General features: G+C 50.9%; 47 protein-coding genes and 1 tRNA gene (2 of these 48 cut by a window edge). 13 read left to right on the forward strand and 35 right to left on the reverse strand.

The genetic code is table 11. The features are described 5' to 3' along the window. Both B7991_RS10270 and B7991_RS10280 read right to left on the reverse strand, forming a co-directional pair. On the reverse strand, window positions 1-353 hold the 5' end (the start) of the coding sequence (locus tag B7991_RS10270; protein WP_254917934.1) for a GDSL-type esterase/lipase family protein. 652 nt of this gene lie to the left of the window's left edge; only the first 353 of its 1,005 coding nucleotides appear in the window; the start codon lies at window positions 351-353; its stop codon lies off the left edge, out of view. Window positions 354-606: 253 nt separating this feature from the next. Further along, window positions 607-1,164: a hypothetical protein gene (locus B7991_RS10280; protein ID WP_088630747.1), complete on the reverse strand. Its 558-nt coding sequence runs from the start codon at window positions 1,162-1,164 to the stop codon at window positions 607-609. A 356-nt stretch (window positions 1,165-1,520) separates the two neighbouring features. On the opposite strand from B7991_RS10280, the gene B7991_RS10285 reads away from it, so the two are divergent. After that, window positions 1,521-2,798, forward strand: coding sequence for an ATP-binding protein (locus B7991_RS10285; RefSeq protein ID WP_088630748.1), 1,278 nt, complete (start codon window positions 1,521-1,523; stop codon window positions 2,796-2,798). Window positions 2,799-2,873: 75 nt separating this feature from the next. Here the strand turns inward: B7991_RS10285 and nrdG are convergent, their stop codons facing one another. The 3 genes from nrdG to B7991_RS10295 are packed head-to-tail and all read right to left on the reverse strand — an operon-like array spanning window position 2,874 to window position 5,933. After that, the gene (gene nrdG, locus B7991_RS10290) at window positions 2,874-3,434 is read right to left on the reverse strand and encodes an anaerobic ribonucleoside-triphosphate reductase activating protein (protein ID WP_085490944.1); all 561 of its coding nucleotides are present in this window, start codon (window positions 3,432-3,434) and stop codon (window positions 2,874-2,876) included. Between the two features lies 1 nt (window position 3,435). Continuing rightward, complete coding sequence (gene nrdD / locus B7991_RS14670; RefSeq protein ID WP_141099184.1) at window positions 3,436-3,582, reverse strand: anaerobic ribonucleoside-triphosphate reductase; 147 nt, start codon at window positions 3,580-3,582, stop codon at window positions 3,436-3,438. Window positions 3,583-3,602: 20 nt separating this feature from the next. Further along, window positions 3,603-5,933, reverse strand: a complete 2,331-nt coding sequence (locus tag B7991_RS10295) for an anaerobic ribonucleoside triphosphate reductase (RefSeq protein ID WP_073423360.1) — start codon at window positions 5,931-5,933, stop codon at window positions 3,603-3,605. Window positions 5,934-6,142: 209 nt separating this feature from the next. On the opposite strand from B7991_RS10295, the gene B7991_RS10300 reads away from it, so the two are divergent. Then, window positions 6,143-6,670 (forward strand): NAD(P)H-dependent oxidoreductase, encoded by a 528-nt coding sequence (locus B7991_RS10300; protein WP_088630749.1) that lies wholly within the window; start codon window positions 6,143-6,145, stop codon window positions 6,668-6,670. On the opposite strand, the gene B7991_RS10305 is transcribed toward B7991_RS10300, so the two are convergent. The 5 genes from B7991_RS10305 to B7991_RS10325 all read right to left on the reverse strand — a co-directional run bounded on the left by B7991_RS10305 (window position 6,662) and on the right by B7991_RS10325 (window position 13,571). Beyond that, window positions 6,662-7,447, reverse strand: coding sequence for an SIMPL domain-containing protein (locus tag B7991_RS10305; RefSeq protein ID WP_088630750.1), 786 nt, complete (start codon window positions 7,445-7,447; stop codon window positions 6,662-6,664). The genes B7991_RS10300 and B7991_RS10305 overlap by 9 nt on opposite strands. 157 nt (window positions 7,448-7,604) lie before the next feature. Further along, window positions 7,605-9,104, reverse strand: coding sequence for a sodium:solute symporter (locus B7991_RS10310; protein ID WP_088630751.1), 1,500 nt, complete (start codon window positions 9,102-9,104; stop codon window positions 7,605-7,607). Window positions 9,105-9,249: 145 nt separating this feature from the next. Next, window positions 9,250-11,064 carry a sensor domain-containing diguanylate cyclase gene (locus B7991_RS10315; RefSeq protein ID WP_088630752.1) on the reverse strand — a complete coding sequence of 605 codons (1,815 nt, stop codon included), beginning with the start codon at window positions 11,062-11,064 and terminating at the stop codon, window positions 9,250-9,252. A 9-nt stretch (window positions 11,065-11,073) separates the two neighbouring features. Further along, window positions 11,074-12,174, reverse strand: a complete 1,101-nt coding sequence (locus B7991_RS10320) for an LptF/LptG family permease (protein ID WP_088630753.1) — start codon at window positions 12,172-12,174, stop codon at window positions 11,074-11,076. Next, the gene (locus B7991_RS10325; protein ID WP_088630754.1) at window positions 12,171-13,571 is read right to left on the reverse strand and encodes an LptF/LptG family permease; all 1,401 of its coding nucleotides are present in this window, start codon (window positions 13,569-13,571) and stop codon (window positions 12,171-12,173) included. Before B7991_RS10325 ends, B7991_RS10320 begins: the two co-directional genes overlap by 4 nt. Before the next feature lie 64 nt (window positions 13,572-13,635). Here B7991_RS10325 and bamD point away from each other — a divergent pair, with 64 nt between their 5' ends. From bamD to B7991_RS10345, 4 genes are all read left to right on the forward strand, one after another. After that, entirely contained in the window at window positions 13,636-14,487 is an 852-nt protein-coding gene (gene bamD / locus B7991_RS10330) for an outer membrane protein assembly factor BamD (RefSeq protein WP_217898058.1), read from the forward strand. 8 nt (window positions 14,488-14,495) lie between these two features. Further along, entirely contained in the window at window positions 14,496-15,599 is a 1,104-nt protein-coding gene (locus B7991_RS10335) for a hypothetical protein (protein WP_088630756.1), read from the forward strand. A 23-nt stretch (window positions 15,600-15,622) separates the two neighbouring features. Next, entirely contained in the window at window positions 15,623-17,374 is a 1,752-nt protein-coding gene (locus B7991_RS10340; RefSeq protein ID WP_254917935.1) for a PHP domain-containing protein, read from the forward strand. Between the two features lie 192 nt (window positions 17,375-17,566). Beyond that, window positions 17,567-18,640: a rhomboid family intramembrane serine protease gene (locus B7991_RS10345; RefSeq protein WP_088630757.1), complete on the forward strand. Its 1,074-nt coding sequence runs from the start codon at window positions 17,567-17,569 to the stop codon at window positions 18,638-18,640. Between the two features lie 8 nt (window positions 18,641-18,648). On the opposite strand, the gene B7991_RS10350 is transcribed toward B7991_RS10345, so the two are convergent. Further along, complete coding sequence (locus tag B7991_RS10350) at window positions 18,649-18,939, reverse strand: hypothetical protein (protein ID WP_088630758.1); 291 nt, start codon at window positions 18,937-18,939, stop codon at window positions 18,649-18,651. Window positions 18,940-19,086: 147 nt separating this feature from the next. Beyond that, a complete protein-coding gene (locus tag B7991_RS10355) occupies window positions 19,087-19,773 on the reverse strand; it encodes a tetratricopeptide repeat protein (protein ID WP_088630759.1) in 687 nt (228 codons plus the stop codon). A 113-nt stretch (window positions 19,774-19,886) separates the two neighbouring features. On the opposite strand from B7991_RS10355, the gene B7991_RS10360 reads away from it, so the two are divergent. Both B7991_RS10360 and B7991_RS10365 read left to right on the forward strand, forming a co-directional pair. Next, window positions 19,887-19,959: transfer RNA gene (locus B7991_RS10360), tRNA-Thr, on the forward strand. A gap of 103 nt (window positions 19,960-20,062) precedes the next feature. Then, window positions 20,063-21,838: a DNA repair helicase XPB gene (locus B7991_RS10365; RefSeq protein WP_088630760.1), complete on the forward strand. Its 1,776-nt coding sequence runs from the start codon at window positions 20,063-20,065 to the stop codon at window positions 21,836-21,838. Window positions 21,839-21,958: 120 nt separating this feature from the next. On the opposite strand, the gene B7991_RS10370 is transcribed toward B7991_RS10365, so the two are convergent. The 21 genes from B7991_RS10370 to B7991_RS10460 all read right to left on the reverse strand — a co-directional run bounded on the left by B7991_RS10370 (window position 21,959) and on the right by B7991_RS10460 (window position 50,519). Beyond that, entirely contained in the window at window positions 21,959-22,657 is a 699-nt protein-coding gene (locus B7991_RS10370; RefSeq protein ID WP_254917936.1) for a hypothetical protein, read from the reverse strand. Between the two features lie 78 nt (window positions 22,658-22,735). After that, complete coding sequence (locus B7991_RS15155; RefSeq protein ID WP_254917937.1) at window positions 22,736-23,026, reverse strand: hypothetical protein; 291 nt, start codon at window positions 23,024-23,026, stop codon at window positions 22,736-22,738. 381 nt (window positions 23,027-23,407) lie between these two features. Beyond that, window positions 23,408-23,548 carry a hypothetical protein gene (locus B7991_RS14860; protein WP_159462279.1) on the reverse strand — a complete coding sequence of 47 codons (141 nt, stop codon included), beginning with the start codon at window positions 23,546-23,548 and terminating at the stop codon, window positions 23,408-23,410. Between the two features lie 15 nt (window positions 23,549-23,563). Further along, complete coding sequence (locus tag B7991_RS15200) at window positions 23,564-30,439, reverse strand: InlB B-repeat-containing protein (protein ID WP_176421797.1); 6,876 nt, start codon at window positions 30,437-30,439, stop codon at window positions 23,564-23,566. Between the two features lie 178 nt (window positions 30,440-30,617). Continuing rightward, complete coding sequence (locus tag B7991_RS10380; RefSeq protein WP_254917938.1) at window positions 30,618-32,513, reverse strand: T9SS type A sorting domain-containing protein; 1,896 nt, start codon at window positions 32,511-32,513, stop codon at window positions 30,618-30,620. Between the two features lie 101 nt (window positions 32,514-32,614). Next, window positions 32,615-34,324 carry a Na/Pi cotransporter family protein gene (locus B7991_RS10385; RefSeq protein ID WP_088630763.1) on the reverse strand — a complete coding sequence of 570 codons (1,710 nt, stop codon included), beginning with the start codon at window positions 34,322-34,324 and terminating at the stop codon, window positions 32,615-32,617. A gap of 184 nt (window positions 34,325-34,508) precedes the next feature. Continuing rightward, window positions 34,509-35,000 carry a 2-C-methyl-D-erythritol 2,4-cyclodiphosphate synthase gene (ispF, locus tag B7991_RS10390; protein WP_088630764.1) on the reverse strand — a complete coding sequence of 164 codons (492 nt, stop codon included), beginning with the start codon at window positions 34,998-35,000 and terminating at the stop codon, window positions 34,509-34,511. 39 nt (window positions 35,001-35,039) lie between these two features. After that, entirely contained in the window at window positions 35,040-36,149 is a 1,110-nt protein-coding gene (locus B7991_RS10395; protein ID WP_088630765.1) for an FISUMP domain-containing protein, read from the reverse strand. Between the two features lie 128 nt (window positions 36,150-36,277). Then, a complete protein-coding gene (locus tag B7991_RS10400; RefSeq protein WP_088630766.1) occupies window positions 36,278-37,762 on the reverse strand; it encodes an NADH-quinone oxidoreductase subunit N in 1,485 nt (494 codons plus the stop codon). After that, window positions 37,752-39,398: a NuoM family protein gene (locus B7991_RS10405; RefSeq protein WP_088630767.1), complete on the reverse strand. Its 1,647-nt coding sequence runs from the start codon at window positions 39,396-39,398 to the stop codon at window positions 37,752-37,754. The genes B7991_RS10400 and B7991_RS10405 overlap by 11 nt, the downstream gene beginning before the upstream one ends. Beyond that, window positions 39,398-41,341: an NADH-quinone oxidoreductase subunit L gene (gene nuoL, locus B7991_RS10410; protein ID WP_088630768.1), complete on the reverse strand. Its 1,944-nt coding sequence runs from the start codon at window positions 41,339-41,341 to the stop codon at window positions 39,398-39,400. The genes B7991_RS10405 and nuoL overlap by 1 nt, the downstream gene beginning before the upstream one ends. A gap of 6 nt (window positions 41,342-41,347) precedes the next feature. After that, the gene (gene nuoK, locus B7991_RS10415; RefSeq protein WP_073423383.1) at window positions 41,348-41,662 is read right to left on the reverse strand and encodes an NADH-quinone oxidoreductase subunit NuoK; all 315 of its coding nucleotides are present in this window, start codon (window positions 41,660-41,662) and stop codon (window positions 41,348-41,350) included. Beyond that, window positions 41,662-42,204, reverse strand: coding sequence for an NADH-quinone oxidoreductase subunit J (locus B7991_RS10420; RefSeq protein ID WP_014546782.1), 543 nt, complete (start codon window positions 42,202-42,204; stop codon window positions 41,662-41,664). Before B7991_RS10420 ends, nuoK begins: the two co-directional genes overlap by 1 nt. Then, window positions 42,204-42,770, reverse strand: a complete 567-nt coding sequence (locus B7991_RS10425) for an NADH-quinone oxidoreductase subunit I (RefSeq protein ID WP_015732213.1) — start codon at window positions 42,768-42,770, stop codon at window positions 42,204-42,206. The genes B7991_RS10420 and B7991_RS10425 overlap by 1 nt, the downstream gene beginning before the upstream one ends. Beyond that, window positions 42,770-44,125 (reverse strand): complex I subunit 1 family protein, encoded by a 1,356-nt coding sequence (locus B7991_RS10430; protein WP_088630769.1) that lies wholly within the window; start codon window positions 44,123-44,125, stop codon window positions 42,770-42,772. The genes B7991_RS10425 and B7991_RS10430 overlap by 1 nt, the downstream gene beginning before the upstream one ends. After that, the gene (locus B7991_RS10435; RefSeq protein WP_088630770.1) at window positions 44,125-45,714 is read right to left on the reverse strand and encodes a 2Fe-2S iron-sulfur cluster-binding protein; all 1,590 of its coding nucleotides are present in this window, start codon (window positions 45,712-45,714) and stop codon (window positions 44,125-44,127) included. The genes B7991_RS10430 and B7991_RS10435 overlap by 1 nt, the downstream gene beginning before the upstream one ends. Window positions 45,715-45,718: 4 nt before the next feature. Further along, window positions 45,719-47,026 carry an NADH-quinone oxidoreductase subunit NuoF gene (gene nuoF / locus B7991_RS10440; RefSeq protein WP_073423386.1) on the reverse strand — a complete coding sequence of 436 codons (1,308 nt, stop codon included), beginning with the start codon at window positions 47,024-47,026 and terminating at the stop codon, window positions 45,719-45,721. Between the two features lie 2 nt (window positions 47,027-47,028). Continuing rightward, the gene (locus B7991_RS10445; RefSeq protein WP_088630771.1) at window positions 47,029-48,090 is read right to left on the reverse strand and encodes an NAD(P)H-dependent oxidoreductase subunit E; all 1,062 of its coding nucleotides are present in this window, start codon (window positions 48,088-48,090) and stop codon (window positions 47,029-47,031) included. Continuing rightward, window positions 48,087-49,280, reverse strand: a complete 1,194-nt coding sequence (locus tag B7991_RS10450; RefSeq protein WP_088630772.1) for an NADH-quinone oxidoreductase subunit D — start codon at window positions 49,278-49,280, stop codon at window positions 48,087-48,089. Before B7991_RS10450 ends, B7991_RS10445 begins: the two co-directional genes overlap by 4 nt. Continuing rightward, the gene (locus B7991_RS10455) at window positions 49,277-49,879 is read right to left on the reverse strand and encodes an NADH-quinone oxidoreductase subunit C (RefSeq protein ID WP_088630773.1); all 603 of its coding nucleotides are present in this window, start codon (window positions 49,877-49,879) and stop codon (window positions 49,277-49,279) included. The genes B7991_RS10450 and B7991_RS10455 overlap by 4 nt, the downstream gene beginning before the upstream one ends. A gap of 4 nt (window positions 49,880-49,883) precedes the next feature. Continuing rightward, the gene (locus B7991_RS10460) at window positions 49,884-50,519 is read right to left on the reverse strand and encodes an NADH-quinone oxidoreductase subunit B (protein WP_088630774.1); all 636 of its coding nucleotides are present in this window, start codon (window positions 50,517-50,519) and stop codon (window positions 49,884-49,886) included. Between the two features lie 283 nt (window positions 50,520-50,802). On the opposite strand from B7991_RS10460, the gene B7991_RS10465 reads away from it, so the two are divergent. The 4 genes from B7991_RS10465 (at window position 50,803) to B7991_RS10480 (ending at window position 54,647) form a co-directional block, all read left to right on the forward strand. Next, window positions 50,803-51,642, forward strand: coding sequence for a TIGR02147 family protein (locus tag B7991_RS10465; protein ID WP_088630775.1), 840 nt, complete (start codon window positions 50,803-50,805; stop codon window positions 51,640-51,642). After that, window positions 51,639-53,111: a carboxypeptidase-like regulatory domain-containing protein gene (locus tag B7991_RS10470; protein WP_088630776.1), complete on the forward strand. Its 1,473-nt coding sequence runs from the start codon at window positions 51,639-51,641 to the stop codon at window positions 53,109-53,111. The genes B7991_RS10465 and B7991_RS10470 overlap by 4 nt, the downstream gene beginning before the upstream one ends. A 164-nt stretch (window positions 53,112-53,275) precedes the next feature. Next, window positions 53,276-53,470, forward strand: a complete 195-nt coding sequence (locus tag B7991_RS10475) for a 4Fe-4S binding protein (RefSeq protein ID WP_014546771.1) — start codon at window positions 53,276-53,278, stop codon at window positions 53,468-53,470. Continuing rightward, window positions 53,460-54,647 (forward strand): NAD(P)/FAD-dependent oxidoreductase, encoded by a 1,188-nt coding sequence (locus B7991_RS10480; RefSeq protein WP_088630777.1) that lies wholly within the window; start codon window positions 53,460-53,462, stop codon window positions 54,645-54,647. The genes B7991_RS10475 and B7991_RS10480 overlap by 11 nt, the downstream gene beginning before the upstream one ends. A 502-nt stretch (window positions 54,648-55,149) precedes the next feature. On the opposite strand, the gene B7991_RS10485 is transcribed toward B7991_RS10480, so the two are convergent. Together B7991_RS10485 and B7991_RS14865 are read right to left on the reverse strand one after the other, a co-directional pair. After that, window positions 55,150-56,214: a branched-chain amino acid aminotransferase gene (locus B7991_RS10485; RefSeq protein WP_254917943.1), complete on the reverse strand. Its 1,065-nt coding sequence runs from the start codon at window positions 56,212-56,214 to the stop codon at window positions 55,150-55,152. 227 nt (window positions 56,215-56,441) lie between these two features. Continuing rightward, complete coding sequence (locus B7991_RS14865; protein WP_176421798.1) at window positions 56,442-56,600, reverse strand: hypothetical protein; 159 nt, start codon at window positions 56,598-56,600, stop codon at window positions 56,442-56,444. Window positions 56,601-56,807: 207 nt separating this feature from the next. Between B7991_RS14865 and B7991_RS10490 the strand changes: the two genes are divergently transcribed. Then, a protein-coding gene (locus tag B7991_RS10490; RefSeq protein ID WP_088630779.1) for an HD domain-containing phosphohydrolase crosses the window boundary here: on the forward strand, window positions 56,808-57,671 show its start. It continues 1,521 nt past the right edge of the window; 864 of the gene's 2,385 nt are visible here — the first part of the coding sequence; it begins with the start codon at window positions 56,808-56,810; the stop codon falls past the right edge of the window.

Consider the following 57,671-nt stretch of genomic DNA (forward strand, 5'->3'; position numbering starts at 1 on the left):
ATTGCAGAGTCCACAGCCGCATCCTGCTCCGGAGTATTCCAAGTCGTATACGATTTCGAATCGTTCGTTCCCAGCTCGATGATAACCGTATCTGCAGCGAATTCTATCGCCGGCGCAAAGCGGTAACCTTTCCAGTACGAAGCCTGATCATCCTTGCGAACCGTAAGCCCGCTCACACCAAAATTTTCGACAGTATCGCCAGGTGCATCGCCACGTAGCATCCCCTGCAAATGATGCGGGTAGCTCGTTTGGTCCGGCCAGGACTCAATCCCGTAACCATACGTGATGCTATTGCCAACGCAAGCGACCTTGCCCGCCGCAAACGCCGATGCCACCATAGCTGACGACACCATGGCCGCAGCCAAAACTATCTTCCCAAACATATTCATAACCATGTGATAAATATAATCAAGAAAGAGGGATGACGAGACAAATCACAGCCGGAATTGGTCTATTTCTTCCTTTGTCAATTCGCACATCGGCTTTCCAACTCTTTCTGCATAACGAGACAACTCCAACAAGTTCACATGCATTGAAGGAGCATCTTTGTACGGATCAGGAGTGGCCCTATACGCCTCCATGGATTCCGCCAGAATGACAGGCCCTTTAGTTCCATTCATAGGTGTAAGTCTCCAAAAGATGTTTAGCCGCGTTTTCGTTCACGAAAAATTGGTATTCGTGCAAAGCCCCTAAAAATATGGCTCCTAATACTTCAATATAGTGATTAAGTAGCTCTCTGTTAAGGGCAAAGCCGTGAATTGCGCCTTGATATCCCCACTGAATTGATTTATCAGCAGCAATAGCAAATAGATGTCCTCCTACCCCAATGTATTTTTGCGATCCACACAATCGCTTATTATTACGAGGAGCAGTACAAGCCCAATGGATAAATGCAGCCACGGAATTCTTGTCATTTTTTACTCCGATAAGACCCTGAATTTCGTTATTTTCCTTTAGCGCTAAAGCAAAGACCTCAACATTATCGGGAATTTCAATCCAATTGATTCCCCAACCGTTCTTTTCGTTGAATTTTTTCAGGAATGAACGACTTTCGATTTTAAATACAACCGTTTCCTTGATTTCGCCAGTTTCGGTATCCTTGAGACAAGGAACAATTTCATCAAGCCAAATGCCGACGCCACCATTCTTCACATCATTCTTCATTTTTAACTCCTCCCCGCAGACATGCTGAAAACAGCGGGGCTTTTGTTGTTTATAGAGCAATATATCTGCTCATCCGTACACTAAATATAGACTATCGGAAAACTATCGTCAAGAGGGTTGTACATTTTTGCCGAGCAATTTTACATTCGCACCATACCGAAAAACTCCAATGCTCCGTTGGAGTTTTTTCCTTAACAATTAACCCCTATTCCGATCAAATTTCGTATTTCTACAAAATCAGACCGAATAAAAATCTAAAATCATACCGATTGAAAATATCAAATCAAACCGAATGAAAACAGCAAATCACACCGAATATATTGACAAAATCATACCGATTATATATTTTAAGGGGTATGAAATCGTCAAATTACAAGCCTAGAATCGTCGATAACCAAATAGAAAACGCCCTTTCAACCTTCGGAGCCGTATGCATCGAAGGTCCCAAATGGTGCGGCAAAACCTGGACTTCCGATTATCACGCCAACAGCAAAATCGAACTAGGCGACCCAAGTGGCAATTTCCAGAACCGACAACTTGCGGAGCTCGACCCAAAACTGATTTTAAGCGGAGATACACCTCGACTCATCGATGAATGGCAGGAAGTTCCGTCAGTATGGGACGCCGTTCGTTACGAAGTTGATCATCGTGCGCTCAAGGGTCAATTTATCCTGACAGGTTCATCTACACCGTCGCGTAAAGGAGTTCTGCACAGCGGAGCCGGACGAATCGCCAAAATTCGCATGCGGCCAATGTCGCTATACGAATCAGGAGCCTCTAGCGGAAAGGTTTCGTTACTGGACATTTGCAACGGCAAAATCGAACCAGTCATGACGGGAGACGTCCAATTAAACGACTTGATAGAACTCGTGGTTCGCGGTGGATGGCCAGGCAATCTTGGACTTTCTACGGAACAATCCATGGCCATTCCTAAAGCCTATCTTGAAGCCATTATCGACGACGATATGGATCGTCTTGACGGAATCAAACGAAACAAAAGCAAGATGACGTTGTTACTCAGATCTCTTGCCAGAAACGAATCAACCACAGCAACAAACAAAATTTTGAAGAACGACATCAAAGAAATCGATGATGACGACATCGACTCGGATACAATAGCAAGCTACCTTGATGTTTTAAAAAGACTCTTTCTTGTCGAGAACCAGCCTCCATTCTGCACAAAAATACGCTCCAAGCTTAGAGTCAAGCAAGCCGAAAAACGACACCTCGCCGACCCTTCACTTGCAGTAGCACTATTGGGAGCGACACCTAGCAAACTTTTAAATGATCTGAACACTCTAGGCTTTCTTTTCGAATCACTTTGCGAACGCGACTTGGATATCTACGCAAAATCCTTCGGAGGAAAACTATACCATTACCAAGACTACGCAAACAAGGAAATAGACTCCGTTATTGAGATGCCCGATGGTAGCTGGAACGCTTTTGAAATAAAGCTCGGAGCAAATCAGATTGATGAAGCAGCACGCAACTTATTGGATATACAGAACGATATTTCCAATGATCCAGCAGGAATTCCCCCATCCAATCTCTGCGTCATTTGCGGAATGAGCAACGCCGCCTACAAGCGTCCTGACGGAGTATTCGTAGTGCCGATTACAGCGTTGAAGAATTAAGCCTAAAAAAAGCAAAGCCCGCTCAGTGGCGGGCATGACATTCTCAAAGCAAAGCGCCTTTTACGCACCTCGCACTTATGTATTGTATTCCCTGTCGGGGTGTTCCGCCATCTCGTCCAGTTGAATTTGGTGGATGACCACGTGACCTTCGACAAGGCTCTTTTGCACATCGATAATGCGCTGGTTCCAGGAACCTCTGAACTTAATGTCCAGGGACTTCTTCGCCATGACAAACGGACCGTCGATGAGGATGTCCGCAAACGTGAGCAGTTCAAAGAGCTCCGGCTTTTCGGGCGTGAGCTTCATCAGCTGTTCGTACGTGTATCCCGTGAAAATCACGAGATTGAGACCGCGTTCCTTGATTTCGCGGGCAAGCGGAATAAGTGCCGCCGCCTGGTCCATCGGATCGCCTCCGCTAAACGTCACGCCATCGAGCAGCGGATTATCCTTGATCATCGTGATAATCGCTTCGCGCTCGATAAAGTGTCCGCCCTCAAAATCATGAGTCTGCGGATTCTGGCAACCCGGGCAGTTGTGGTGACAGCCCTGGGTAAACACAGTCAAGCGGATTCCGGGACCGTCCACGAATGATTCGGGCTCAATCCCAGCAATCCGCAGTGGAGGATATTCATCCATCTTATACGCCGTGCTTCACGCGATCGTTGACTTCAGCGCGCTTGGCGTTGTTGAAGCGGTCAATTGTACCAACGAGGTAACCCGTGATGCGGCGGATACGTTCGAATCCGATCCCTTCGCCATATTGAGACATTTCTTTTTCAGACATTTTTTGCACTCCTTGTAAAATCATCTGATCCCTCTGAATGCGGGCATTCCAGGGAATTTCTTTCTAAGTTCTTCGATCTTTTCGCAAGAGATGGCATGGCCTTCGCTACGTCCGCAGCGCGGGCAAACATCGCCAATCACACCCACAAATCCGCAAACCGGGTCGCGGTCCACCGGATGGTTGATGCTGCCGTAACCGATACCGACCTTTGCCATGTACTTCACGATCTTTTCGAAAGCGTCCAGGTTCTGCGTCGGGTCGCCATCGAGTTCGATGTAGCTGATGTGGCCAGCGTTGGTGAGCGCATGGTATGGAGCTTCGAGCGAGAGCTTCTTGAAAGCAGAAATCTTGTAGTAGACCGGCACGTGGAAAGAGTTGGTGTAGTAATCGCGGTCGGTAACGCCCGGGATAATGCCAAACTTCTTCTTGTCCATGCGCACAAAACGGCCCGAGAGGCCTTCAGCCGGCGTTGCAAGCAAGCTGAAGTTGAGGCCAAGGCGTTCGGATTCCTTGTCGCAGAATTCGCGCATGTGGCCGATAATCTTGAGGCCGAGTTCCTGAGAAGCTTCGGATTCACCGTGGTGCTTGCCCGTAAGCATCACCAACGTTTCGGCAAGGCCGATAAAGCCAATCGAAAGCGTACCGTGCTTGATGACTTCGCCCACGGTATCTTCCCAGCCGAGCTTGTCGGAATCAATCCACACACCCTGTCCCATGAGGAACGGGAAGTTCTTGACCTTGCGGCGGCTCTGCACGGCAAAACGTTCCATGAGCTGATCGCTCACGAGTTGCATCATGCGGTCGAGTTCCTTGAAGAACAAGTCCACGGACTTCATCTTGATAGCGATACGCGGGAGGTTGATCGAGGTAAAGCTCAAGTTGCCACGACCGTAAGAGATTTCGCGGCTCGGGTCGTAATGGTTGCCAATCACGCGGGTACGGCAGCCCATATACGAAATTTCGGTTTCCGGATGGCCCGGCTTGTAGTACTGCAGGTTGTACGGAGCGTCCTGGAAGCTGAAGTTCGGGAACAGGCGCTTTGCACTCACGCGGCAGGCGAGCTTGAACAAGTCGTAGTTCGGTTCACCCGGATTGAGGTTGATGCCGTCCTTGACGCGGAAAATCTGGATCGGGAAGATAGCCGTTTCGCCACCGCCGAGGCCTTCTTCGGTCGTGAGGAGCAAGTTCTTCATGACCATGCGGGCTTCCGGTTCCGTGCACATACCATAGTTGATGCTAGAGAACGGAGTCTGGGCACCAGCGCGGCTGTGCATGGAGTTCAAGTTGTGGACAAAAGCTTCCATGGCCTGGAACGTCGCCTTGTCGGTTTCTTCGTAAGCCATCTTTTCGGCAAACTTCTGGGCATTCTTCACCGTTTCGGCGTCATAAGTTTTGGAAAGTTCGTGGACTTCAGTTGTCTGGAACTTTTCATTCGGCACGAGCGTTGCGACCATGCCCATTTCAGCCATTTCGCCGTGGAGCTTTTTCACCACCGGCAGGACTTCTTCTTCGGTTTTGCCCGTCAAAAGCATGAGAGCCTTGACCATGTTCGAAAGGTAAGCCTTGCGGTACGTGATGCGCACACCGTTTGCCATGGCGTAATCGAAGTTCGGCACGGACTGTCCACCGTGCTGGTCGTTCTGGTTACTCTGAATAGCAATAGCGGCCAAGGCGGCGTAGCTGCGGATATCCTTCGGTTCGCGCAAATGACCGTGACCCGTGTTGAAGCCGTTCTTGAACAACTTAATGAGGTCAATCTGGCAGCAGGTCATCGTCAAAGAATAGAAATCGAGGTCATGGATGTGGATGTCACCATCCATGTGGGCACGGCTGTGTTCCGGCTTGAGCATCATCATCGTGTAGAAGTGCTTAGCGGATTCGCTCCCGTACTTGAGCATGGTGCCCATAGCGGTATCGCCGTCGATATTGGCGTTTTCGCGTTTGAGGTCGGATTCCTTGGCAGAGCTGAACGTAATGTCATGAAGCGTCTGCATGAGACGAGTGTTGACTTCACGTACGCGGGTACGTTCGGCGCGGTACAAGATATAGCTCTTGGCGGTATCGGCGTAACCACCTTCGGTCAAAGCCTTTTCAACAGCATCCTGAATTTCTTCGATGTCCGGCTTGGTCTTATTTTCGGCTTCAAGATGGCCAACAGCTTCGGCAGCAACCTTGAGAGCGACGTTTGTCAAAAGGTCATCGTTTCCAAGCAAATTCATCTGAGCTTGGGCAGCCTTGATCTGTTCATCCAATTCGCCAGAGGCTCTAAAAGCCTTAATTACGGCGTCTGCAATCTTCTCAATGTTGAACGGCATCTCGCGGCCGTCGCGCTTTTTGACAGTAAAAATCATCTAAAAAAAACCTTCAATTCCCGTTTCCTCAAATATAGTCAAATTTCTCCGATTTTACTATATCTTGTGTCCGAGGTCGAACCACACCCACAAGATGTAGGTCGACATCACTACAAGTATAATAAATCTTAGTCCAATTTGGAAGACTTTTTGCACGTAAGATGTAATTTTTTTGTAATATATCCTCAACTTATCAACAAGAAAAAATAATGAACAATCAAATCACAATTCTTCTATCGCATCCGAACATTTCTAACTCCATGTTCAACAAACACTTAGTGGATATCAACAGAAAAAATCCCAATTTTGTGTTTCACCACCTTGACAAAAACCGGGTTAATGGCTACTTCGACCTGGAGGCCGAAAAAAAATTGTTGAGGGAGTCCAAGGCGATCGTTTGGCAGTTCCCTATATATTGGTACAACTCCCCCTCGAGCTTGCGCGACTGGCAAGACCAAATTATGAGCCCGATTGTGTACAGCGCCGACAACTTCTTGAAGGGAATGCCCGTGCGCGTTGTATTTACTGCAGGCGCCGCCGCAGAACACTACACCCACGAAGGGCTGAACCGCTACACCGCCGAAGAAATGCTCATCCCGTTCGAAATGACCGCAAATGCCGCCGGCATGAAGTGGTTTAAGCCGCTCGGCTTTTACGGTTGCAGCCCGGATATGACAAAAGCCGCCCTTGATAAGGCGGCCAAGGAATATGAAGAAAGTTTGTTAGAACTACTTTAATTCATAAACGACGCGGACAGATGCACTCACCTCGACGGAGTCGGCAATCGCCGTTTCGTCGGGAGCGGCGGCGCCGTCCATCATGGCATTTGCCGCAAGCATGACGCCCTTGGCGCGGTAGACGCGGTTGTACTGGTTGTAGATGATTCCACCACCTTCGCTATTAATCTGGAGAACGCGACCGAGCTTGGCGCCAACGCCTTCGGCGTAATCGTTAGCCTTGGCTGTCGCCTTTTTACCCGCCGCCTTGATAACTGTAGACTGCACCGCATCGACATCCTTGAGCTGGGCGGACGTGCGCTGGATTTCGACATCCGGTTCCGAAGAAAGCGCCTGCACGAGAGCGGCTGCATCAATCTTACGGTTCACCGTAATCACAAAGCTCTGCGTAGCCACGTAACCGACGAGTTCACGCTTGCTATTGCGATAAGACCACTCCTTGTGAATTTCAACGCTGTTCTGTTCCACGTTGGATTGCGGAATTTCAAGCGATTTCACATTCTCGAAAATCACGGAACGGCGTTCAGCCAAGCGCTTGGAAACCGATTCCTTGTCCTTGCCGCGAATTTCAAGGCTAAAGCCCATTTCGAACTTGTCGGCGGCAAATTTCTTGGTTTCCGTTGCCGAGACTTCGATGCGCGGGACCTCGAGCGCAACCGAGCCATTGGACGTAGCCACAGGAACAGCAGCCGGTTCCGCCTTCACGACGCGGATGAGAACGCACACGCAGACGATCAGCAGTACGAGATAGATGATGTTAAGCAATTTTGAGATCATCGTTAAGCCCTCTTTTTAATGTTTTGAATTTAAAATAGTCATTTTCCAGACGGAAAACCAACAAAATTACTGGATCCTTCGTCGGAGTTTACCCCGGACTTGTTCCGGGGCTCAGGATGACAGGATGCACAAAAATCATCCCCAATAAAAAACAATTTTACGTTCGTTTCACCAAAACAAGATTTGCCACGAAATTCACGACAAGCGCCACTACAATGGTGGTTGTCATGCTAATGAAGGGCATCCACGGCCAGCTGAATATTTTTTCAAAAACGGCGGGCACGCCAAAGGCGGGGATTCCCTGGATAAGTACGAGGCTTATCATGCCGCAAATAACGGCGACAATCACGACCCAGGCGCGTAACGCTTTTTCTGCGGTTCCAAAAATCTTGTCTGCAAAGAACGCGAGGAGGAACATGCCGAGAAGCGGACCCGTGAAAAGACCTGTAAAGAAGATCGCATTTTTGAGGAGGCTCCCCTGCTGCGTTGCGGCAAAAAGCGCAAAGAACACGCCGAGCACGCCCCAGACGACCGTCCAGATTTTAGCACGCTTGAGCCCGCCCATTCCCATCGATTCATCCCAGCCGAGGAAGTCGCGCTCGGACGTATTGCTGAGAGAATTGATGGCGCCCGAAAGACTGCTCATCGCCGCTGCACAAATGGCAGCGACAATCAAGCCCGTCACACCAGACGGAAGCGCATTTACAATAAAGTACGGGAACACGTCATTCTGCCCGACACTCCCAGGAAGAGGTGCCACCTGCGAGACTTTGTAATAAACAAAAAGTGCAGCCCCCACCCAATAGAAAAGAATCGAAACAGCGCAACCAAGCACCATTGAAAGCACACTTGAACGGTTCGCCGCCTTCACATCCTTGCAGCTGAGGTAGCGCTGCACAAACTGCTGGTCGCAACCGCGAATGGCAATTTCAAGAATCACGTATGCAAAACCCGCCGAAATAAGCGTTCGAGCATCAGAAATATCCATCGAAGGATTCCACCAACGCGTCTTGCCCGCTTCGCTGGCGAGCGTCGCCATTTCACCAAAGCCACCCACTTGATTTGCGATAATCAAAAGCACAAGCACGCCACCGCCAAAGAACACGCAGAATTGCATCACGTCGGTCCAGATGACCGCCTTGATGCCGCCAAACCACGTGTAGAAAATGGCAATCGCCGCCGAGACGATAATTGCAAGTTTCAAGTCAATGTGCAAAATCTGTGCAAGCACAAGCGAAGGCGCGTAAAGCAAAATGCCCGTGCGGAGGAGCAAATGCAAGCAGTAAAAAATCGCAGCCAAACGGCGCACCGAGCGGCTCCCAAAACGCACTTCGAAAAGTTCGTAAGCGCTCGAAATGCCAGACGTGCGGAAGCGTGGAATGAACACAACGCCCACGACCACAATGCTAAGGAGCGCACCGATCTGGAACATCAAAAAAGTCATGTCGTCGCCGAAAACATCGGCAGGTGCGCCAAGGAAAGTCGTCGCACTCACGGAAGTCGCAATGAGGCTAATGCCCACGGCCACCCACGGCATCGAGCCGCCACCGAACATGTATTCCTTGAGGTTCTTGTTGCCGCGAGAAACCCAGAGCCCAATCGCTAAGGACAAGAGCAAGTAAGCGAATAAGACAAGCCAATCAAGTGCTGTGAACATTTTTAGATATTAAGTTGTAGGTTTTAACAATAACGTCATTCTGAGTCCTTTGGGACGAAGAATCCAGTTATTTCTAGCGAACAATTTTACTGGATCCTTCGACTTCGCTCAGGATGACAGCTTAAGATGACATTTCATCTAAGTTCTAATCTCCCACCGCTTCGGTTTCAACGGTTTCAAAACGCACGACCTGGTTACGGCCGCCATCCTTTGCCTTGTAGAGAGCCTGATCCGCATTGTTCACGGCCTTCTTCATATCCGAGAATTCCGGTTCCACAAGGAAGGCGCCAATGCTTACCGTCACGCGAAGCGGGTCCGTCAAGTGCACGTTGAATTCGAGCTTGCCCACCGCCTTGCGGATGCGTTCAGCCGTTTCAATCATGCCTTCCGGAGTCGTATCGATAAGAGCCACCACAAATTCTTCGCCGCCATAGCGAGCAACAACGTCTATTTCCTTGCGGATTTCACCGCTAATCGCCGTTGCAATACCTCTGATGACTTCATCACCCACCGGATGTCCATAAGTATCATTCACTCTCTTGAAGTGGTCAATATCCATCATCAAGACACCGATATTGTACTTCTTGCGATCGGCACGAACCTTTTCGGTGCGGAGAGCTTCTTGCAGAGAGCGGTGGTTCATGAGTCCTGTAAGGCCGTCGCGCGTAGCAAGATCCTTGTCCTTTTCAACCTGGAGTGCACGGGCATAAGCAAATCCAGCGACCCCGGCAAACGCCTTGAGGAGTTTCTTTTCGTGATCCTGATAGCGGTTGGTGTAACGGCTTTCAAGGCAAATGGCAAGTTCTGCAGTCCTTGCATCCGGTTCAGAAGCGACCGGCATTACAAACAACTGACGAAGTTCCATATTGCGCTTTTCGGAATCGTTCAAGCGCGGCACATAATCGGCATAGCCCGAGGTAAACGAACGGAATACCGGGCGGTTCCTCATAAGAGCAAGCACAAAGATGCCCTTATCAGACAACGTAAACTTCTTATCGACAAACTGTTCCGAATCCATACCGACGCAGTAAACAACGCGGCCAGAACCTTCTTTCTGATTGTCGAGCGCAAGAATCGTCAAACGGTCAAACGGCATGTTTTCCTTGACGTATTCGAACATCTGCTTGTAGATGTCCTTGACCGTCATGGTCTGGAAGAACTTGCGCTGGTAGCGGTAAAGCACGCTGAACTGCTGCTGTTCAATGTAATTCTGAGCCGAGACAAAGCTCTTGAAGCTCACCATGTACATCGCATGCGAAATAAACGTAAGAGCCTGGGCTTCGGCAGCCGTAAACGCATTCGGATGCAAGGAGTCCACAAGAATGACACCCAGGCGGCGTTCTTCACGATCCAAGAGAGGCACACCGACCAACGAGCGAATCATTCGATTTTCGATGTAATACGTAAGGCGCTTTCCAACGAGCAAGTCGCCTTCCAAAATGCGAGATACTTCAGGGCGCAAGAGCTGGCTCAAGATGCCCATATTCTCGGTAATTTTTGCCCCCGTATCGATACAGTTCGGGATATCGCTTTGGAACGTTCTCAGACGATATTCATTTGCACTGCCGCCATTCGTAAAAATCGTAAGCGTATTTGCCTGCGGCATGAGCACCTTAAGGCAACGCAGCATATCGCCAAAAGCCTTGTCAACATCCGAATTTGCACGGGACCAAATCTGGTTTACACGGAGAGACGAATTAGGTTCGTTGGTCTCCAATTTTACATCATTCGTAAATTCATTGCGAATGTCCGGAGAGACTACCGGCGTAAGAGCCGTAGAACGCTTGCTGCTCTTGATGACCGGGAGCACAGACGTATTCGGCGGGAGACTCGGGCGGTTCATGACAGCAAGAGAAAACGCAACAACAGCAAAAGGAATCAGGAAAAGGAACATTCCCCCCTGAAATGCCAATCCCAGCAATGCACCGGCGACCACAAATAAAATCTCAGATACGGACATTTAAACCCTCTACAAGCGAAATGATCGGTATAACATGACAAACGCGAGACTGGCATAAATGAAGTGGCTGTTCCACGCGGCCCAGAATGGCGAGAGCGCTCCGTTTTCACCCATTTTAAGACCAATCCTCTCTAGAATATAATAGCTAAAAACAAGCAACAAGCCAACACCGAATTTCTGGGACAGGCCCCCTGAACGGCTATACCGGTGGCAAAGGGCAGCCCCGATCAAAAGGACAATCAAGTTCATCCAGTGCGCCGAATACTTAAACTGGAGAGCGGTCTCCATGGCGCGGGTTTCTTCGCCCGAACGCCGCAGCACATCAATACGTGCCTTGACCATCTTGGAATCCATTTCGTCGGCAAGCTGTCGTTCGTTAATCAAGTCATTCGGGTGCGTATTGATTCTGCCCTTCATGCTTTTCTGACGCACCGGCATCACATCGACGGAACCATCCTTTTTAAAGATACGATGGAAACCATTTTCGAACCGCCAAAAGCCAGCCCCCGTCACTGAATCCGTTTGAACCCAGCGGATTGTACGTACATCGTAACGTTCGACCAAGCGTCCTCGATCGCGTACAAGCAAGACCACGTCTCGCCCAGTTTTACTCTTACCCGAGTAATACTTGAAAAACCAGCTGTTTTTTTCGCTATCGATAAACGTGAAGTCCTGTTTTTCCTTGATGCGCGGATTCTTGCGTTTCTGCGCATTCGTCTCCATGATTTCAAATCGCTTGTGGTTTGCATCCGGGAGCCAGTGTTCACTCATTTCATACGAGCCAATCGACATGAGGACACCGAGGAAGAATATCGGGAGAAGCGTCTTGAACGGACTCTGCCCGGAACTCTGCATAGCGCTCATTTCAAGGTGGCGCGCCATATTACCCACGGAGGCAAGCACCGCGATAAACAATGCTACCGGGGTAATCAAGTACAAAATATACGGGAGGTAGCTCAAGTAGTAGTCGCCCACAGACTTCATTTCGCGGGCAGACCACGTTTTGATGTTACCGACAAAGTCAATCACCACAAATATGAGGACCGCACCGCAAACCACGATGAGGAACATCTTCAGGAAGTTCCAGATAAGGTATCTTGAGAATTTCATCCGAACCTCTTCGTGATTTTTCCAAAGATGCGCCCAATCTTCCTAAAGAATCGGAAGAACTTGGAATCTCCTGAGAAACGGTCTTTCACCATCACTCGCGTAAGGAATATGCCAAACACGCCGATAATGACATTCGAAATCCACATGGCAAGTTCCGGAGAAACAACCAGGCGGTCTGCAAGGTTTTCGCCACCGATAAGGCAAATCCAGTAGATGACGAAGAACGCAAGGCTATAGAGAATGCCAGTACCGATGCCACCCTTGCGCGCCATGATTCCGAGCGGAGCGCCAATCAGCACGAATACAAAACATGCAAATGCGGTGCTGAACTTCTTATGGATTTCAACCATGTACTGCGCAGCACGCTTGAGTTCACCTTCCATGCGGCCCCAAGCACGTTCCGTCGAACGAAGTGCGGCTGTTTCCTGGACACGCACTTTACGCAAGCTCTGCGCAAACTGCAATGAATCGCCCATCGGAATTCCCTTGGCATCTGCCGGGAGAATGCTATCGCCATTGACAAAATCGCGAATGCGCAAAAGCGTCGGCAAGCGGCGAGTCTTTGCCTGCACGGCAGCCGTATCGTAATTATTACGGGCATCCGTCACCACTTCCCACATCATCTCCACCGGCATTTCGCGGTCGCTACGGTAGCTTCTGCTACGGCGTTCCAAGCGGTCATCCACGTTCTGCATGGCCAAATCCTGCGAGAAGAAACGGATACGGAAATAATTGTCTACGTCATCCGGATCGACGAGATGCGTTTCACCACTGCGCAGGCGGAGCATGAGTGTCGCCCCGTTATCGACATAATCCATCGTAGCGCTATCGGCATAGACAATTCGCGGAGCGCCCTTCTTTTCCATTTCGAAAATCTGGATCCCGTACAGCGTCCCCGACACAGGGTCAATACGGTTCACCCACAGCTGAACGCCCGGGAACTGCGTAATAAGGCGCCCGGCATCGATAAACACATGCGGTTTCTTGCGAGAAACGGCGTTCATGAGTTCCACGGACCTGTGGTTAGCTTCCGGGAGCACCCAGTTATTGAACACGACCATCAACACAGAAAGCAAGAGCGCCACAAGCAACACAGGACGCATCAGCGACAACGGCGAAATACCCGCCGCCTTCACGGCCGTAATTTCCTGGTCTCCGGACATACGACCAAACGTCATGAGGCTTGCGACCAGCACCGCCATCGGGATGGACAGAGATAGCATCCACGCAAGGTTTAAAGCAAATATTTCAAGCACCGTAGATGCAGGCAAGCCCTTGGACAGCACATTGTCCAAGATTTTGACTAAAAAGTCAACTACGAACAAAAAAGTAATGCCAAAGAGCGAAGCCAAAAAAGGACCAATAAGCTCTTTCAAGACATAGCGGACTAAAATCATTTTTCTCTAGAGTCGTTTTTTTCTACTTTACAGCATGAAAGTTAGAATTAACCAAAGAAAAAAAATGAAAAAAGTTTTCAAGAGTACCCTGTTCGTTCCTCTTTTCCTTTATATGGCAACTATGATGGGTTGTTCTACAGCCTCTTCTACCAAAATGACACACACAGAATGGTGCAAGACTCGCTACGAAGCCGCAGAAGAACTCTACAAGGCTAAGAAGTACGGCAGAACAGTCGAAAAACTAGAAGAAATCCTCTCTACCTGTGCAGGGTCAGGCTACATGGAACAGGCCCAGTTCTTGCTCGCCGAAAGCCAATTCAACCTGGAGCACTGGATTGAAGCCCGTGGCGAATACGGAAGCTTCATCGTGAACTTCCCGGGTTCCCCATTTGCAGAAACCGCAGAATTCCGCAAGGCAGTCTCTTCGTTCAACATGGAATACAGAATCGATCGCGACGAATCCAACACGACGACCGCCATGAAGGACTTTGAGCGCTACCTCGCAAACCACCCGAATACGCCGCTCCGCGATTCCGTCAACTACTATTATAACCTCCTCGTAGACCGCGTGGCCGAGAAGGAATTCCAGACAGGCCGTCTTTACTTGCGCATGGAAAAGCCGCAGGCAGCCGTCATTTACTTCAAGGAATACTTGGAGACCTACCCCAAGGCAAAGCACCGCCAGGAAGCTTTGTTCCTCATTTCGGACGCCTATACGGACCTCGACCAGTTTGACCCGGCAAGGCAATACCTCGCCATCGCCCAGAACGAAGCAGACAAGGACGAGAAAATTCTGAAGCGCATCAACAAGGCCAATGACAAAATTGCAAGCGCCGAAGAATCCTACGAAAAGCGCCTCAAGAAGGAATCCGAAAAGAAGCGCCTCCAGAAAGAAGAAAAGAAATTGGCTGAATAGGCAAACGGATGAAATTCAAGTCCAAAATAGTTTTCACCCTCCTTACGTCATTGCTAGTTTCAGCAACGACCTTTGCCGCAAGTGAAGAAAAACTGGACCACGACAATTCCATCCTATCTGTATTCGTACAGCCCTCCATTTCTTTTTTAAGCTTTGAAGAGCGTAAGTACTTCCAAGATGCCATCGACACCATCTATTATGGTTTTAAGGCGAACGCCGTCAACAGAGCCGAATCCTTGAATGTCGCCAAGCAGGACTTTCAGAAGGTGAACTTTTGCTTCCCTGTTACGGCGGGAATCCAGTGGCAATTTTTGGAAGACCACTTTTTGAGTACCGGTATCGGTTTCATCTACGACAACGAATCTGTCGTTTTGACCGACCGCAGGAGTGGCACGCATAGTTACGAATACACACTGCAAGGCGTTCCGCTTTTCCTCGAATACCGTTTTGCATTGCCCAAGAACTTCATAACGCTTAGCACAGGCGGACTATTCAGCATTGCCGTCCGTTGGTACTGGGCCTTGCCAGGAACAGAGATCTACACAACCTGGGGCTATCTGGGCGCAAAGACCCCAATATACGGTTCTGGGTTTGGCCTGAGCGTTGGTTACCTTTTTGCTACCTGGAAGAACTTTAAGCTTTATGGCGATATTGGGTTCAATTCCATTTCAGTGGAATCCGAAAAAAACTTCTCGGACATTGTCCCGAACGGTCCCAAGGAAAAAGCAAAGTGGAACCTGGGTGGAATACAGTTGCAAATCAGAGGCTCTTTTGGATTCTGGAACAAGCCTGAACCCAAGGATGACGACGACGATGATGATGACGACGGAGACAAGAAACCCAAAGTCACAATTATCGACGATACAAAAAATTCAGCAAAAACCGCCGTTCAGGATAGCGCAAAGATTGATACGAGCGTAGTCCGTGACACGTCCGCAGTTCAAGATTCATCTGCCGCACAAGATTCTTCATCTGCTGCACTAGATTCCGCGAAAATCGACACAAGCGTTGTGCAGGATTCTGTTGGAACTGCGCCGAAAAATACGCCCGCACCTCAAGACGCGCCTAAAAAGAACGCAGATCCTGCAAACGTAAAATCAAAAGGTGACTGATGAGTTTTTGGCCAGGGGAAAAATTGCGTTATGCAGAAACGCATTTTAAGTTCAAGCTGCCCTGGTCGCTCCTTTACAAGCCGTGGCCCGAAATTATTTTCGATGCGCCATTCCAGTTTGTGCCAGGCGTCGAGCCTTACCTCTGGATTGTCGTGCGGGACGCAGACCATTTCCCGACAACAATTAAAAGCGCGGAAATCGTTCTAAAAGCGCGGACGCAAAATGCGCAGCAAACACAAGACGTGCCACAGCCGGACATCATCATTTGCAAAGAATTGAATATCGAAGTCCGCGAGCAGATGAGATTCATTCCGCTTGCGCTTGGGAAAATTCCGACAGGCACATACGAAGCGCATTGCAAACTGACCGTAGAACGCGAAGGCAAATCGCAAACGTTTGAACGTTGGAACTTGCCGAGACTTAAACCCGTCCCGCTCCGCTTTAAAGTCTTGAACGAGACGCCCCCCATCGCCCCCGGCTACGCCGCGGGCGAAATGCACTGCCACACGCACTACTCCGCAGACCATGTGGAATACGGCGCCACGCCAGAAGTTTTGCAGCTCGCCGCCAAAGCGGTTGGGCTCGACTTTGTGAACTGCACGGACCACGCCTACGACTTTGCATTCACACAAGAAGATTACACCAAGGAAGCGGACTCGCCTGTACCGAGATTCCAAAAATTGCGCGAAGAAATCGCAGCGCTCCCAGTGAAAGATGAAAACGGAGGCGATATGCCGCTCATGCTCGCCGGCGAAGAAGTATCTGCCGGGAACAGCAAAGGCGAGAATGTACACATGACTGTTCTCGCCCCCGAAGGTTACCTCCCGGGGCTCGGCGACTGCGGCCGCTATTGGCTCGAGAACAGACCGACGCGCAGCATCAAGCAAATCCTGAACATGACCGAAGCGCACTGCTTCGCAGCACACCCGTTCCAGCAAATGGGAATGTTGGAAAAGTTCGTATTCCGTCGCGGTTACTGGAAGCCCGAAGATTTGCAACTGAAAAACAAGCATTCGATTCGCGGGCTGCAATTCTGGAACGGCATCCGCGATGAAGGCTTCAAGCTCGGCCGGGAATTTTGGATAAATGAGTTAGGCAAAGGCAATTATTTGCTCCCCATCGGCGGGAACGACGCCCATGGTGACTTGAACAGCATGACGGCTGTAGACTTGCCGCTCATATCGCTAAAGCACACCCGCGCACATACCTTCGGGAATGTCCGCACTGTTATAAAGTTAGACGACAACTGTATAAGGCGAGAGCCGCGACCAACGCAGTTGGGCATGACCGAGCCGAACAGTTGGGACTTGAGCGAAGCGAAAGTCCAAAGACGAGAGACGAGAGACGAGAGCGGTCCGACAACCATGTGTCATCCCCAATGTGTCATCCTGAGCGAAGACCGTCAGGTCGAAGTCGAAGGATCCAGTAAAGTCTCGCTGACTCTCGCCGCCATTAACGCAGCGTTCGCCGCCGACAACTGCTACATCACAGACGGTCCAGCCCTCTGGTGGGAACGCGACGATAACGGAATCACATTCCATGCCCGCAGCAACAAAGAAACCGGCGGAGGTTTCCGCTACGTCCGCATTTACGGACGCCGCATACAGCCAAACGGCAAGCTCGCCCCCGAAGAAGAAGTCATGATTGGAAGCCAAGTCGCGACTCCCGACCACGCCGACATCCCCGTTGCAACGCTCGGTTTCGCCTACGTCCGTGCCGAATGCGAAACGGCAACCGGCAAGTTTGCGCTCACATCTGCGGCACAGTTGCTCTAACAGCGTTTCAAAAAACGCATTAAACATTTGCTTTTGAAACGATTGCATGTTATTTTTTGAACAAAAGGGGAATCTAAAGTTTTGGGGTTTATAGTGAAATATTGCTCTTGGAGAATGTTTAAGGCTGTTTTCTCTTTTTGGCATGCAGTTTGCTTTTTAAATTCAACAGCCCCCTAAATCAGGAAGGTAGCCATGCCCCGCTTTATGTCGCCCATGATTCGCCGCAGACCGGATACAGACAAATTCGAAACAGAGTCACGCACAGTCGATACAAGCGAGTCGCGCGCAGTTCCGTCAGCATTTCAAGAATCCGCGCCATCCTCGACAGAACAAAGCATCGATTTTTCGCAGATTGCGCAGCCCTCGACTGAACAAGGCTCCGAGCAACTCGAAGAACAGCCTCAGATTCCGCCCGACGTCCGCATCAGCGAAGGCGGTTTCAGACAAATCCGCGACGAGAGTCTTGTGCTTTTGTCGCAAGGCATTACGCACCGCATCGAGCGCTCCGAAGAAGGCCCGTTCCAGATTTTCGTAGAGCCTGAAAAACGTCGCATGGCGCAATTCCAAATCCGCCTCTACCACCGTGAAAATCCACCGCGCGACGAGAACCCGCCACTTCCGCTAAAGTTCACGCTACACCCGCTCTGGGTGCTCGCCATTCCTATCGCTTGCACTCTATTGGACTTCTCCGACATTTCCATCCAGATGCACAACGCAGGCATTGCCGATGCATCAAAAATCTTGCGCGGAGAATGGTGGCGCACGATTACCGCCATGACACTCCATGCTGACAGCCGCCACCTCGCCAGTAATCTCGTCTCGGGATTCTTGGCGCTAAGCCTTTTGCACTACAGAATTCCACTTGCTAAGCTCGTGCCGTTCCTGGCAGTCGCAAGCGCCGTTGCCAACTTCTTCGTTGCACTCACAGTGCAGACAAGCTTCCGTTCGCTCGGCTTTTCCGGCTTCGTTTTTGCAACCATCGGTTGCCTCGCCGTCATCGAGTTCCGTCTCATGCCGCGCGAAACGCACGGCCTGCTCCGTCGCTTTGCGCCGCTCTGCGGCGCCGCCTCGCTCGCCGTATTCCTCGGTCTCGGAGAAAACGCCGACATTCTCGGGCACCTGTACGGATTTATCGCAGGCCTGCTTTGCGGATTTATCCCGACAAAAAAGACGCTCCGCTGGGGAGCGCCAACTGTCGCAACCGACATCTTTGGAGTCCTCGCCTACTACGCACTGTTCGCCATAGGCTGGACACTCGCCATTTAACAACAGGCCTACAGCGTCGATCCTGCTTTTGAATTTTTATCGTTTAGCTTTTTCAATTCAATAAAGAACTTTTCAACGACCTGTTTCTGAATACGTTTTTGCTCGTCTTCACTAAAATTGTGGTTACGCGATCTAAACTCAACTGCAAGTTGATCGCACTTCGCCTTATCGTACTCATGCGTCTCGCACTTGATTCCGCTATCGACCACATCGTTCACAAACTTTTCTGGGGAATCTCCACACGCAGTGAAAGATAATGACACGACGGCCACAATTAAAGCCCATAAAAATATTTTCATGGCCCACCCTCCCTTTTAGGTTGTGTATAAAATCAATATACTTTTTTTATAAGTCGTTGATTGTAAATAGATTTTTATGGTAAGCACATAAATAAAAAAGCCCGTCCCCGATAAGGAGACGGACTTAAATTTTTCAAAAATCAACGATTAGAGAGCTGCGAGGAACTTGCGAGCCTTATCAGCGAATGCGCGATTGTCGCCGTAGACCACAAGGAGACGTTCGGCAGTAGCCTTAGCCTTGTCGCTTGCACCGAGCTGCTGGTACACGAGAGTGAGCTTCCACATGGCGTCTGCAACCATCGGGACCTCGTCAGCCGGTTCGTCCTTCTGGTAGCGGTCTTCCTTGTCGCCAGTGCGCTTGCCGAATTCTGCAATGTACTTTTCGAGGAAGTTTGCAGCAGCGGAGAAGTCGCCCTTTTCCATCTTCACAGCGGCAAGACCATGCATGGCAGCCGAACGGACGAGAGCTACAGAACCAGCGTTATCAAGAGCGTTCTGGAAAAGGAGGGCAGCACCATCGAAGTCCTTTTTTTCGTACTTGATATTAGCAGCGAGGAGAGAAGCCTTGGCAAGAGCAAGGCCTTCGAGCTTGCCAGAAGCAATCTTGTTTTCGAATTCAACAAGAGCGCTATCCTTTTCATTTGCATAGAGATAAGTAAGGCCCACACCGATGAGTTCGCTCTGTTCGGCAGCGGCAACCTTGCGAGCTTCCTTATACTGGACAATGCCAGCAATGAGAGCAAAGATAACGACGAATGCCACAGCGATCTTCGTACCGTGCTGGACAAAGAAGGCTTTAAGTTCGGAATTATTGTTATTAGATTCGTTAGCCATATGTTAAGCTTCCATGTTTAAAATTTTCTCGTAGACCAATCATAGAAAAAAAAATAAAGGTTGTCAGTAAATCTTGACAAGAAATCATTGTTTTACTATATTTGTCCCCGTTCGCCGCTCTAGCTCAGCTGGTAGAGCAGCTGATTCGTAATCAGCAGGTCGGCAGTTCAAATCTGCTGGGCGGCTCGAAAGACTCCTCGGACACAAGTCCGGGGAGTTTTTTTGTAAGATTTTCAGCAAAAACGTACGACTTGCGAAACGCGCCCTAAATAACTAAATTTGGCACTCTATGAATCCGAATGGCGCAATTATTGTACAAAGTAACCTCGAAATTATGGTCGAGGTCGATAATCCAAACTACACTACCGCACGTGATGCAATCGCTCCTTTTACAGAGCTTGTCAAAAGCCCAGAGCACCTGCACACTTACAAGATTTCTCATTTGAGCTTGTGGAACGCTGCCGCAACAGGCCTCCGCGCTCCCGAAGTTCTCGAAAGACTCGAAAGCCAGAGCCGCTACCCCATTCCGCCGACGGTCGTCACGGAAATCGAAGACTACATGGCTCGTTACGGCTTACTTCGTCTCAAAAAAGAAGACGGACGCTTGACGATGGAATCTGATGATAAATTAATGTTCCTTGAAATTTGCAAGCTCAAGGACGTTGAACCTTTTATTATCGAGCACATTGACGACACGCACGTCGTTGTTGACCCGGAACGCCGTGGTCACTTGAAGATGGTCCTTACCAACGCAGGTTTCCCGGTCGAAGACTTGGCCGGTTATACCGTTGGCGACCCGCTCCCCATCCAGCTCCGCGAAACAACCGTTTCCGGCAAGCCGTTCAAGCTCCGCGATTACCAGAAGGATGCCGCACAGGTGTTCTACGCCAGCGGTAGCGAAAAAGGCGGTTCCGGCGTGATCGTTCTCCCCTGCGGTTCCGGTAAGACTGTGATTGGCCTTGCCACCATGGCTTTGGTACAAACTAAGACATTAATTTTGACACCGAACATCTCGTCTTCGCGCCAGTGGATCCGCGAAATCTGCGACAAGACGAACCTTACGCTTGACCAGGTCAAGGAATACTCCGGCGAAGTGAAAGAAATCGGCCCGGTGACGGTTGCCACCTACCAGATCTTGACGCAACGCAAGCGCGCCAAGAAGGGTGACGAAAACAAGGAAGTCAAGGAACCGGAAATGACCGAAGAAGAGGTCAAGAAGGAACTTGCAAACTTCCCGCTTTTCAGCCAGGAAAAGTGGGGCCTCATGATTTACGACGAAGTCCACTTGCTCCCGGCTCCGGTGTTCCGCCTGAGTACCGAAATGCAGGCAACTCGCCGCCTGGGCCTTACGGCAACGCTCGTCCGTGAAGACCACAAGGAAACCGAAGTTTTCAGTTTGATCGGACCAAAAAAGTTCGACATTCCATGGCGCATCTTGGAAGCACAAGGCTGGATTGCAACTGCCGACTGTAACGAAATCCGCATCCCGATGGATCCGGAACTAAAAATGAAGTATGCGCTTGCCCCCGTGCGCGACAAGATTACGCTCGCGAGCACGAACCCCGAAAAGACGGACATCGTCGAACGCTTGCTCAAGTACTTCAGCAAGCCGGATGACCGCGTGCTTATCATCGGCCAGTACATCGACCAGCTCGAAGCGCTCTCCGAAGACTTGCAGATTCCGCTGATCACCGGCAAGACTCCGAACAAGGAACGCGAAAAGCTCTACGGAGCCTTCCGTTCGGGCGCGCAGAAGAATCTCATGGTTTCGAAGGTCGGTAACTTCGCTATCGACTTGCCAGATGCAAACGTGCTCATCCAGATTTCGGGTACGTTCGGAAGCCGCCAGGAAGAAGCCCAGCGCCTCGGCCGCGTGTTGCGCCCCAAGAGCGACGGCGGCGCCGCCCACTTCTACAGCATCGTGACACAGGACTCCAAGGAACAGGAATTCGCCATGAACCGCCAGCTGTTCCTCACGGAACAGGGCTATGCCTATAAAATCATCAAGCGTGGCGACTGGGATATTCTCATGAGGACGCCCGAGGAACTCGCCGCACGCAGCTAATAAGGATTACATTACGGAAAACAGCCCTGCCAAAGCAGGGCTATTTTTTTTACGAATAAACACGCCAAAAAAAAATCCAGCCCTTTGGACTGGATTATGGGAAAAGTATAGGATTAAAGATTACCTGGAAAGGCGGCTCTGCTGAAGAGCCTCCAACCGAGCCTTCGCCTCGGCAATTTTTTCTTCGGAAAGACCCATATCACGCAAAACAGTCACAGTGTCGTTTTTATTTTCTAACCGTTCCCGTTCGCGACCTCTAGCCTCGCCCTTGGCTTCTGCTTTGAGCCAAATCTCGGCTTCGATAGCTTCATCAGCGTGTTTATCGAACATGTGTTCCTCCAGGGCTTTTAGCAGTTCAGGTTTTATGCGACTTACGCGCAAACGGTTGAGGGCGTCCCTAAAGATCGGGTCCTTCGATTCGGGAACTTCAAGCGGACCTTGCGACAAGAGTTTCAGCCAGTAGTCCTCGCGTGAACTGATGTTCTTGCGTATCCTCTTAAAGCTCGGCAAGTCAACTACAATATACCTATTTTTACTGAAAACGGGAAGAGCCTTATGCGTCGCATCGCTATGGCGAACTTCATCCTCGCTATAGACCGCCCAGGTGTCCTTGAAAATATCATCTGACTTGAGAATCGAGAAATTACAAAGCCAAATGGAAATCATTTCAGGTAGTTCATAGAAATGAACCTTGCGCTGTTTTTCGTCCATCGCCTTAAAATACGCCGAGCGGTTGTATTCGTACTTGCCTCGCAATGTCTGGTAGGAATTGTAGAGTTGCAGGCGGTCAAGAAAGAACGGATGATTTCTATTCTGCATTTGACGCTTTCAGCGTCAGCGACTTCGCCTCAGTAATAAATACAAACAAGTTTGTATTTGCAACATTCGGCTCGTACGCTACTCAATGTTGAAATAGCGATTGTCCTTGGTGGTTACCCACACATCAAGGCGCGCGGAGTCGTCTTCCGGCATGAAAACGTCAATGGGCTTTTCGAACTCATAATCAAGATCGACGATTTCATGGTCGCTGTCGAACCCAAGCAAACAATTCAGCATGTCGCGGATGGTATCCTTGTCATCCATCAGCACACGGAACGTTTCGCTGTAATACGGAAGCAGGAACTGTTCGCCCTGCGCATTTGTGACGATATAGTAGGCGTTCTTTTCTGAAGTCGTGTTTTCGGTCATTTGTTTTCCTTTAGGGGGATGTTTGTAATATGGCCCCCATTACATTAACACGCTTTTGACGCCTACGGCGTCCGCGGCTGCATTCGGTCATAGAAAAATGCAAGCATTTTTCTGCGACTCTCATTTTGCACGCTTTTTTGCCGGATTTGTCCTACGTTTTCGACGTAAATTTTTACATACTAATGTACGCATCAAGATTTGACTGGATGCCACGAATTAACTGGATTCTTCGCTACGCTCAGAATGACGAATGGCACAATTTGACTGGATGCTTCGGCGTTGCCTCAGCATGACGAGAGTGCTGAAACATCCCCGCACGCTTTCAAAACAAAAAAGGCTCCGCCGTGGCGGAGTCTTTTCACTTAACGAGCATTCCCAAAGCTATGCGCCCGGGCCGTTCCATCCGGACGGATCGCTGCCAAACGGGTCGCTGCTCTGAAGGAGGCTTCCCTCGGTCTTGAGGAGGATTTCCTTCATTTCAGGTTTCTGGTATTCTTTTTTCTGTTCTTTTGCGTTTTGCATAAAACTCATTCCTTTTTACTTTTTAACTCTCTTGCCGTAGTAGGCGCCACGGGCGCTCGGCGTGCCACGGACTGCGCGGCCCTTCAGGTCAAACTTGCGCACGCTTGTGCCTGTCGTGAACTCGCCTGTGCGTGTATTGAAGTGGCCAATGACCGTCGTGTATCCGTCTTCTCCGACAATGACCACCTTCATGCTTTCCGGGAGATCGTCAATGGAAGACTTTGCACCAAGAACGTAATCGCCGTAGGCACGTGCCATCTTAGGAGCGCCGCAGGTTCTGTTCGTGTTGATGAGGTAGGCGCGCAACGGACGGAGGCTTGCACCGGCCGTGAACTTCACGAAATCACCTTCAGAAACTTCGTCGTTGGAGCCACCGGCAAAGCCGTAGACCCTGCACAAGTCTTCGTCTCCTTCCTGCCAGGACTTGTAAGCATACGTTCCGCGGAATTCCCAGCCATCGTTCTGGGCGTCAGACTTGGTCACGGCAGCTTCGGTCGGCAGCAAAGTCACGCCGCCGTCAATGCCGAGCTTTGCACCGGTCATCTTCACCATGTACGGCGTGTTGGCCTTCAGATCCACATGGGAGGCAGAAGCTTCCCACACGACCTTCATGCCTACAGCCATTTCGCCCTGTTCCTTGACAATGCGGGCAAACGAAAGCACGGAATCCACGCCGCTTAACTTGCTCGTATTCACGTCGAACGGGAGAACGATTGTCGAATAGCCCTGCGTCGAGAAGTCGCGGCTAAATTCAACACTTGCAACTTCCAGCGGTTCCGTAATAACGATTCCATCACTTTCGCCGTATTCGCCGTCGATTTCGGCACGCTTGCCGTTTTCGTCTTCGAGGACCTGCACGGCAGCGTAATGCGTTGCCTTCGGTTCCACGTTCAAGGCTCCCGCGACAAACGAAATCTCGTAGTTGCTGGCGGTCAGGCCGCTAGGCGTAATCGTATATTTGCCGACCTTGTCGAGCTTCTTGTAGTCGTAGCTATACGTGAGCTTACCACCCAAAACCGACTCATTTTCTTCGCCGATAAAGCCACTGTATTCCACGCCGTCATTTGCAGGTTCATCGCCGTAGGCGATTGTCTTGTCCTTGGCGGTGATTGTAAGCGGAGCCTTCGCGATTGTAAATGTCTTTTTAATTTCGCCGTAATAGATTCCGACGCCCTGGACAGACAAAGTAGCCGTACCGGCATTCAAGTTTTCCTTGCAAACGACCTTGTAATCCTCGCCTTTGACAAGTGGATCGACACCCGCAGGCATAGTCACATCAGCCATCGGGCAAATGGAATCACCGGTGTAAATTTGGTCGGGAATATCGGCAATGACCATATTGTCGGGGAACGGCTTTGCAGGCTCAAGTTTCTTGCCTTTAATAGCGGAAAGTTGCTCGCCAGTGAGCGGGCCGCTATACACGTTGTCTTTATCGTCCTTGAACGACTTGCCCTCGACGATGGAGACATGTTTTTCATTGTCACCAAGAGAGTAGCTGCTTGCATAGATGAAGTCGGTGCTGTTCGTCCAGCCAAGGGTGATATTTCCTTTATAACCGTAGATGCCGGAGCCGTCGCCAGTGGCCTCGACCGTGCCGCCGTTTATCGTGACTCCGTTATAACCGTAGATGCCGTAGCTTGAGCCCGTGGCCGTGACACTGCCGCCGATTATCGTTATATCGCCAGATTTGCTGTAGATGCCGCCGATACCGTTTGTGCCAGTGGCCGTGACGCTGCCGCCAATTATCGTTATATCGCCAGAATTGCTGTAGATGCCGTTAGCGCTTGTACTTGTGTCCGTGACCGTGCCGCCGATTATCGTTATATCGCCAGATTTGCTGTAGATGCCGCTGCTAGTGGCTGTGACTTTCAAAGTTCCGCTTTGATCGCTTTGCCCGTTCTGCCCGTAAATGGTCAGATTTTTATCAGCCTGGATTCCGTAGGTTTCACTTTCAATCACCATCTCCGCACCGTCCGCAAGGATGAGATGAGCGTCATCCTCAAACTTGACTTGGCTTGCGTATTTCACTTCGCCCTGCACCACGTACCAGCCGCCGGGGAGGTTATCCACTTTTATGCCATTAGTGAGCAAGATGTAATTCTTGGTTTCATTTGTTCCGCCGTTTTCGTCGATGTATTCGACAGGCGTATTCTCATTCCAATGTGCGTAGGCGATCGTGTTCCCCGTGACTGCCTTGGTAAAGTCGAATTCCGAACCGCCTTCGGGTGCGGCAAACCATCCCTCAAACGTGAAACCGCTGCGAATCGGGTCGTTGGGCTTTTTGACGTGAGCAACGCCGTTTTCGTCGAAAGAAGTCAAAAGCATTATGGGGTCGTCGCCGTTCTGAGCATCGAACGTCACTACGTAGCAAGGCTCAAGTCTATTGCCTTCAATAGCGGAAAGTTGCTCGCCAGTGAGCGTGCCGCTATATACGATGCCTTTCTCGTCCTTGAACGACTTGCCCTCGGCGATTTGGACGGAGCCTTTATTGCTGTAGTAGTAGTAGCTACTGACCTTGATGAAGTCGGTGCTGTTCGTCCAGCCAAGGGTGATGTTTCCTTTATCGTTGTAGATGCCGTCGTAGTTGGCAGTGGCCGTGACGCTGCCGCCGCTTATCGTGACTCCGCCGTTATAACTGTAGATGCCGTAGAGGCCAGTGGCCGTGACGATGCCGCCGTTTATCGTGACTCCGTTATAACCGGAGATGCCGACACCGATTGTACTAGTGGCCGTGACCTTGCCGCCGTTTATCGTGACTCCGTTATAACCGGAGATGCAGTCGCTTGAGCTAGTGGCCGTGACCTTGCCGCCGTTTATCGTGATTTTTCCTTTGCTGCTGCAGATGCCGGAACAGTTTGTGCCTGTGGCCGTGACCTTGCCGCCGTTTATCGTGATGTTTCCTTTGCTGCTGTAGATGCCGGAACGGATTGTGCCTGTGGCCGTAGCGTTCAAAATTCCGCGTTGCTCGTTCTGTCCATAAATTGTCAGGTTATTCGATGCATAGATTCCATGTTCCAATTCACCTTCAGTTTCAATCACCATCTCCGCACCATCCGCAAGGATGAGATGAGCGTCACCGCTAAACTTGACTTGGTTCGTGTATTCCACCTTGCCCTGCACCACGTACCAGCCGCCTCCGAGGTTGCTCACGTCGGTTAAGGAGGTAAGCACGGTGTAATCCGTAACACTCTTCGGCGCGCCATTTTCGTCGATGTATTCGACAAGTGCATTCTCCTTCCACTTGGCGTAGGCTGTCGTATTGCCGGTGATTGCAGCGGAGAAGTCGAATTCAGTGTTGCCGTCTGTGGCGGTAAACCAACCCTCAAACGTGAAACAGCTGCGAATCGGGTCGTTGGGCTTTTTGACGTAAGCAACGCCGTTTTCGTCGAAAGTAGTCAAAAGCATTATGGGGTCGTCGCCGTTCTGAGCATCGAACGTCACTGCGTAGCAAGACTCAAGTCTATTGCCCTTAATAGCGGAAAGTTGCTCGCCAGTGAGCGTGCCGCTATATACGATGCCTTTCTCGTCCTTGAACGACTTGCCCTCGGCGATGGATACACCATTTTTGCCGTAGTAGCTGCTAGCCTTGATGGAATCGGTGCTGTTCGTCCAGCCAAGGGTGATGTTCCCAATGCTGCTATGGATGCCGTAGAAGCCAATGCCAGTGGCCGTGACCGTGCCGCCGCTTATCGTGACTCCTTTAGAACCGTCGATGCCGTATTTTCCGACGGCCTCGACGCTGCCGCCGCTTATCGTGACTCCGTTATAACCGTAGATGCCGGAACCGTTTGTACTTGTGGCCGTAACCGTGCCGCCGCTTATCGTGACTCCTTTATCACCGTAGATGCCGTAGCCGTTTGTGCCAGAGGCCTCGACCGTGCCGCCGATTATCGTGACTGTTCCCTTGCCGTAGATGCCGGAACCGATTTTGCCATTTGCGGTGGCGTTCAAAATTCCACCTTGTCCGCTCTGCCCGTAGATGGTCAGGTTATTCGATGCATAGATTCCATATTTACTTTCAGTTTCAATCTCCATCTCCGCACCGTCCGCGAGGATGAGATGAGCTTCACCGCCAAAATTGACTTGGTTCGAGTATTTCACCTTGCCCTGTACCACGTACCAGCCGCCTCCGAGGTTGCTCACGTCGGTTAAGGAGGTAAGCACGGTGTATTCGCCAGGCTTGCGAATTTGCTCCTTGCCATTTTCATCGATGTAGGGGATGCTCCACTTGGCGTAGGCGGCCGTGTTCTCCGTGACTGCCTTGGTAAAGTCGAATTCTGTGTTGCCGTCTGTGGCGGTAAACCAACCATCAAACGTGAAACCGCTGCGAATCGGGTCGTTGGGCTTTTTGACGTAAGCAACGCCGTTTTCATCGAAAGTAGTCAAAAGCATTATGGGGTCGTCGCCGTTCTGAGCATCGAACGTCACTGCGTAGCAAGGCTCAAGTTTCTTGCCTTTAATAGCGGAAAGTTGCTCGCCAGTGAGCGTGCCGCTATATACGATGTCTTTCTCGTCCTTGAACGACTTGCCCTCGGCGATGGAGACTGAGCCTTTTTCGCAGTAGTAGCTGCTTGCATAGATGAAGTCGGTGCTGTTCGTCCAGCCAAGGGTGATGTTTCCGTCATAGCTGTAGATGCCGTCGTCGCCAGTGGCCGTGACCTTGCCGCCGCTTATCGTGATATTGCCAAAAACGCTGTAGATGCCGACACCGTTTTCGCCAGTGGCCGTGACGCTGCCGCCACTTATCGTGACTCCGTCATAACCGTAGATGCCGTAGTTTGAGCCAGTGGCCGTGACGCTGCCGCCGCTTATCGTGACTCCGTTAGAACCGTAGATGCCGGAGCTAGAGCCAGTGACCGTGACCTTGCCGCCGCTTATCGTTATATCGCCATAACGGCTGTAGATGCCGTTACCGCTTGAGCCATTTGCGGTGGCGTTCAAAATTCCGCTTTGCCCGTTCTGCCCGTAGATGGTCAGATTTTTCGATGCATAGATTCCATATTCACCTTCAGTTTCAATCTCCATCTTCGCACCGTCCGCGAGGATGAGATGAGCTTCACCGCTAAACTTGACTTGGCTCGCGTATTTCACCTCGCCTTCAACCACGTACCAGCCGCCGGGGAGGTCATCTTCTACATATATGTCATTAGTGAGCAAAATGTAATTCTTGGTTTCATTTGTTCCGCCGTTTTCGTCGATGTATTCGACAGGCGTATTCTCATTCCAATGTGCGTAGGCAGTCGTGTTCTCAGTGACTTTGACCGTGAAGTCGAATTCCGAGCCGCCTTCGGGTGAGGTGAACCAGCCGACGAATGCGTAGCCACTATGGAACGGGTGCTTTGACGGGGCTGAGACATGGCCTTCTCCGTCAACGGCGATTTCAGCAAAAACATCCGAAGCTCCGCTGAAGTTATCGACAAAAGATACGCTTACACCTTCAAATGGTTCGAGTTTTTGACCTTTGAAGTCGGAAACTTGACCTTTGGTGAGCGTGCCTCTATACACGTAGCCTTTTTCGTCCTTGAACGACTTGCCCTCGGCGATGGAGACATGTTTTTCATAGTCTCTAAGAAAGTAGCCGTTTGCATAGATGTAGTCGGTGCTGTTCGTCCAGCCAAGGGTGATATTGCCAGAATAGCTGGAGATGCCGTAGTTAGAGCCAGTGGCAGTGACCTTGCCGCCGATTATCGTGATATCGCCAGAATAGCTGGAGATGCCGTAGTTAGAGTTAGAGCCAGTGGCAGTGACCTTGCCGCCGATTATCGAGACTCCTTTATCACCGTAGATGCCGGGATAGTTTGTGCCAGTGGCCGTGACGCTGCCGCCGCTTATCGTGATTCTTCCATTACTGCTGTTGATACCGGAACAGAACGAACCTTTTGCGGTGACGTTCAAAATTCCACCTTGTCCGCTCTGCCCGTAGATGGTCAAGTTATTCAAAGCGTTGATTACAAACCTCCTACTTTTACTTTCAATCACCATCTCCGCACCGTCCGCGAGGATGAGATGAGCGTCACCGCCAAAATTGACTTGGTTCGAGTATTTCACCTTGCCCTGCACCACGTACCAGCCGCCGGGGAGTTCGATGACTCCATCTTTATTGGGTTTATTATCCTCTGTGAGGACGGTGTAATCGCCTGGCTTGCGGATTTGCTCCTTGCCATTTTCGTCGATGTAGGGGATGCCAATTTCCACCGTCAAGTCTTCTTGCCCCACGATAACGCTGTTGCCCTCAATACGTTCTCCATTGACAAAATACACTACACTGCCGGAACCAGAGAAACCGAAGGTGACCGTTTCGCCGGACTTGTAGTAATTGACACCGCTGATAGTCGCAAAAGCGTCGCTGATGGTAAGATTTTCAGGAACACTCACGGTATAGGCATCGACAGTCAGCACCACGGTGATGTAGTTGAAGAACTTGTTTTCTGGAACATCAACGCGAATGGAGGTTGAGTTTGGGGCGATGTTAGAGGAAGACGCTTTCTCGTTAGCATCTTCCTTGAACGTCACACTTTTTAAGTAAAAGCCCTCTTTGCCCACCGACACCGTGAAAAACGTTTCTTTTTCGGTCCTGAAGGCTGTCGTGGATGTCGATTTGTTTTTTTCGTTTTTGTCGGTCTTGTCCAATTCTTGATTGGGCGTGAAAGTGATGCCATAACCATCGTTCATGGTGTGCCCTTCGTTCGCAGGCCAAAGAGTTTTAAAGCCATGATCCCAGGAAGCGACTTCTTCGCCTGTTGCGGCATTATAGATATGCGCCACAGGCTTTAAATTAGTGCTTTGGACTTCGATTCTGTAAGTCAAGGTGACATCCACTGCCCACGCGGTCGAAACAGCCGCAGCAAGGAGGAAAATTGCTAAAAATGCGAATATTTTGATGTTTTTCATAGGGTAAAGCATCCCATTTTATGTTAACTCGCGTCAAATTTAAAAAAGAGGTAAAAAAAATAAATAGCCCAAATGGGCTATTTTTAGGGTTATTCTGCTGCTCCTGCTCACGGGCTATTTTTAAAGTCACTGGAATTTTCTCCCTTTGACCGTCAGCACGACGTGACAGGGCGTTTCCTTACTTCACGGCAATTCTTGCGGTACGAACTATGCTGTTGCTTTCGACTCGCACCAGATAATTGCCTCGGTTCAAATGAGCGAGGCTAATGCTCTTTGTGCCATTCACAGGTTCCGCAAACGTTTCGATCAGATGACCGGTCAAGTCGAACACTTGCACACGCACCATCGAAGATGTGGGCTCAGCAACCGTCAGCGCATTGTTTGCATAGCCAAACTTCACGCTGTTCATTGCCACCGTCACGATCTTAATGGTCTTTTCGCTAGAGCTGGACTGCTTTACAGAACTGCTACTGGATCCTTCGCTAGAGCTCAGGATGACATTCGAGCTGCTGGACTTTGCAGAGCTAGACGAAGACTTCGCGGAACTTGAAGATGTCGCCTCCGAGCTCGAAGATGCAACGACATTTATCTTGCCCGTTACAGTCTTTGTTTCTCCATAATAATCCGTCAAGTCGAACGAATAAGCATATTCGTGAGCACCCGATTTAGAATCTACAATTCCATAAATCTTAACTTGCTTCTTTTCTTTATCTGGTTCCATCTTCAAGTTAGCAGGCAATTTTCCATGAATATCTTTCACATGGTTGTACTGATAAACTATCGGAACAATCTCTTGGCCAGCAACAACCGTTTGATTATCGCTACCTTCAATAACATCGAACGACATAACCCCAGCTGCTACATTAATCGTCGCCTTGGCACTCGCATTGTTGTCGACTGTAAGCACAACTTCATGCGGACCCTTAGCACTTTCTTCAACCAGCCCAGTAATAGTCACCGTATTACCATCTTTTTTAAGCACGTAACCACCCGGGAAATTCGTAAGCTCAAGATTAGAGCCATGTTCTACCTTGAAAACAATCGGCTCGATAGAATCGCCGGCAGTCAGCGACTGCGTTTCATTTTCAATGACATATACCTTCGTCTCTACAGACTTACGAATCACATCAACGTTTGCAAAAGCGGTATCATTGTTATTTTCACCAATTGCAATAATTCTTATCGTGTATAATCCATTCAAATTCTCATCGACAGTTCCACTGCACGTGAGCTTATTTCCTTCTACACTATACGCAAACGATCCTTTTAACGATCCTTCGAACTTAAATGAAGATAAACTTTCATCGACATGAACATTTGCAAACTCGAACACGACAGGCTCAATCTCATTGCCCGCCAGGACTTCCTGTCTTGCTTTTTCACTAACAAGCTTTATTGATGTGCGAGCCTTGCCACTTTCCACAACAATCGTTCCCGACAGGCTCTTTTCATCGCCTTGGTCGTTCTTAACAGTGACTTTGTATTCATAATCACCAGACATTACATCGCTATTTACAGAGCCGACAATCATGATTTTATGTTTTTTTTCATCAATATTCTTTACAAGTCCAGACGGGAGTCCACTCACGCTATAACTTGTTATTCCCTCGTAATCGAAAACGATAGATGTAATAGACTTACCCGCAGTGACTTCCTGATTCACGTCACCGCTACTTTCATTCCATTTTAAAGACAACGTTTCTTCTTTTTCCAGCACAGTGAACTTGAACTCAGTCTTGGCGAACTTGCCTTCGTCGTCTTGGACTAAAATATAAGCCTTGACCGTTTGGGTAATAAGATCCCTGTCAATCTTCCCAGAAATTTCACAAACAGAGCCAGTCCATTTTTCCGTCAAGCCAATCTCAGAAATGTTACCCGATTGATGTTTGTTTTCATCCATACCGTGATACCAAATCTTAATCGAAGCAATTTCATCACCCGCATTCACGGTCTGAGTAAATTTGCCTTCCCCCGCCAGAATTTCTTGCGTAATCTTTTCCGAAGCCTCATACGTTTCAGCGGCATTTGCTACCGCAAAGAACAAGGCAAAAGCCAACGCCATGAATTTTTTCATACAGCCCTCCATTTTTCGCCCCTAAAAAGGGCCAAGGTCACCTACTAAATTGCAAATATAAAAATATTGAAAGAGCCGCATTTCCTGCGGCTCCATTCCGATTACTTTCCGAGCAATCTGTGGTTCACGTGCGCTTCGACGACGTTCACCACGTAGTCCCCCAGCTTTTCGCAGTCGTTCACCACATCCATGTAATGCACACCTATCTGGTAGCTGTAGCGCTGCGCATTGATATCTTCGATATTCAAGTCCTTGAGTATCTTGCGATAATCGTTGATTTCAAATTCAAGCGTCATCGTATTCGAAGCCTTCGTATGCGGCTTGTCCTCGATAACATCCACCATCTGCACTAGCGCCTGGTCGCAAAGTTTCATCATGTTTTCTATGCGGCTGTACTGTTCCTCGGTAAAATCTTCCTCAAGATGGAACTTGCGGTTGATGGCGCGAGCCATGTTGTAGCAAGCATCGCCGATACTTTCGATTTCAGAAATTTCCTTCTGCATGCACTGCAACATCGTCTTACTTTCGATACTCAAGCGACCGCCGCTGACCTTGTTCAAGTATTCACCAATTTCAATTTCAAATCTGTCACTGATACCTTCGTACTTTTCGATGCGGGCGAACAGCTTTACAAAGTCCTCTTCATTTTTCATCTTGAGGAGGTCCGGCAAAAAGCGGTACATCTTGAGAGTGCGTTCTGCAAAGACGTTGATTTCCTTGCGGGCTTCAAAGAGCGAAAGTTCGGCCGTACTCATGAGGCCACCGCTGATAAACTTGATACGGAAATCTTCGCCGTCTTCCTTTTCCTTAATGATCTTGCAGATGAGCGTCTCCATCGGCTTAATGAACCAGATGAGGAGCAGCACGTTGCAAAGGTTGAATGCGGTATGGAATCCGGAAAGTGCGTATGTCACGCGAATGCCAGCCTGAGCGATTTCTTCTTGCGTCTGAGGCACAAAATTCGGGTCAAAGCCAACAAAATGGCAAACCATGTTCACAAACGGGTGGAACAAAATCAGCACCCACACCACACCGAAAATGTTGAAGAGCATGTGAGCCAAAGCCGCGCGCCTAGCCTGCGTACTTGCCGAAAGCGCCGCCAAGTTCGAAGTGACCGTCGTACCGATGTTTTCGCCCATCACAAGCGCAATGCCCTGGTAAATCGGGAGCACGCCGCTAGAGCAGAGGATAAGCGTAATGGCCATGATGGCAGCCGAAGACTGCACACACATCGTAAGGATGCCGCCCAAAAGCAAGAACAAAAGCGTGCTCCAGATGCCGTAGCCGCCCGTCGAGGCAAAGAAATCAATAATCGTCTGGTTATGCGAGAGGTCCATCGCCACAGCGTTTTCGCGGAGCGTCGTAAGCCCGAGGAACATAAACGAGAAGCCGAACACGAATTCGCCAAAGCTCTTGACACTATTCTTGCGGACGTAAGTAAGCACAATGCCAAGCGCAAAGAACGGCCACACCACGTTACTCATGTTGAACTGGAATCCGAAGATGGACATGAGCCAAGCCGTTGCCGTCGTACCGATATTTGCGCCCATAATAACAGGAATGGCCTGCTTAAGAGTAAGCAAGCCAGCATTCACAAAACTAACAGTCATGACGGTAGTCGCAGTCGAAGACTGCACAGCGGCAGTAACGGCAGTACCCGTAAGAAGTCCACCAAGCCTATGCTTGGTCATAGTACCAAGAACCGTACGGAGGTGTCCACCAGTAAGCTTTTGCAAGCCTTCACTCATCGTCTTCATGCCAAACATAAGGAGAGCGAGGCAACCGATCATCTTGAGAATCATAAGAGTCATAGGTCAATCCTATAAAAGCGCCTCTTACCGGGGTCATCGTCGCTGCCTTTCAGCTAGTCCGGATTCGAGACGTAGTTGTTTCTGTTTTTTAGAGCTATGTAAAAAATAGAAATCCCCCTCTGATTCGTCAAAGGGGGGAAGCTTACATTTTTAGTAGGAAATTTAGTTTGACACCAGCGGACTACTATTGTGCCTTCGTTGCAACCATCGCAACGGCCTGGCTGGCGATACCTTCGCCGCGACCCGTGAAACCGAGCTTTTCGGTCGTCGTGCCCTTGATGCCAATCTGCTTTACATCGAGGCCGAGTACGCGGGCAATGTTTGCCTTCATCTGTTCTTTGTGCGGGTTCACCTTCGGGCGTTCGCACATCACAATGCTATCGATGTTGATGATTTCGTAGCCAGCCTTCTTGACTTCTTCGCCGACCTTGCGCAAGAGTTCCAAGCTATCGGCGCCCTTGAAAGCAGGGTCCGTATCCGGGAAGTACGTGCCGATATCGCCAAGGCCAGCAGCCCCGAGCAAAGCATCGCTAATCGCATGCAAAAGCACGTCAGCATCGCTGTGGCCGAGCAAGCCCTTTTCGTACGGGATGTCCACACCGCCGATAATGCACTTGCGGCCTTCCACCAACTTGTGAACGTCAAAACCAATACCAGAACGATAAATCTTGTCCATAAATATTCCTCTTTTCTACGTTCGCAAAATTAGCAAAAACTAATCAAAGAACGCATCCGAGGGTTTCTCCACATATCGATAAACCTCACCGTCTTTCACACAACGGATAGAAAGGCCCGCACTTTTTTGAATGAATTCCCAATGAGGTACTATCGCATTGTACTTAAAAATCTCTGCATAGGCACTATAATTGAAATATTCCTGAGCCGACCAAAAATACGCCGTTTTCCCTCTGTCCTTGAACTTCGATGTATTCCAGTCCCACATTCCAATAGGGAGTACCGTAAATCCAAAATCATCTGTACCATTACAGGCATCACAATCCCATCCCGTTTTTGACTTAAGCGACTTGCCGAAAGGACCAACAACATCATCAGTATTAGTACGAATATAACCCCATTCACTCTGATTCGGTATATGCCAGCCTTCGGGGCAAATTCCACGCACTATTTTTTCACCACTTCCGACATTACATGTTGAGCCAAAGCCACAATCCAAGGGTTTCTCCTCATTTGCCGCTAAAGCCACAGAATCAACTGCAGCAGCCCAAGTATAAAGGCGACCTTCAGCATCACAGTTCGCTTCGTCATTATCGTAGCACCAGTTATTCCCCAACAAACTCGGAGTGGCAGAGCTATCTGCGTAATTCAGGTTTTCGGCCATCCATGTCTGCGAAAATTCTTCGCACTTAAATGGTCCAATTTCTGGAGATAAAGACCAAAAAGTCACCGTCTTATAAACACGACCGTCGCGGGCATCGACAATGGAATCGTAAGTCACCTTATATGTCATTACAAATTCCTCGTCATCGGGAATTGGACCGCAATCCAATTTTTTCGACGAACTGGACGATTCTGCTTTTTCCACATTTTCGCTTGAAGAGGAGGAATCGCCATCATCCACCGTTTCACTGGAAGAAATTTCGCTAGAAGAAGACGGTTCATCATCGACAGACTCTTCGCTCGACGAAGACTGTTCAACAACATCACTTTCTTCGCTAGAAGACGACAGTTCCGATTCTTCACTCGAAGACGATTCAACAGTTTCACCAACATCAGCAGCCACCGCAGTATCATCATTGCAAGCAACGAAAGTGGCAGACACAAGCATACAAGCAGCCCCTAAAGCCATTTTTTTCATCAAATTCATACTAACTCTCCTTTCAACAGCAAAAAATATAGATAAAGTCCGAGGAAACAATAAAAAACATCCCGACTTTTTCAGCCGGGACGTTTTTCAAAAGGTGATCAAACCTCGAAGAGGAATGACAAATTTCACTATCCGATCAGTGCAAGTGCCGGGCGAGCGCTAATCACGAGGAGCGCGATAGCGGACACGGCAACAGCAAAGCGGAGCAAGTAAACGTATGCGTAGTTGGCCTTGCAGCAGATATGGTCACCACCGCAGCACTTGTCGTCCTTTGCCGGGGCAAAGAGCACGTAGGCAATGCGGAGGTAGTAAACTGCAGCCACCAAGGAGAGGCCAAAGCCGATAGCGGCAAGCCAGCCGAGATCAGCATTGAAGGCTTCGGTGAACAGCGTGAACTTGGCAAGGAAACCAGCAACCGGCGGAAGGCCAGCGAGAGAAGCAAGGCACACGGCAACGCCAAGAGCCACAAACGGACGGCGGCGACCAGCACCCTGGAGGTCTTCGAGATTTTCCTTGCAATCATCCTTGCCCGACATGTAGGCAATGCCCGTCAAGGCGCCCGCAGAGGCAATCGCATAAGTGATGAGGAAATAGAACATCGGGCCCATCTGGATTTCGCCCTTGCCGAGGTAATTCGGGAGCAAGAGGCCAATCACGATAAAGCCAGCGTTCATCACGGCAGAGAATGCCAAGATGCGACGCACAGACTTCTGAGCAAGGCCGCTAAATGCACCTATCACCATGGAGAGGAGTGCAACGACCAAGACCACGTAGAAGAGCGGCTTGGACGGATTAGCAACAGTCACCTTTTCAGCGAGGTTCCACACAGCTTCGGCACCGGAGCGCGTCACGAGAACGCTTACCCAGACCGTACCAAGAGCTGCAAGAGCACCGACCTTCACGACTGCTGCCATAAAGCCCGTCACAGCGACAGAGGCGCCCGTATAGACGTCAGCCACCCAGAAGTGGAGCGGAGCAGCGCCAGCCTTGAAGAGGAGGCCTGCAATCACAAAGAGCATACCGATGCTGTAGATTGCCATACGGCCTTCGAGCACGTGACCGCAGAAATGCGTCGAGCCCGTTGCACCGTAAATCAGAGCAACACCGTAGAGGAAGATGGCACTGAAAACAGCACCAGAGACGAAATACTTGAACACGCCTTCGTTAGCGTTCACGTCCTTACGGCGGATGCCCACGAGAGCGTAAATCGGGAAGCTCGTGAGTTCCATCGCAATGAACAAGGCAACAAAGTCGATAGCCTGGGTCATGAGCATTGCACCGCTAGTGGCAAGCATCATGAGGCCATAAGCTTCACCGCCCTTGAACTGTTCACGGCCAAGAGTCCACTGGAGGCCCGAAATACCGAGGAAACCGCAAAGGAGGATTGCAGCGCAAAGCACGCGGCGAACCGGGTCCATCGCGTAGAGGTTCAAGAGAGCTTCGGTCTTAGCGTAGTACAAAGCGGCTACGCTAAGAGCAATGAAGAAAGCAGCCACCCAAGGAAGAACCTTGTGCTTGTTTTCGTCGCGCAAGAACGGTTCAGCAGCGAGAGCCACCATGCCGCCCAAGACCACGAAGATCACCGGCAAGAGAAAAACAAGATTACTTAGCATCGGAAGCCTCCTTCACAGAATTTTCAGATTTTGCAGCAGCTTCAGGATTTTCAACGCTCTTCATCTGGGCAATGATAGATGCACGTTCATCCTCCTTGAAACCGGCGGCAGCGAGAGTCGAATCCAACTGGTGGATTTCTTCAGCTGTCATCGGAGCTTCGCCATTGTTGAGAGCGGCACTGTTCAGCACCTGAACTGCAGCCGGGTCTTCAGTAGATTCAGCTTCATTGAGGGAATTCGTCACATATGCCGGGTGGAAACCGAACACGAGGAGGAGCAAGAGCATCACGCCGATGCTGACGCCTTCAAGCGGCATTGTGCGACGACCTTCTTCGTATTCACGAGCAGCCTTCCCGAAGATGACCTTCTGGATGAAGCGGAGCATGTATGCAGCGGAGAGGATCAAGGTAAATCCAGCCACGAGAGCCGGGAGCGGGCCCATATCCCACAAGGAAAGGAGCACGGAGAATTCACCGACGAAGCCTGCCGTACCAGGAACTGCAAGTGCCATCACGCCGGCAAAGCCAAAGAGCGTCGAGAACACCGGATTCTTGGAAGAAAGACCGCCAAGCTTATCAAGTTCACGCGTACCCGCCATGCGTTCTGCAATACCCATGAGGTAGAACTGGGCGCCAGCCGAAATGCCATGAGCAACGAGCAACATGAGCACAGCCGGGAGCATCGCTTCAGAGACGCTAAAGACGCCAGCCACAGCGAGGCCCAAGTGACCCATGGAACTGAAGGCAAGGAGTTTCTTACCATCCGTTGCGCGGAGAGCCATGAGAGCGCCATAGACAGCAGTGAAGAGGCCAAGCCACATCATGCAAGAAACGGCGTTCATCGAAAGCGGGAAAATCGGGAGGATCCAGACGATAAAGCCAAACACACCCGCCTTACTCATTGCACCCGTGAGGATTGCAGAGAGCGGAGCCGGAGCTTCAGCGTAAGTGATTGCCTGCCAGCCGTGGAACGGGAAAATCGGAGTCTTCACGAGGAATGCCAAGAGGAAGCACACGAGAAGGACGTTCTGAGTGCCTTCCGGGAGACCCTGGAGAGCAACAGCAAGCGAGAGGAGCGTCGAGTTATCTGCAATAGAGAGCAAATACCAGAGAGCGACCATCATCGGAGCAGAGCCGACCAACGTGTAAATCGCAAACGTCATCGCGGCCTTCATTCTGTCCTTGCCACCGAAACCAGCAATGAGAACCGCAGCCGGAATCACCATGGCTTCGAAGAAGAAGAAGAAGAGCACTGCATCAGCCGCAAGGAAGGTGCCGTTCATGGCGCCCATCAAGGAGAAGATGCCGATAGCGAAGTTGCGATAGCTTCTGCAAGTAATTGCACGTGCAGAAATCAAAGCCACGAGAGAAAGGCCACTGGAGAGGAACACCATCCAGGAGGCAAGTCCGTGACTCGTGAGGTAGTAGTAAACAGGTCCCTTGCAACCAGGAATCTGGAACCATTCAATAGCTTCCGTCGAAACGCTACCGCCAGCAATCAAGGCGACAGACATGGCCGTAAAGCCGATGCCCATCAGAATGGCAAGGCGGGAAGAAGACTTGGAGTCTTCCTTGGACGTCATCACCATGAGGATGGCGGCGACGAACGGGGCGAGGACAAGGAGATGTAACAGCATTAGAGAGTACCTCCAGTCAAAATAACAATAGCCAACAACGCCACCAGCCCAAGAATGCTAAGGGCAATCTGGAGGCGAACCTTGCGCACCTGGAACGAGGCGGCGCCGTCACCGAGAATCGTTGCGATTGCACCAATCGTCCACTGGGCAGCCGCGAGAATCTTGTCGACAACGACATCGCAGATCCATGCAAGCACGTTAACCGGGATGATACCCACGTACTTGTGGATGGAATCGAACAGGAACGTCCACGTAGCCTTGCCACCTTCAGGAGCGGAGCTACCCTTAGCAGCCGGGATACGGGCGTTAGCGTAAATCTTGTAAGCGATGAACATACCGAGGAGGGCTGCCACCGTACCGAGAGCGGCAAAGACCACCGGGTTCACGTGAGTAACCACAGCCGGAGTGTTGTAAGCCTGGGCGGCGCCAACGACCGGAGCGAGCGTTTCAGCAAAGAACTTGATGCCGATGGAATCAGCCCAGAGGTAACCGGCAAACACAGCACCGAAGGCGAGAATCACCATCGGGATGAGCATGACAGCCGGAGCTTCGTGGATGTGTTCTTCACTTTCCTTGGAACCGCGGTAGCTACCGAAGAACGTAAGGATAATGAGGCGACCCATGTAGACAGCGGTAATCACAGCCGTAATGAGGCCCACGACGTAAACAGCCTGGCCCATCGTGCCACTCATGAAAATCTTTTCGAGAATCAAGTCCTTGGACCAGAAACCGGAGAAGCCCGGGAAGCCGACAATCGCGAGGAACGCAAAGATCATCACGCAGGCAGTCACCGGAGTCTTCTTCAAAAGGCCACCCATCTTGCGCATGTCCTGTTCGCCCGAGAGAGCGTGAATCACGGCACCAGCGCCAAGGAAGAGCGCCGCCTTGAAGAATGCGTGCGTAAACACGTGGAAGATAGAAGCGTCAAAGGCGCAAACACCAGAAGCCATGAACATGTAACCGAGCTGGCTAATGGTAGAATAAGCAAGAACCTTCTTGATGTCGTTCTGGAAAAGACCTGCAACAGCAGCCCAGAAAGCAGTGAGCATACCGACCACCACGATAATGTCAAGCACCACCGGGAGGAGGGCAAACATGCTGCCGAGACGGGCGAGCAAGTAGACACCAGAAGTCACCATCGTTGCGGCATGGATCAAGGCAGAAACCGGAGTCGGACCCGCCATAGCATCCGGAAGCCAGGTGAGGAGCGGAATCTGAGCAGACTTACCCGTGCAACCGATGAAGAAGAGGATACCAGCCACAGAAAGAACCGGAACGATCAAGTCAACGTGGTTACCATTGATAACCATGCTGATGAAGTTCGTAAGCACATCGTAGTTGAGGATAGCCGAGCCACCGATTGTCACGAGGCAGAGCATACCGAGCAAGAAGCCGATATCGCCCACGCGGTTCACGATGAAAGCCTTGTTAGCGGCATGGCAGTTCTTGATATCCTTGTTCCAGAAACCGATGAGGAGGTAGGAGCAGAGGCCCACGCCTTCCCAACCGAGGAACGTGAGGAGCAAGTTGTCCGAGAGCACGAGCACAATCATGCTGAACAAGAAGAGGTTGATGTAGGCGAAGTAACGGGCAAAGCCGCGGTCGCCGTGCATGTAACCGATCGAGTAGAGAGCGATGAGAGAGCCAATGCCAGTCACGAACAGGAGCATGATGCGGGAAAGACCATCGAACAGGAATCCGATATCCACGCGGAACATCGGAATGTCAATCCAGTTGCAGAGCGTTTCACGAACGCCGCCTTCCGGCATGTTGAGCGAAAGGAGAGCAACACCAGCAAAGGAGAGTGCCGGGAAGAGGACTGCGAGCGTTCCAACGAAACCTTCAGCAGGGCCCTTCTTGCTGCCCGAAGAAATGACGGCGATAGCACCGAGGATAATGCATCCCAACAGCGGGAAGAGAGGTATCAAACCAAGAGAAATCATTGCTTATTACCCCTTCATGTTAGAATACGTGTCGGCGTCAACGCTTTCACGGTTGCGGAAAATGAGGATGACCATAGCAAGACCGACGCAAGCTTCAGCTGCAGCGACTGCGATGGAGAACAGCGGAACCACCTGGCCCACAATGCTTGCATCCGCAGGCAGAGTCTTTGCAAAGCCCACGAAGGAGAGGTTCACGGCGTTCAGGGCAAGTTCAACGCCCATCAGCACAAAGAACACATTGCGGCGAGAGACCGCGACCATGAGGCCGATGGCGAAAATGACCAGGGCCAAGATCTGAACATATATAGCTTGGAGTTCCATTAGTGTTTATCCTCCGTTTTTTCGGATTCCACAGAACCAAGGCGCTTCTTGGCGAGAAGCACTGCGGCACCCATGGCAGAAAGCAGAAGCACACCGAGGACTTCGAAAAGCACGAAGTAACCAGGGCCGCTCTGAGCTACATCAAAGAGAGTCTTGGAAGTGATTGCCACAGAACCGCGAACCGTTGCAGCATCAAAGGCGATCGGGGCGCGGACGAGGGCAAAGCCCACGAGACCGGCAAGCACGATGACGGCAGGAATCACAAAGAGCGAAACCTTGTCAAACATCGGTGTGTGGGAGTCACGGGCGCCATTCAAGACCATAATCACGAACGTGAGGAGCATCATGATAGCACCTGCGTAGACCATGATTTGCACGACGCCGAGGAACGGGCTTCCGAGAAGGCCGTAGATACCGGCAAGGGACACCATCGAGGCGACCAGCGAGAGGGCGCCATAAAGCGGGTGTCTAGAGAGGAGCACGCAAACGGCACTGCCGACTGCGATTACTGCGAGGACAATGAAATAAATCAATGCAAGCATTATTTGACCTCCATGCCCCAGACCTTGCGGGCCTCGGCATTCTTTGTACCGCCCGGAGCCATCTGGCTCTGTTCGTCATTCGGGTAATCCTTCGGATCCCAGTTGGTGAGATCGTAAAGGTGAGCCACGAAGTCTTCGCGGGAACGGTGTTCGAAAATGATTTGCTTCGTATCCATGCGGAGGGCATCGACCGGGCAAGCTTCTGCGCAAAGGCCGCAGAACACGCAAGTCAGGTGGTCGATGTCAAAGCGCATCACGCGCTTTTCGATACGCGGGTCATCGCTCTGCGTTGCTTCAATGAAGATGCAGTGGGCAGGGCAAGCCGCAGCGCACATGCCGCAAGCGACACAGCGAGGCGTACCATCCGGGCGAAGCATCAAGCGGTGCTTGGCACGGTAGGTATTGCGGATTTCGGGCTGACCTTCCGGGTAAGAAATCGTCGGAAGTTCTTCATAGCGGAACAAGCCACGAGCCGCATGCTTAAGGGTTGTCCACAGACCGCGAATCGCCTCGAAAATGTAAAGGCGTTCAATGACGGTCATCGGTTTTTGCTTAATAACGCGCATTAGTTACCCCCTAAAAGTTTTGCAATGACCGCAGTCACCACGAGGTTGATGAGGGCGATATTCAAGATAATCTTCCAGCCGAGGTGCATCACGTGGTCATAGCGGAAGCGCGGGAGCGTCCAGCGGACCCAAATCCAGACCCAGCAGAAGATGAGGCTCTTTGCCACAAGAACGAGCAAGTGGATGAGCGCCGTACCGACTGCGGTTGCAAAGCTACCGACAGCGAGACCATTCACCACGAAGTTTTCAGGATTGTAGAAGAACCAGGCGGCAACACCGAGAGCTATGAATGCTGCAGCAGCGACCCAGGCCACAATCTTGTAAAGCTTGTATTCCTTGAGAATTTCAAAGCGGTTTGTAAGATTCGTTGCCTTGAGCTTTCTGGAATAGCGATAAATCATGTGGAGGAATGCAAGAGCGATGAAAGCGAGCACGCCACAGAGAATGGCAAGGGAGCCACCCATGTGTTCCTGCATCGTTTCGGTCGTCACAAACGGAACTGCATAACCGCCAAGGAACAGCGTTGCAATGAGGAAGCTGTTGATGCAGATGTGCGAGTATTCGCCCATGTAGAAGAGACCGAACTGCATAGCGCCATATTCCGTATGGTAACCGGCGACGAGTTCAGGTTCACCTTCGGCGACGTCGAACGGAGCACGACCCGTTTCAGCAATGCTTGCAATGAGGAAGCAGAAGAATGCGACCGGCTGGGCAACGATGCCCCACACGTGATTTTCCTGCCACTGCACAATGTCCGTGAGGTTGAAAGAACCGGCGAGGAGCAAAATGCCCATGAGCGAAAGTCCGAGGCAGACTTCGTAGCTGATGGTCATGGAGCTCGTACGGAGAGCGCCCAAGAAGCTGTACTTGGACTTGGAAGCCCAACCAGCAAGCATGGCACCGTAAGCCGAAATGGAGGAGAAACCGAAGAGCAAGAGCACGCCCACATCGGAATCGATGATGGAACCTGCAATGCGAACCGTTTCGCCACCCCAGTCAAAGATCATCGGTCCAAACCACGGGATCACGCACGGAGAGAGGAACACGATAGCGAACGGGATTGCCGGAGCTACATAGTAAAGGAGCTTGTTCACGCCAGCCGGTGCAAACATTTCCTTGAAGAAGAGCTTCGTACCGTCGCACATGTTCTGCACGTAACCGAGCAAGCGGATCTTGCCGAAGTACGGAATCTTGATGTAGGAGCGGTTCGGGCCCTGACGGTCTTGCATGAAGCCCGCGCCACGACGTTCCATCGGGATTAAAAGGAGGATGTAAAGGACAGGTACGAAGCAGAAAGCGAACTTCGCAATCGTAATTGCCCATTCAATCCAGGTTTTGGATTCAATAATATCCATTATGCGTTACCTCCCAGGAGCTTTCCTGTGCTCTTGATGGCATCATAGGTAATGTCGGCGAAAGCCGGCACGTATTCACGAGCCTTCTTGAAAGCTTCGCAAGCCGAATTGAACTTGTTGCCAGCCAAAGCGGAAATCACTTCGTAAGCCGGGGCAAGCTTTTCATCCGGGCAAGTCGGAGCAGCAGAGAGCTTCTGCAAGATGTTGAGGCTGTTGACCATCGTGCCCTGGACTTCGCTCCAGTGGCGGATACCGAAAGCGACCTTGGCCTTCTTGGCGGTAGCGTCATCGAAAGCAGAAAGGGCGATGCGGTTCGAAATCTTATCGAGAGCCTTCGCTGCAGCAGCGTCTTCGCCGTAGAGGTCGGCGTTCACCGTGATGAGGTTGCTGAATTCGCCTGCGCGCTTGAGGAGTTCTGCAACATCTGCAAAACCCATGAGCTGCATACCTGCGCGGTTTGCCACCGGGTCACCGCTCTTGGCGATACCGTCCGGAGCGTTCACCTTGAGGAGGGAACCACCGAAGAGTTCAGCGCGGTCACCGAGAGCGTCCTTGAGCATCTTGAGAGCAGCGAGGTCTTCGTTCGTGCAAGCGCCACCAGCAACGAGGGCGACCTTACCGCCAACCAGCTGGAGTGCAGAAGCGTCGATTGCCGGCAAACGGTTCTTGTCGAACTGCTGGAACGCAAGACGGCTCGTGTTAGAGAGCCAGCTGCGGTTCACTTCCGGATTGCAACGCGGCATCACACGGTAGATGCGGCCATCGGCATGATCAAGCCAGATGTTTGCACCGAGGGAATCGTCCATCGAAATCGTCGGCGTATGGGCAAGGAGCCAAACGCGCTTCTGGAAGCGGAAGTACTTTGCCGTCATGGCGCCCGTCGGGCATACGTCCGTGACACAGAGGTCGTATTCGTGGTCGAGCTTTTCGCCCGGGAAGGTAGTAATGTAAGTATGGTCGGCACGGCCAGCAAGCTGGAGCTGTTCGTCCTTAGCGATGCTACGCATAAAGCGTACGCAACGGTCGCACTGCACGCAACGTTCTTCGTCGAGCAAAATGCGCGGACCGATGTCCACATGCTTACCGCCACGGAGCTGACCCTTCGCATCAATGAACTGATGTTCCGGATTGCCATGGTAATTCTTGCCGTATTCCGGACGGAGGCGGCCTTCGTTCTGGCCTGCTTCCATGTAGTTTTCCTGCAAGGTGCATTCACCGGCCTTGTCGCAAATCGGGCAATCGAGCGGGTGGTTCACCAGCATGAATTCCTGTGTGGCCTTGCGGGCGTTCTTCACGCGGGCGCTAGATGCCGGGGTATAAATCTTCATACCCGGAGTCACAGGAGTGTAGCACGAAATCACGAGCATGCGACCGCGCGGGCCTTCCTGCTCTACCAGGCACTGACGGCAGTTACCCGACACCGGCAAATACGGATGATAACATACGTGAGGAGTTTCAATCCCGACAGCCTTCAGGGCTTCGAGGAGGTTGGTATCGCCAGGAACCATCACGGCCTTGTCATCCACGAAGATTTCCACCTTCGGGCTTGCTTCGGTCGGGAGTTTCGGCATATTGTAGTAGTTACTCATATTATTACCAGAAAATTCCAGGACGACTTGTTTCTTGAATACGCGGTTTTGCGTGTTCGGGGTTCTTAGCGATATATTCGTCAAAGTCCGCACGGAACTTTGCAGTGTAGCTCGAAACCGGGCCACCCAAAGAAATGGAGAGCGGGCAAATAGTCACGCCACCAAATCCGCTAGAAAGGCTCTGCATGAGTTCCACATCGCCATCGTGACCGTTGCCGGCCACCATCTGGTTCAAGATGCGGTGCAAGAGGCCCGTACCTTCACGGCACGGCGTGCACTGGCCGCAAGATTCGTGGCTGTAGAAGTTGCCGAGGCAATTCAAGAGGTCTGCCATGTTGTGCGTATCGTTAATCACGATCATAGCGCCAGAACCGAACATCGTCTTCATCGAGGCGAGGCATTCGTAGTCCATCGTGGCGACAGCAGCTTCTTCTGCCGTAAGCGGAGCGCAAGAGGAACCGCCCGGGAGCACAGCCTTGAGCTTGCCACCCACAACGCCACCGGCGTAATCGTTAATCATAGTCATCATCGGAGTGCCGAGAGGAGCTTCGTACACGCCCGGATTCTTCACGTCACCGGAAATGCAGAACACCTTCGTACCACCGGCGCGCGGCGTACCCATCTTGGCGTAGTCGCTCGGGTCGTGGCTCAAAATCCACGGAAGCGACATGATGGTTTCGACGTTGTTCACGCAAGTCGGGGACTTCCAGGCACCGCAAACAGCCGGGAACGGCGGCTTCAAGCGCGGCTGGCCCTTCTGGCCTTCAAGAGAGTTAATAAGAGCAGTTTCTTCACCGCAAATGTAGGCGCCAGCACCGCGATGCACAAAGATATCAAAGCTGAACTTCGTGCCGCAAATGTTTTCGCCGAGATAGCCAGCAGCATAAGCCTGGTTCAAAGCCTTGTTCAAGGCTTCGATGCACGGGAGGAATTCGCCACGGCAGTAGATGTAGGCTGCGCGAGAGCCAAGAGCCCAAGCGGCAATGATAAGGCCTTCAATCAAGCGGTGCGGATCTTCGAGCATGAGGAAGTGGTCCTTAAAGGTACCGCCTTCGCCTTCATCAGCGTTTACGACAATGTAAACCGGCTTGCCCGTACCACGCGGCACAAAGCTCCACTTCATGCCCGTCGGGAAGCCTGCACCACCACGTCCGCGGAGGTTAGAACGTTGCACGTAATCGATGAGCTCAAACTGGCTCATGTTGAACAAGCGTTCAGAAATGTTGGAGTAGCCACCCAGCTTCTTATAGACTTCGATGTCCTGGGCGCCCTTGCCAAAGTTCTGCGTACAAACTTTTACACATTCAGCCATAATTAAACCGCCTTTTGTTCCGGTGCGGGCTTCTGCTTAGTCACAGCAACAGCCGAGGGTTTAGCAACACGTTCACCGGAGGTCGCAATCATACGGTATTCGTCGCCGACCTTTCCGTTCGGGTCCAAAAAAGCCTTGTCCTTCACGCCCGGCTCGCCCACAGCGACCCAATCATTGCCATTCTTCTTTTCGACGACAATCTTCGTGAATTCCGGAGCGCCCTTCCAAGTGAGGGTAGCGCCCGTTTCGTCAGCTTCGGACTTGACATTCAAAACCGGAGAAGGCGGAGCATAGTCAGCTACCTGCGGCTTTGCAATAGCACCCGGAGCGCCCGGATGACCGCAATGGCCCTTCACCGTACCGCCGAGCACATCGTGCTTCGGAATGTTGTCTTCATGAGCATAGCACCACTTGAGGATGCGGTCGATGCTGTCGGTCGTAAGCTTTGTACCCGGCTTCATCGTGAGCACGTCGCCATCAGCGTCTGTTGCGAAGTCATCGTTCACGAGCATCATCGGGCCGTTGCCGCAAGAACCGAGGCATTCCACCTGGAGGATCGTAAAGAGACCATCCGGAGTCGTTTCGCCCGTCTTGATGTTCAAAGCATGTTCCACATAAGCGATTAAACTCGGAGCGCCCTTGATCGTGCAGCTGATGTTACGGCAGAACTGCAAGAGGAACTTGCCCTTCGGAGCGTGGTTGTACATTGTGTAGAACGTAGCAACGCCAAGAGCATGAGCCGGAGCGCAACCGCAGACGTTTGCAGCCCAGCGGATTCCTTCGCGCGGCACCCAGCCAAACACGCCCTGCACGAGCCAAAGCACTTCGAGAAGTGCGGCCTGACCGACCGGATAGCGGCTGAGCAAATCAGCGCAGCGTTCCTTGATTTCAGGCGTATTGAGCTTGGCGAGCACTTCAGCCGTAGGCGGCTGCGGCACAGGCTTGTTCACATAGCCAAACTTCTGGCCCGGATCCGGCAAAGCATCAATCGGCTGTGCCGGACGGTCGAACTTCAAATGATTGTTCGAGACAAATTGGACAGCGCCAGTAATATGTTCTCTCATCGGTCAAGTTCTCCAGCAATAATGTTGAGACCCGAAAGCACGGCCATGGAGTCAGCCAAGAGACCGCCTTCGACGAGTTCATGGAATGCAGCAAACTGCGTAAGGCAAGGCGGACGCACCTTGATGCGGTACGGATGGCCAGAGCCGTCAGAAATAATCGTGAAGCCAAGTTCACCGTTAGCGCATTCGGAACCGCAGTAGTATTCGCCTTCCGGAACGCGGATGCCTTCGTAAACGCTCTTGAAGCGACCGATAAGGCCTTCCATGTCCTGATAAGCGAGCTTGTGAGATGGCACGCGGATACGCGGATCGACGATATCGACCGGGCCCGGAGCGAGGCGCTTCAAAGCCTGGCGCACAATCTTCACGGATTCTTCAATTTCAGCCAAACGAACCTGCAGACGGTCGTTGCAGTCGCCCTGAGTGCCGACCACGACTTCCCAGTCATAGGTTTCGTAATCGTAGTACGGTTCGTCCTTGCGGAGGTCAGAGGCAACACCGGAAGCGCGGAGGCACGGACCGGTCCAGCCATAGCTGATAGCCTTTTCAGCAGAAATCTTGCCGATGCCCACCGTACGGTCGAGGAAGATGCGGTTTCTATCCAAGCAGGCGTGCAAGTCCTTCAATGCCTTTTCGGTAGAATTGAGGGCTGCGAGAACGTCCTGTTCAAAACCTTCGTAGCTATCGCGGTAGAGGCCGCCAATGCGAGCAAAGCTGTTCGTAAGACGTGCACCCGTGAGCTTTTCCCAGATGCACATGATTTCTTCACGCGGATTGAAGGCGTACATGAACGGAGTCGTACCGCCCAAGTCCTGGAACGCAGCAGCAACGCACACAAAGTGGTCGTTGATACGGCTAAGTTCGTTCACAATCACGCGGAGGACCTTGGAACGTTCCGGGATTTCAACACCGAACATGTTTTCGACTGCACGGCAGAACGCAATGTTGTTCATGATAGCAGAGCAGTAGTTCAAGCGGTCCGTGTACGGGACAACTTGCTGCCAAGTGCCGCGTTCGACCATCTTTTCGAACCCGCGGTGCAGGTAGCCGATTTCTTCGACGGATGCCACGATGGTTTCGCCATCCATAGCGGTCAAGAAGCGCAAGCAACCGTGAGTTGCCGGGTGGCTAGGCCCAACGTTCAAGGGCATCAAATTCAGCTTTTCGCCATTCGGATCTAATACGATCATGCCTTGATACTCCCTTCCAAAAATTCATTGTCGTTCGTTTCCACTTCCTTAGAGCGCTGGATGACCTTGTAGCCAAGTTCTTCGAGGCGCTTTTCGAGTTCCGGAAGCAGGTAGTCGTTTGTCGAAAGCCACTGGCGCTTCTGGGCAGGGTAATCCTTGCGGAGCGGATGGCCAACAAATTCAACGTGGTTCAACAAGCGGCGGAGGTCCGGATGACCTTCAAAAATCACACCGAACTGGTCATAGACTTCGCGTTCGTACCAGTTGGCATTGGCGTAGAGGTCGCTAATCGTCGGGACCTTGAGGTTTTCTTCGGACACCAGCACCTTAAGACGGATGCGGGCACCCGGATTCTTCATGCTCTTGAAAGCATAAGAGACCGCAAAGCGAGGGCCTTCGTGATTCGGGTAAGTCAAGTAGTCGATACCGGCAATGTCCACAAGCATATCGAACTTGATGCCGGATTCTTCCTTGAGGAACTGGACTGCGTTATGCAGATAGGGAGCAGCAACGACAGCCGTGATGCCCCACTTGTCGAGCGGTTCGCGCTTGACGTCAAACTTTCCTTCAAGGGCGGTGAAGATTTCTTCAACAGTCATTCTTCTACTCCTTCCAGAACTGGGCTTTCTTTACAAGATTTTCTTGTTTTTCTTTCATGAAGTCCTTGATGTCCACGACCTTTTCGCGGGCGCAGGCGGCAACTTCACGCTTTGCTTCGGCAGTCTTTGCCTTGATCATTTCAAGCTGTTCCTTGATGCTTTCGGCGCGCTGCTTCATGAAGGATTCGTCTTTGACCTTCTTCTGCAAGTCAAACATGGCATCGAAGAAGGCTTCCGGACGCGGAGGGCAACCACCGATATACACATCCACCGGGATAATGTGGTCGATACCGGGCACCGTGCAGTAGCAGTCATAGAAACCGCCAGAGCTTGCGCATGCACCCATGGCAATGACCCAACGAGGTTCAGCCATCTGTTCGTAGATGCGCTTTAAGATCGGAGCCTGCTTATAAGTAATCGTACCTGCAACAAGCAGCACATCGGACTGACGCGGCGTAAAACGCACGTATTCAGAACCGATACGTGAAAGGTCGTAACGACCCACTTCCGTACTCATGAATTCGATTGCACAACAAGCCGTACCGTAAGGGAACGGCCACAAGGAATTGGAGCGCCCCCAGTTGACCAAAAAGTCAAGCGAGGACGTAATGATATTCGGCTTTTCTGCCTCATTACCCATAGGAGTTACCTCATAAAATTCGCGCCTAAAGATAGAAATTTAATAGTAGGAAGTAAGCTTCGGGAAGTAAGAAGTAAGCGATTGAACGAGGAATATAGACGGTAGGAAGTAAGAAGGACACCGTCATCCTGAGCAACGCGAAGGATCCAGTAAAATCATTGAACCGCGCTCAAACCAGTGTAAGAAAAATGTAATCATCAGGCTTTTCCGTCAATTATCACATTTCTAGTATTTTCTCAAAAAATGTTCTCATCTTAGTTCTCACAAATATTATATTAAGCACGTGGAAAACTATATCGACATTTACCAGTTTACGCACTTCCGCAAGTACTTGGAAGAATACCAGGCGGCCAGAGTCCAGTCCGACCCGGAATTCACCCGTACCGGAATCTGCAATATGCTCGGCCTCCCCAAGACGCGCAGCTACTTTGCCGATGTTCTCAGAGGGAAAAAGGTCAGCCCCCGCATGACAGCCAAGTTTATCGAAGTCCTCGGCCTCAACAAGAAGGCCGCCAAGTACTTCGAGACCATGGTGAAGCTCGACCAGGCAAAAACCGAAACGGCCCGTAGCGCCGCCATGGAAGAACTGTTGCACCTGCACCCCAATCCGCAGCATATCCTCGATTCGAACACTTACGAATACTATAATCACTGGTACCATAGCGCTATGTTTGCTATTCTTGATGCTATGGACGTTACAGATGACTTGACACCGGTACAAAAGAGAATCTTCCCGAAAATTCCACTCGGAAAGATTAAGGACTCGTTATCCCTTTTGGAAAAGTTGGGCCTCGCCCGCAAGAACGAAGCCGGTTTCTGGAAGCCGACCAAGGAATCCATCTCCAGCGGTCCGTACAACAATGCGGAACTCATCAAGCAGTACCAACTGCAATGTTTTGAACTTTCGAAGCAGGCGCTCATCACGCGCCCCAAGATGCCGACCGTCATGAGCACGCTCACGTTCAGCATATCGAACAACGCCTACAAGAAACTTGAATCCGAACTCCAGGAATTCAAGGCAAAGGCAAGACGCATCATCAGCGAGGACAATGAAAAGGCTAATGGTGTTTACCAGATGAACCTGCACCTGTTCTCTAACCTCGATCCGGAGGTTAACGCATGATGAATTTCAAGATTTTAAATACAGCAGGGATTTTCGCCCTCGCATCAATTTTCTCCGCCTGCTCCGACGAGAACCACGCCGGCGTACTCACGGAAACTGAATCCGGCACGACCATCGCAAGCGTCGTCATGGACGGAAACGGATCCCCGGTCGTAAGCGCAAAAGTAAGCCTTCTCTCGGCAAACCACGTCGCCGCCCGCATGGCCCCCATCAAGACCGCCACCACGGACGAAGACGGCAAGTACACCATCGACAGCGTCGCTGCCGGTGACTATGCCTTGCAGATCAGCAATACGGAACACACGCAGTCCGCCTACCAGACGCTCACAGTCAAAGACTCCAAGACCGACCTGCAGACGCTCAACGTCCCCGAAGCAAAGCTCGAAGAGAATGCAAGCCTCGAACTTGACCTCGGCACGTACGATCTTGACAAGGGCGACACGCTCTGCATCACAGGTACGCTCAACTGCACCGCAGTCAGCGAAAGCGACCTCAAGTCGGGAACCGTCAAGCTCAGTGAAATTCCGCCTGCAGAATTCACGAACATCATCCTCATTCGTGGCGCCGGCCGTGACACCTCGACGCGCAACGTCAAGTGGGACTTCACCCCTGGCGAAAAGCTCGAAGTCTCTTCAGAATTCGTAACGGTCACCGTTCCGGAAGAAGCCTTGAGCGCCGCAAAGAAGCTGAACGGCAACAAGACTCTTGAATCCATGATTGTTCCGGTAACGATCCCCACGAAGGTCAAGAACCCGGTTCTCATTGACAACAACGGAGACTCGCTCGCAGTCTTTAAAGCTGAAAACGATGCGGACTCGTCGCTTTACTTCACGGCAATTCCAAGCATTGACGTAGGTACATACAAATTCACAGTCGCATCAAGCGAATCCGTTTACAAGACTTCGGAAATTTCCAGAGTGTTTGCCGAATCCAAATCAGGTTCGTCCGTCACCGAAGGTGATTTCATGAATACATTCATCACGGATACGACAAGCAATAGCCTCGGCATCAGCTTCTGGATTGAAGAAGACGGCAGCAAAATTGCAGAAGGCGACTCTTTGATTATTGATTCAAAAGAAAACGATGTCACATACCGTCTGAGGGTAGGCGAAAAGCCAGAACAGCTCTGTGCCAACTTCTACAGAAGAGTTTCAAAGGACTCGACGTATACGGATTCGTTCCCTGAACTCGGTAACTCTTACTGCCACAATGTCTTGGACGGGGAACGCCATCACTACGCCATGTATATCAAGGCAAACCATGTCGTTATCGCCATTGACGGAAAGACCGTCGAAGACACCAAGATGAAAAACGCCTTCATCATATTCCCGGGCTTCGTCACAGGAAACCACAAGCTCAAGAACCTGACCGTTTTCTCGCTCAAGCAATCCGCAATCGCCCAAAGCGACGACAGCGGCTGGGAACGCCTGCAAGCCTGGCTCTCCGCCTACTACATGATGCAGAAGTAATCAACACTTCGTCATCCTGAACAACAGGCGCGTCATCCTAAACATTGATCCGTCATCCTGACGCCAACGGCGGAAGGATCCAGTAACATCAACCATTACGCCATGCCCCGCTCCGACGGGGCATCTCCTTTTCTAACGAAACACATTTTTCTATATTCCAACTTATGAAAGTTCTCGTTCACAACAGAGGTGTTTGCCTGGAATGCGCCGGTTGCGTCGGCGTGTGCCCCAAAATGGCGCTAGACATGTATGGTCTAGATTTGCAAATTGATCAGGAAAAGTGCATCAAGTGCGGTCTCTGCACAAGAGCATGCCCCGCAGGCGCCCTCAAAATCCAGGAGTTGAACGATGTTCTGTAATAACGAATACGATGTCGTCGTCATTGGCGCAGGTCCCGGCGGAAGCGTTGCCGCGAGGAATCTTTCCCGTGCAGGCCACAAGGTTCTCCTTCTCGAAAAGCGAGAGAAGATTGGCTACCCTGTACGCTGCGGAGAAGCAAGCACCAAGCTTTCAGACTTGCAGACTTACGGCCCGATTGACGAAGACTGCATCGAAACGATTATCAACGGACTTTATATTTACGGCCCGAACGGCGTGAACATCGACCTCGCGCAAAAGGGCACGGGCATCATGCTCAACCGCGAAAAGTTCGACCCGTGGCTCGCCCACCTCGCCGCAAACGACGGCGTGGAAGTCGTCACTCGCGCCCGTGCAGAATTTGTCGGAGATGTCGAAAGCGGAACCCGTCTCGTGCGCGTGAAGCTCGGCGAAGGCGCCGGCGAAACAACCGAAGAAGTCCGTGCCAAGATGGTCATTGCCGCAGACGGCGTGGAAAGCCGCATCGGGCGCCAAGTCGGGCTCGACTGCCTCCATAAACCCGCATTCACCTGCACAGGCGTCGACATTCAGGTGCAAGGCATTCTCACCAAGCCAGACTACCTCACGTTCTGGCAGGGTCACGATTTCATCAACGACGGCTACATCTGGAGTTTCCCGAAGGTCAAATCCAACGTCACGAACTTCGGCGCCGGATTCCTGATTTCGAACAATCACGGTTCAAACGTCTTGGACATCACGATGGAATGGCTCTACAAGCTCTTCCCGGGAGCGCAAATCAATCACGTTGTCGGAGGCGTCATTCCCGTTTCGAGCGTTCTCAAGGATTACACACTCGACCGCTTTGCCCTCGTTGGCGACGCCGCCCATCACACGAACCCGCTTACAGGAGGCGGCATCGCGGCCGCCATGCGCGCCGGACGGTTCTGTGCCCAGACCGTCCACGAGGGCTTCGAATGCGGTAACTTAAGCAAGGAATTCCTCAAGACGTACGAAAAGCGCTGCTACGATTACTTTGGTCGCATGCACGACTTTGAATACAAGTTCCGCAGATTCCTCTTGAACGTGAACAAGGACGAACAGACAGAACTCTACAAGGTTCTCCAGAACTTCGCAAAGCACGGCTGCAAAAAGCGCGCCTTCTTGCAAACGCCAGTTTCCTCTGCGAAAATGCTCTACAAGTTCCTCACGTTCAAGTAGCCAGCGCGTTTCCGCACATTCCGCGCACTTGCTACGCGCACTCATACATTCCGCGCGACCGCGCACTTGTAACGCATCAGCGCACTTGTCATGCCCCGCACTGATGTCTTTGACTACTTGCAGCTATGCTGCTTAGTAGTCATGATCCGCGTATGGGGAGGGCATCTCCTTTTCTAGCCAAAAGCCGGTTTAACCCGGCTTTTTTGCGATTTTATGCTACTAAATTGCAGTTTTCACAATTTTAGCAGCACGTTTTCTACTTTATCTGTAAAATTTTAATCTGCGTTCTGCAGTTTCATGCTACTAAATTCGTTTTTTTCAACTTTTTGTAGCACGCCAAACCCAAATAACCCCGAATTTTCACCCCAAACACTTAATTTATCTAAAAATTATGCTACTAAATTAAGGATTTTCGAGTTTTAGTAGCACGCTTTTTGCAAAAGCGCCCCTAAAAAAAAATCCCGCAGCACACGCCACGGGATTCTCGAAAAGACACATCTAATTAAAGATCAACAACTTCAGTCCAGCCGAACGGATCTTCAGCTTCACCGAACTGGATTGCCGTATACTTGTTGAAAAGTTCCGTGCAAACCGGACCCGGATTCTTGCCATCACCGTAAGTGAATTCCTTGCCTGCGACCGGATCCACAATCTTCTTGATCGGGGTAATCACGGCAGCCGTACCACATTCAGCCGTTTCGCTGAATTCAGCAAGTTCTTCGAACGGAACCTGGCGACGTTCCACAGTATAGCCAAGGTATTCAGCCAACTGCTGCAAGCTCTTGTTCGTAATAGACGGCAAGATGGATTCGGACTTCGGGGTCACGTAGGTCTTGCCCTTGATGCCGAAGAAGTTTGCCGGACCGCATTCGTCGATATACTTCTTTTCCTTAGCATCGAGATAAATCGTGCTGGAGTAACCGAGCTTCTTGGCTTCAGCAAGGGACTGGAGGCTAGCAGCGTAGTTGCCGCCGACCTTCACCGTACCCGTACCCTGCGGAGCAGCGCGGTCGTAGTTGCGGCTGATCATCATGTCCACCGGCTTGAACCCATCCTTGAAGTACGGACCCACCGGAGTCACAAACATCATGAGCAAATATTCATCAGCAGGCTTCACACCCACTTCCGGGCTCATACCAATCAGGAGCGGACGGATGTAGAGCGTTGCGCCATAACCATAAGGCGGAACAAAGCGCTTGTTCAATTTCACCACAGTGTGGACCATTTCGCGGAAAAGTTCAACCGGCGGAACAGCCATCAAAATACGGTTGGCCGTATTCTGCATACGCTTAGCGTTTTCTTCGACGCGGAAAATACGGACCTTGCCATCCTTGCCCGTGTAAGCCTTGAGGCCTTCAAAACCTTCCTGGCCGTAATGCAAGCAAGTAGCGGCCATATGGATGCTGATGTCCTTGGAAGAAGATACTTCAATCTTGCCCCATTCACCATTGCGGTAGTAGCAGCGGACATTGTAATCGGTATCGTAATAACCGAAGGGGAGCGTCTTCCAATCGACAGTATTCAAATCAACTTGCATAGTATTAACCTTTTTTGCAAATGTGCATATTTAAAGGTATCATTCGGTACCGCTTGAAAAATACAATTATAAACGCCCTTTTGGCATCCCTTGTACAAAAAAAAGTGAAAAAATGACCGCTAGTTTTTAGTCATCGGTCAATGGTCATTAGCCACCCGTCATCCTGAGGAGCCTGCGACGAAGGATCCAGTCAAGTCTCGGTATAAGACGGGGGACGACTCCCCCTCGCTTCAGCCTTGGCTCCGCCAAGTCTTACGCTACCCCTTCGAGCGGGCTTCATGCGCCAGCCCGCAACACCCGGCTTCAAGCTCCCGCTCCAAAGCATCAAACAAATCTTGCTGACGAATCACTTTTCCCTTTGCAATATCCGCTTCACTCTGAGCCAAAAGCGTTAAAAGCAATAAAGCATTTTGCATACAACCTCATCAAACAATATCAATTACAAAAATAGTCTCCTGCCACATAATAAACAAGAGTCCTCGCTTTGCAAATCATATCGCGCAAAATCACATTTTCGCCCCAAAAATCCCTCATCTCGACATTTTCTCTGCCATATCCGACCTAGAAATGATATATTATCTAAGTCGAATTACGCTTTGATGTAACAGGAAGGGGAACCCGAAATGAAAAACAGGATTTTTGCATTTAACGATGCGGCCACGTTTGAAAAAGAGCTGGCCCAGTTTAGCAACTGGTGCAAAGAAAACGGCTCGCCCACCGTATGTTTCCAAATCCATTCCGAAGAGTTGGACCCCGGAAAACTGAGACCCGTTTGGGAAACATTGGAACGAGTTTTCCCCAAGGTGCCGTGGTTCGGCAACTCCACCAGCGGAAACATCGTGGACTGCGAAAAGGCAAGCGAAATTTCCATATCCGCCATCATATTCGAAAAGCCGACAACAAAAATTCAAATTCACCAGTACGACTTTTTCAACAAGTCCATCCGCGACATCGCCCGCGAAATCGTGGAAGAAGCCAAGCAGAACCCCTGGGTAAAAGCAGTCGAAATCTACCACTGCATTTCGCCGTTTTCGACGACGAATCTTTGCGAAGGGCTCGACGCCCTGGATCCAAGCATCCAGATTTTTGGAGGCATCGTCTGCTCCCCCGACATCACAAGCCCGAATTCCTGCGTATTTTCATCAGTTGGCGGTTACAGCAAGACAGGCATTTTAGTTGTATTCTACGGCGGTCCGGAATTTCATGTGGAATCCCGCAAGATTAGCGGATGGAAGCCCATCGGACGCAACTTTCACGTCACCCGTTCCAAGGGCAACATCCTTTACGAATTGAGCAGCCTCCCCGCTTACGAAGTGTACAACAAGTACCTGAACATCAAAAACGACAACAACTTTTTCTACAACGCCCTTGAGTTTCCGATGCTCTACGAGCACAACGGAATTTCCATCGTGCGTGCTGCAGGCGCAAGCAATCCGGACGGGTCGCTCACCATGTCTTCGGATATCGACGAAGGTTCTATGGTCCGC

The organism is Fibrobacter sp. UWB3, from assembly GCF_002210405.1.
Classification (GTDB): domain Bacteria; phylum Fibrobacterota; class Fibrobacteria; order Fibrobacterales; family Fibrobacteraceae; genus Fibrobacter.

Bases quoted from the DNA above. Each gene is read 5' to 3' on its own strand.
- nuoL (WP_088630768.1), bottom strand. From the start codon at position 41,341: ATGATTTCTCTTGGTTTGATACCTCTCTTCCCGCTGTTGGGATGCATT.
- B7991_RS10460 (WP_088630774.1), bottom strand. From the start codon at position 50,519: ATGGGTAATGAGGCAGAAAAGCCGAATATCATTACGTCCTCGCTTGAC.
- B7991_RS10335 (WP_088630756.1), top strand. From the start codon at position 14,496: ATGAAATTCAAGTCCAAAATAGTTTTCACCCTCCTTACGTCATTGCTA.
- B7991_RS10395 (WP_088630765.1), bottom strand. From the start codon at position 36,149: ATGAATTTGATGAAAAAAATGGCTTTAGGGGCTGCTTGTATGCTTGTG.
- B7991_RS10430 (WP_088630769.1), bottom strand. From the start codon at position 44,125: ATGGATATTATTGAATCCAAAACCTGGATTGAATGGGCAATTACGATT.
- B7991_RS10420 (WP_014546782.1), bottom strand. From the start codon at position 42,204: ATGCTTGCATTGATTTATTTCATTGTCCTCGCAGTAATCGCAGTCGGC.
- B7991_RS10470 (WP_088630776.1), top strand. From the start codon at position 51,639: ATGATGAATTTCAAGATTTTAAATACAGCAGGGATTTTCGCCCTCGCA.
- B7991_RS10385 (WP_088630763.1), bottom strand. From the start codon at position 34,324: ATGACTCTTATGATTCTCAAGATGATCGGTTGCCTCGCTCTCCTTATG.
- B7991_RS10280 (WP_088630747.1), bottom strand. From the start codon at position 1,164: ATGAAGAATGATGTGAAGAATGGTGGCGTCGGCATTTGGCTTGATGAA.
- B7991_RS10480 (WP_088630777.1), top strand. From the start codon at position 53,460: ATGTTCTGTAATAACGAATACGATGTCGTCGTCATTGGCGCAGGTCCC.
- B7991_RS10435 (WP_088630770.1), bottom strand. From the start codon at position 45,714: ATGAGTAACTACTACAATATGCCGAAACTCCCGACCGAAGCAAGCCCG.
- B7991_RS15155 (WP_254917937.1), bottom strand. From the start codon at position 23,026: ATGACCGAAAACACGACTTCAGAAAAGAACGCCTACTATATCGTCACA.
- B7991_RS10370 (WP_254917936.1), bottom strand. From the start codon at position 22,657: ATGCAGAATAGAAATCATCCGTTCTTTCTTGACCGCCTGCAACTCTAC.
- nuoK (WP_073423383.1), bottom strand. From the start codon at position 41,662: ATGGAACTCCAAGCTATATATGTTCAGATCTTGGCCCTGGTCATTTTC.
- B7991_RS10325 (WP_088630754.1), bottom strand. From the start codon at position 13,571: ATGATTTTAGTCCGCTATGTCTTGAAAGAGCTTATTGGTCCTTTTTTG.
- B7991_RS10365 (WP_088630760.1), top strand. From the start codon at position 20,063: ATGAATCCGAATGGCGCAATTATTGTACAAAGTAACCTCGAAATTATG.
- B7991_RS14865 (WP_176421798.1), bottom strand. From the start codon at position 56,600: ATGCAAAATGCTTTATTGCTTTTAACGCTTTTGGCTCAGAGTGAAGCG.
- B7991_RS10450 (WP_088630772.1), bottom strand. From the start codon at position 49,280: ATGATCGTATTAGATCCGAATGGCGAAAAGCTGAATTTGATGCCCTTG.
- B7991_RS10285 (WP_088630748.1), top strand. From the start codon at position 1,521: ATGAAATCGTCAAATTACAAGCCTAGAATCGTCGATAACCAAATAGAA.
- B7991_RS10355 (WP_088630759.1), bottom strand. From the start codon at position 19,773: ATGGCTAACGAATCTAATAACAATAATTCCGAACTTAAAGCCTTCTTT.
- B7991_RS10295 (WP_073423360.1), bottom strand. From the start codon at position 5,933: ATGATTTTTACTGTCAAAAAGCGCGACGGCCGCGAGATGCCGTTCAAC.
- B7991_RS10310 (WP_088630751.1), bottom strand. From the start codon at position 9,104: ATGTTCACAGCACTTGATTGGCTTGTCTTATTCGCTTACTTGCTCTTG.
- B7991_RS10320 (WP_088630753.1), bottom strand. From the start codon at position 12,174: ATGAAATTCTCAAGATACCTTATCTGGAACTTCCTGAAGATGTTCCTC.
- B7991_RS10425 (WP_015732213.1), bottom strand. From the start codon at position 42,770: ATGCGCGTTATTAAGCAAAAACCGATGACCGTCATTGAACGCCTTTAC.
- B7991_RS10350 (WP_088630758.1), bottom strand. From the start codon at position 18,939: ATGAAAATATTTTTATGGGCTTTAATTGTGGCCGTCGTGTCATTATCT.
- B7991_RS10445 (WP_088630771.1), bottom strand. From the start codon at position 48,090: ATGAGAGAACATATTACTGGCGCTGTCCAATTTGTCTCGAACAATCAT.
- B7991_RS15200 (WP_176421797.1), bottom strand. From the start codon at position 30,439: ATGAAAAACATCAAAATATTCGCATTTTTAGCAATTTTCCTCCTTGCT.
- B7991_RS10380 (WP_254917938.1), bottom strand. From the start codon at position 32,513: ATGAAAAAATTCATGGCGTTGGCTTTTGCCTTGTTCTTTGCGGTAGCA.
- B7991_RS10305 (WP_088630750.1), bottom strand. From the start codon at position 7,447: ATGATCTCAAAATTGCTTAACATCATCTATCTCGTACTGCTGATCGTC.
- B7991_RS10315 (WP_088630752.1), bottom strand. From the start codon at position 11,064: ATGTCCGTATCTGAGATTTTATTTGTGGTCGCCGGTGCATTGCTGGGA.
- B7991_RS10455 (WP_088630773.1), bottom strand. From the start codon at position 49,879: ATGACTGTTGAAGAAATCTTCACCGCCCTTGAAGGAAAGTTTGACGTC.
- B7991_RS10400 (WP_088630766.1), bottom strand. From the start codon at position 37,762: ATGCTAAGTAATCTTGTTTTTCTCTTGCCGGTGATCTTCGTGGTCTTG.
- B7991_RS10475 (WP_014546771.1), top strand. From the start codon at position 53,276: ATGAAAGTTCTCGTTCACAACAGAGGTGTTTGCCTGGAATGCGCCGGT.
- B7991_RS14860 (WP_159462279.1), bottom strand. From the start codon at position 23,548: ATGCAAAACGCAAAAGAACAGAAAAAAGAATACCAGAAACCTGAAATG.
- ispF (WP_088630764.1), bottom strand. From the start codon at position 35,000: ATGGACAAGATTTATCGTTCTGGTATTGGTTTTGACGTTCACAAGTTG.
- B7991_RS10345 (WP_088630757.1), top strand. From the start codon at position 17,567: ATGCCCCGCTTTATGTCGCCCATGATTCGCCGCAGACCGGATACAGAC.
- bamD (WP_217898058.1), top strand. From the start codon at position 13,636: ATGAAAAAAGTTTTCAAGAGTACCCTGTTCGTTCCTCTTTTCCTTTAT.
- nrdG (WP_085490944.1), bottom strand. From the start codon at position 3,434: ATGGATGAATATCCTCCACTGCGGATTGCTGGGATTGAGCCCGAATCA.
- B7991_RS10405 (WP_088630767.1), bottom strand. From the start codon at position 39,398: ATGCTGTTACATCTCCTTGTCCTCGCCCCGTTCGTCGCCGCCATCCTC.
- nuoF (WP_073423386.1), bottom strand. From the start codon at position 47,026: ATGGCTGAATGTGTAAAAGTTTGTACGCAGAACTTTGGCAAGGGCGCC.
- B7991_RS10300 (WP_088630749.1), top strand. From the start codon at position 6,143: ATGAACAATCAAATCACAATTCTTCTATCGCATCCGAACATTTCTAAC.
- nrdD (WP_141099184.1), bottom strand. From the start codon at position 3,582: ATGTCTGAAAAAGAAATGTCTCAATATGGCGAAGGGATCGGATTCGAA.